The organism is Robbsia betulipollinis (assembly GCF_026624755.1).
Taxonomy (GTDB): domain Bacteria; phylum Pseudomonadota; class Gammaproteobacteria; order Burkholderiales; family Burkholderiaceae; genus Robbsia; species Robbsia betulipollinis.
The window spans coordinates 113,551-171,221 of record NZ_JAPMXC010000001.1 but is presented as its reverse complement, the minus strand read 5'-3'; the positions used below and the strand labels follow the sequence as shown (position 1 = coordinate 171,221).

49 protein-coding genes and 1 pseudogene (2 of these 50 only partly in view) are annotated in these 57,671 nt (G+C 64.3%); 24 read left to right on the top strand and 26 right to left on the bottom strand.

Going from position 1 to position 57,671, the window contains the following annotated elements; all coding sequences use genetic code 11:
• On the top strand, positions 1-1,255 hold the 3' portion of the coding sequence (locus OVY01_RS00780; protein WP_267844915.1) for an NAD-dependent malic enzyme. Its footprint begins 374 nt before the window's first position; the window shows 1,255 of its 1,629 coding nt (coding positions 375-1,629); its start codon lies off the left edge, out of view; the stop codon is at positions 1,253-1,255.
• Positions 1,256-1,300: 45 nt separating this feature from the next.
• Here the strand turns inward: OVY01_RS00780 and msrA are convergent, their stop codons facing one another.
• The 3 genes from msrA to msrB are packed head-to-tail and all read right to left on the bottom strand — an operon-like array spanning position 1,301 to position 4,437.
• Positions 1,301-2,071 (bottom strand): peptide-methionine (S)-S-oxide reductase MsrA, encoded by a 771-nt coding sequence (gene msrA, locus OVY01_RS00775; RefSeq protein ID WP_267844914.1) that lies wholly within the window; start codon positions 2,069-2,071, stop codon positions 1,301-1,303.
• 22 nt (positions 2,072-2,093) lie between these two features.
• Positions 2,094-3,863: a cytochrome c biogenesis protein DipZ gene (locus tag OVY01_RS00770; protein ID WP_267844913.1), complete on the bottom strand. Its 1,770-nt coding sequence runs from the start codon at positions 3,861-3,863 to the stop codon at positions 2,094-2,096.
• A gap of 55 nt (positions 3,864-3,918) precedes the next feature.
• Complete coding sequence (msrB, locus tag OVY01_RS00765) at positions 3,919-4,437, bottom strand: peptide-methionine (R)-S-oxide reductase MsrB (RefSeq protein ID WP_267844912.1); 519 nt, start codon at positions 4,435-4,437, stop codon at positions 3,919-3,921.
• Positions 4,438-4,554: 117 nt separating this feature from the next.
• Here msrB and OVY01_RS00760 point away from each other — a divergent pair.
• The 7 genes and pseudogenes from OVY01_RS00760 to OVY01_RS00730 all read left to right on the top strand — a co-directional run.
• Positions 4,555-5,001: pseudogene (locus OVY01_RS00760) on the top strand (winged helix-turn-helix domain-containing protein); the annotation flags it as partial.
• Entirely contained in the window at positions 4,998-6,245 is a 1,248-nt protein-coding gene (locus tag OVY01_RS00755; protein WP_267844911.1) for a sensor histidine kinase, read from the top strand. The pseudogene OVY01_RS00760 and the gene OVY01_RS00755, both read left to right, overlap by 4 nt.
• Before the next feature lie 276 nt (positions 6,246-6,521).
• Positions 6,522-8,255, top strand: coding sequence for a sensor domain-containing diguanylate cyclase (locus tag OVY01_RS00750; protein ID WP_267844910.1), 1,734 nt, complete (start codon positions 6,522-6,524; stop codon positions 8,253-8,255).
• Between the two features lie 126 nt (positions 8,256-8,381).
• Entirely contained in the window at positions 8,382-9,344 is a 963-nt protein-coding gene (locus OVY01_RS00745) for a chemotaxis protein (RefSeq protein WP_267844909.1), read from the top strand.
• Between the two features lie 95 nt (positions 9,345-9,439).
• Positions 9,440-10,690, top strand: coding sequence for an EAL and HDOD domain-containing protein (locus OVY01_RS00740; protein WP_267844908.1), 1,251 nt, complete (start codon positions 9,440-9,442; stop codon positions 10,688-10,690).
• A gap of 150 nt (positions 10,691-10,840) precedes the next feature.
• Entirely contained in the window at positions 10,841-11,038 is a 198-nt protein-coding gene (locus tag OVY01_RS00735; RefSeq protein ID WP_267844907.1) for a hypothetical protein, read from the top strand.
• A 64-nt stretch (positions 11,039-11,102) separates the two neighbouring features.
• Positions 11,103-11,915, top strand: a complete 813-nt coding sequence (locus OVY01_RS00730) for a TetR/AcrR family transcriptional regulator (protein WP_267844906.1) — start codon at positions 11,103-11,105, stop codon at positions 11,913-11,915.
• A 92-nt stretch (positions 11,916-12,007) separates the two neighbouring features.
• Here OVY01_RS00730 and OVY01_RS00725 read toward each other — a convergent pair whose 3' ends face one another.
• On the bottom strand, positions 12,008-13,525 hold the full coding sequence (locus OVY01_RS00725; RefSeq protein WP_267844905.1) for a serine/threonine-protein kinase: 1,518 nt from the start codon (positions 13,523-13,525) through the stop codon (positions 12,008-12,010).
• 462 nt (positions 13,526-13,987) lie between these two features.
• On the opposite strand from OVY01_RS00725, the gene OVY01_RS00720 reads away from it, so the two are divergent.
• Both OVY01_RS00720 and OVY01_RS00715 read left to right on the top strand, forming a co-directional pair.
• Positions 13,988-15,316 (top strand): IS4 family transposase, encoded by a 1,329-nt coding sequence (locus tag OVY01_RS00720; protein ID WP_267844904.1) that lies wholly within the window; start codon positions 13,988-13,990, stop codon positions 15,314-15,316.
• Positions 15,317-15,499: 183 nt separating this feature from the next.
• On the top strand, positions 15,500-15,979 hold the full coding sequence (locus OVY01_RS00715; RefSeq protein ID WP_267844903.1) for an MgtC/SapB family protein: 480 nt from the start codon (positions 15,500-15,502) through the stop codon (positions 15,977-15,979).
• Positions 15,980-16,389: 410 nt separating this feature from the next.
• Here OVY01_RS00715 and OVY01_RS00710 read toward each other — a convergent pair whose 3' ends face one another.
• Genes OVY01_RS00710 through OVY01_RS00700 form a run of 3 tightly spaced genes read right to left on the bottom strand, consistent with a single transcriptional unit; the run spans position 16,390 to position 22,335 of the window.
• Positions 16,390-17,928: an efflux transporter outer membrane subunit gene (locus OVY01_RS00710; protein ID WP_267844902.1), complete on the bottom strand. Its 1,539-nt coding sequence runs from the start codon at positions 17,926-17,928 to the stop codon at positions 16,390-16,392.
• On the bottom strand, positions 17,925-21,167 hold the full coding sequence (locus OVY01_RS00705) for an efflux RND transporter permease subunit (protein WP_432422209.1): 3,243 nt from the start codon (positions 21,165-21,167) through the stop codon (positions 17,925-17,927). The genes OVY01_RS00710 and OVY01_RS00705 overlap by 4 nt, the downstream gene beginning before the upstream one ends.
• Before the next feature lie 19 nt (positions 21,168-21,186).
• Positions 21,187-22,335 carry an efflux RND transporter periplasmic adaptor subunit gene (locus OVY01_RS00700; protein WP_267844901.1) on the bottom strand — a complete coding sequence of 383 codons (1,149 nt, stop codon included), beginning with the start codon at positions 22,333-22,335 and terminating at the stop codon, positions 21,187-21,189.
• A 174-nt stretch (positions 22,336-22,509) separates the two neighbouring features.
• Here OVY01_RS00700 and OVY01_RS00695 point away from each other — a divergent pair, with 174 nt between their 5' ends.
• Both OVY01_RS00695 and OVY01_RS00690 read left to right on the top strand, forming a co-directional pair.
• A complete protein-coding gene (locus OVY01_RS00695; RefSeq protein ID WP_267844900.1) occupies positions 22,510-23,886 on the top strand; it encodes an ATP-binding protein in 1,377 nt (458 codons plus the stop codon).
• The gene (locus OVY01_RS00690) at positions 23,883-24,566 is read left to right on the top strand and encodes a response regulator (RefSeq protein WP_267844899.1); all 684 of its coding nucleotides are present in this window, start codon (positions 23,883-23,885) and stop codon (positions 24,564-24,566) included. Before OVY01_RS00695 ends, OVY01_RS00690 begins: the two co-directional genes overlap by 4 nt.
• 35 nt (positions 24,567-24,601) lie before the next feature.
• Here the strand turns inward: OVY01_RS00690 and OVY01_RS00685 are convergent, their stop codons facing one another.
• The 3 genes from OVY01_RS00685 to OVY01_RS00675 all read right to left on the bottom strand — a co-directional run bounded on the left by OVY01_RS00685 (position 24,602) and on the right by OVY01_RS00675 (position 27,748).
• Positions 24,602-25,303, bottom strand: a complete 702-nt coding sequence (locus tag OVY01_RS00685; RefSeq protein ID WP_267844898.1) for an HAD family hydrolase — start codon at positions 25,301-25,303, stop codon at positions 24,602-24,604.
• A complete protein-coding gene (locus OVY01_RS00680) occupies positions 25,300-26,094 on the bottom strand; it encodes a glutathione S-transferase family protein (protein WP_267844897.1) in 795 nt (264 codons plus the stop codon). The genes OVY01_RS00685 and OVY01_RS00680 overlap by 4 nt, the downstream gene beginning before the upstream one ends.
• Positions 26,095-26,251: 157 nt before the next feature.
• A complete protein-coding gene (locus OVY01_RS00675) occupies positions 26,252-27,748 on the bottom strand; it encodes a sensor domain-containing diguanylate cyclase (protein ID WP_267844896.1) in 1,497 nt (498 codons plus the stop codon).
• Here OVY01_RS00675 and OVY01_RS00670 point away from each other — a divergent pair.
• On the top strand, positions 27,747-28,025 hold the full coding sequence (locus OVY01_RS00670) for a hypothetical protein (RefSeq protein WP_267844895.1): 279 nt from the start codon (positions 27,747-27,749) through the stop codon (positions 28,023-28,025). The genes OVY01_RS00675 and OVY01_RS00670 overlap by 2 nt on opposite strands.
• On the opposite strand, the gene OVY01_RS00665 is transcribed toward OVY01_RS00670, so the two are convergent.
• Positions 28,022-28,921 carry a ketopantoate reductase family protein gene (locus tag OVY01_RS00665; protein WP_267844894.1) on the bottom strand — a complete coding sequence of 300 codons (900 nt, stop codon included), beginning with the start codon at positions 28,919-28,921 and terminating at the stop codon, positions 28,022-28,024. The genes OVY01_RS00670 and OVY01_RS00665 overlap by 4 nt on opposite strands.
• A 312-nt stretch (positions 28,922-29,233) precedes the next feature.
• On the opposite strand from OVY01_RS00665, the gene OVY01_RS00660 reads away from it, so the two are divergent.
• Entirely contained in the window at positions 29,234-29,521 is a 288-nt protein-coding gene (locus tag OVY01_RS00660) for a hypothetical protein (RefSeq protein ID WP_267844893.1), read from the top strand.
• Between the two features lie 102 nt (positions 29,522-29,623).
• On the opposite strand, the gene uraD is transcribed toward OVY01_RS00660, so the two are convergent.
• The 9 genes from uraD to OVY01_RS00615 form a co-directional block, all read right to left on the bottom strand.
• The gene (gene uraD, locus OVY01_RS00655; RefSeq protein ID WP_267844892.1) at positions 29,624-30,154 is read right to left on the bottom strand and encodes a 2-oxo-4-hydroxy-4-carboxy-5-ureidoimidazoline decarboxylase; all 531 of its coding nucleotides are present in this window, start codon (positions 30,152-30,154) and stop codon (positions 29,624-29,626) included.
• On the bottom strand, positions 30,151-31,467 hold the full coding sequence (guaD, locus tag OVY01_RS00650) for a guanine deaminase (protein WP_267844891.1): 1,317 nt from the start codon (positions 31,465-31,467) through the stop codon (positions 30,151-30,153). The genes uraD and guaD overlap by 4 nt, the downstream gene beginning before the upstream one ends.
• A gap of 495 nt (positions 31,468-31,962) precedes the next feature.
• Positions 31,963-32,442 carry a DUF2934 domain-containing protein gene (locus OVY01_RS00645; protein WP_267844890.1) on the bottom strand — a complete coding sequence of 160 codons (480 nt, stop codon included), beginning with the start codon at positions 32,440-32,442 and terminating at the stop codon, positions 31,963-31,965.
• A gap of 250 nt (positions 32,443-32,692) precedes the next feature.
• Positions 32,693-33,568, bottom strand: coding sequence for a glutathione-dependent disulfide-bond oxidoreductase (gene yghU / locus OVY01_RS00640; protein WP_267844889.1), 876 nt, complete (start codon positions 33,566-33,568; stop codon positions 32,693-32,695).
• 135 nt (positions 33,569-33,703) lie between these two features.
• Complete coding sequence (gene hpxO / locus OVY01_RS00635; RefSeq protein WP_267844888.1) at positions 33,704-34,882, bottom strand: FAD-dependent urate hydroxylase HpxO; 1,179 nt, start codon at positions 34,880-34,882, stop codon at positions 33,704-33,706.
• A gap of 43 nt (positions 34,883-34,925) precedes the next feature.
• Positions 34,926-35,981, bottom strand: coding sequence for a BMP family ABC transporter substrate-binding protein (locus tag OVY01_RS00630; protein WP_267847622.1), 1,056 nt, complete (start codon positions 35,979-35,981; stop codon positions 34,926-34,928).
• 86 nt (positions 35,982-36,067) lie between these two features.
• Positions 36,068-36,997, bottom strand: a complete 930-nt coding sequence (locus OVY01_RS00625; RefSeq protein WP_267844887.1) for an ABC transporter permease — start codon at positions 36,995-36,997, stop codon at positions 36,068-36,070.
• Positions 36,994-38,139 (bottom strand): ABC transporter permease, encoded by a 1,146-nt coding sequence (locus OVY01_RS00620; RefSeq protein WP_267844886.1) that lies wholly within the window; start codon positions 38,137-38,139, stop codon positions 36,994-36,996. The genes OVY01_RS00625 and OVY01_RS00620 overlap by 4 nt, the downstream gene beginning before the upstream one ends.
• A 93-nt stretch (positions 38,140-38,232) precedes the next feature.
• Entirely contained in the window at positions 38,233-39,915 is a 1,683-nt protein-coding gene (locus OVY01_RS00615; protein ID WP_267844885.1) for an ABC transporter ATP-binding protein, read from the bottom strand.
• 329 nt (positions 39,916-40,244) lie between these two features.
• On the opposite strand from OVY01_RS00615, the gene OVY01_RS00610 reads away from it, so the two are divergent.
• From OVY01_RS00610 to OVY01_RS00595, 4 genes are all read left to right on the top strand, one after another.
• Positions 40,245-41,219, top strand: coding sequence for a LysR substrate-binding domain-containing protein (locus OVY01_RS00610; RefSeq protein ID WP_267844884.1), 975 nt, complete (start codon positions 40,245-40,247; stop codon positions 41,217-41,219).
• On the top strand, positions 41,216-41,638 hold the full coding sequence (uraH, locus tag OVY01_RS00605) for a hydroxyisourate hydrolase (RefSeq protein WP_267844883.1): 423 nt from the start codon (positions 41,216-41,218) through the stop codon (positions 41,636-41,638). Before OVY01_RS00610 ends, uraH begins: the two co-directional genes overlap by 4 nt.
• A 196-nt stretch (positions 41,639-41,834) precedes the next feature.
• The gene (locus OVY01_RS00600; RefSeq protein ID WP_267844882.1) at positions 41,835-42,941 is read left to right on the top strand and encodes a porin; all 1,107 of its coding nucleotides are present in this window, start codon (positions 41,835-41,837) and stop codon (positions 42,939-42,941) included.
• Positions 42,942-42,989: 48 nt separating this feature from the next.
• Positions 42,990-43,442 carry a winged helix-turn-helix domain-containing protein gene (locus OVY01_RS00595; RefSeq protein ID WP_432422177.1) on the top strand — a complete coding sequence of 151 codons (453 nt, stop codon included), beginning with the start codon at positions 42,990-42,992 and terminating at the stop codon, positions 43,440-43,442.
• 10 nt (positions 43,443-43,452) lie between these two features.
• Here OVY01_RS00595 and OVY01_RS00590 read toward each other — a convergent pair whose 3' ends face one another.
• The gene (locus OVY01_RS00590) at positions 43,453-44,793 is read right to left on the bottom strand and encodes a DUF2325 domain-containing protein (RefSeq protein ID WP_267844881.1); all 1,341 of its coding nucleotides are present in this window, start codon (positions 44,791-44,793) and stop codon (positions 43,453-43,455) included.
• Positions 44,794-45,381: 588 nt separating this feature from the next.
• Between OVY01_RS00590 and OVY01_RS00585 the strand changes: the two genes are divergently transcribed.
• On the top strand, positions 45,382-46,260 hold the full coding sequence (locus OVY01_RS00585; RefSeq protein WP_267844880.1) for a crotonase/enoyl-CoA hydratase family protein: 879 nt from the start codon (positions 45,382-45,384) through the stop codon (positions 46,258-46,260).
• A gap of 96 nt (positions 46,261-46,356) precedes the next feature.
• Here OVY01_RS00585 and pdeR read toward each other — a convergent pair whose 3' ends face one another.
• On the bottom strand, positions 46,357-48,351 hold the full coding sequence (pdeR, locus tag OVY01_RS00580) for a cyclic di-GMP phosphodiesterase (RefSeq protein WP_267844879.1): 1,995 nt from the start codon (positions 48,349-48,351) through the stop codon (positions 46,357-46,359).
• Positions 48,352-49,068: 717 nt separating this feature from the next.
• On the opposite strand from pdeR, the gene OVY01_RS00575 reads away from it, so the two are divergent.
• Positions 49,069-49,524 carry an Hsp20 family protein gene (locus OVY01_RS00575; RefSeq protein ID WP_267844878.1) on the top strand — a complete coding sequence of 152 codons (456 nt, stop codon included), beginning with the start codon at positions 49,069-49,071 and terminating at the stop codon, positions 49,522-49,524.
• Between the two features lie 72 nt (positions 49,525-49,596).
• On the opposite strand, the gene OVY01_RS00570 is transcribed toward OVY01_RS00575, so the two are convergent.
• A complete protein-coding gene (locus OVY01_RS00570; RefSeq protein WP_267844877.1) occupies positions 49,597-50,232 on the bottom strand; it encodes a DUF938 domain-containing protein in 636 nt (211 codons plus the stop codon).
• A gap of 204 nt (positions 50,233-50,436) precedes the next feature.
• Here OVY01_RS00570 and OVY01_RS00565 point away from each other — a divergent pair, with 204 nt between their 5' ends.
• Together OVY01_RS00565 and OVY01_RS00560 are read left to right on the top strand one after the other, a co-directional pair.
• Positions 50,437-50,862, top strand: coding sequence for an OsmC family protein (locus OVY01_RS00565; RefSeq protein ID WP_349293510.1), 426 nt, complete (start codon positions 50,437-50,439; stop codon positions 50,860-50,862).
• A gap of 124 nt (positions 50,863-50,986) precedes the next feature.
• Positions 50,987-51,784: a 2OG-Fe(II) oxygenase gene (locus tag OVY01_RS00560; protein ID WP_267844875.1), complete on the top strand. Its 798-nt coding sequence runs from the start codon at positions 50,987-50,989 to the stop codon at positions 51,782-51,784.
• Positions 51,785-51,888: 104 nt separating this feature from the next.
• On the opposite strand, the gene OVY01_RS00555 is transcribed toward OVY01_RS00560, so the two are convergent.
• The 3 genes from OVY01_RS00555 to OVY01_RS00545 all read right to left on the bottom strand — a co-directional run bounded on the left by OVY01_RS00555 (position 51,889) and on the right by OVY01_RS00545 (position 56,103).
• Positions 51,889-53,433, bottom strand: coding sequence for a methyl-accepting chemotaxis protein (locus tag OVY01_RS00555; RefSeq protein WP_267844874.1), 1,545 nt, complete (start codon positions 53,431-53,433; stop codon positions 51,889-51,891).
• A gap of 132 nt (positions 53,434-53,565) precedes the next feature.
• Positions 53,566-55,002 (bottom strand): methyl-accepting chemotaxis protein, encoded by a 1,437-nt coding sequence (locus OVY01_RS23050; protein ID WP_284700723.1) that lies wholly within the window; start codon positions 55,000-55,002, stop codon positions 53,566-53,568.
• Between the two features lie 165 nt (positions 55,003-55,167).
• Complete coding sequence (locus tag OVY01_RS00545; protein ID WP_267844873.1) at positions 55,168-56,103, bottom strand: LysR substrate-binding domain-containing protein; 936 nt, start codon at positions 56,101-56,103, stop codon at positions 55,168-55,170.
• Between the two features lie 126 nt (positions 56,104-56,229).
• Here OVY01_RS00545 and OVY01_RS00540 point away from each other — a divergent pair, with 126 nt between their 5' ends.
• Complete coding sequence (locus OVY01_RS00540; protein WP_267844872.1) at positions 56,230-57,396, top strand: mandelate racemase/muconate lactonizing enzyme family protein; 1,167 nt, start codon at positions 56,230-56,232, stop codon at positions 57,394-57,396.
• Positions 57,397-57,614: 218 nt separating this feature from the next.
• Positions 57,615-57,671, top strand: the beginning of a protein-coding gene (locus OVY01_RS00535; protein ID WP_267844871.1) for a putative bifunctional diguanylate cyclase/phosphodiesterase. It continues 1,845 nt past the right edge of the window; the window shows 57 of its 1,902 coding nt (coding positions 1-57); the start codon lies at positions 57,615-57,617; its stop codon lies off the right edge, out of view.

The following is a 57,671-nucleotide window of genomic DNA, read 5'->3' as shown; positions in this document are numbered from 1 at the left end:
GTTCAGGAAAGTGCTGAGCAACTGGCCGATCAAGGATGTGCGCGCGATTTGCGTGTCGTCGGGCGGGCGCATCCTGGGGTTGGGCGACATCGGCGCGAACGGGGCGCCGATTCCGATCGGCAAGCTGCAGCTGTACACCGCGTGCGCGGCGGTGCCGCCGGACGGCCTGCTGCCGATCCACATGGATATCGGCACCAGCAACGCCGCGCTGCGGGCCGATGCGCTCTACACGGGCCTGCGCGAGGAGCCGGCCTCGAGCGACGAGATCGATGCGGTCATGGACGAATTCGTCGCCGCGGTGCAATCGGTGTTTCCCGGGTGCTGCATCCATTTCGAGGACTGGAAAGGCGACGACGCGATCCGTCTGCTGGCGCGGTACCAGGACAAGGCGCTGTGTTTCAACGACGATATCCAGGGCACGGCGAGCGTGGCGCTGGCCGGGTTGATCACCGCCCTGCAGATCGTGGGCAGTACATTGGGCGAGCAGCGTATCCTGTTCGCCGGTGCCGGTTCCGCGGCCATCGGCATCGCCGATCTGCTGGTGGAGACGATGGTGCAGGAGGGGCTGTCGCGCCAGGCCGCGCGCGAGCGAATCGCATTGTTCGACATCAACGGCCTGGTCGAGAAGCGCCGCCGCGATCTCAACCCCTCGCAGGCCCGCTATGCCCATGACGGCGCGCCGACCCGGGAACTCGCGGACGCGGTCCGGCAAACCAAGCCGAGCATTTTGATCGGCGTGAGCACGGTGCACGGGCTGTTTACCGAGCAGGTCGTGAAAACGATGGCGAAAATGCACGAACGCCCGATCATTTTTCCCTTGTCCAACCCGACGGACAAGGCCGAATGCACACCGCAGCAGGCATACGCGTGGACGCAGGGCAAGGCACTGGTCGCATGCGGGGTGCAGTTCCCGGACGTCGAAGTGGACGGCAAGACCTTCCACCCCGGACAGGCGAACAACTTCTATATTTTCCCCGCCGTGGCGCTGGCGATCTATGCGACCCGCCCGAAGCGCATCGACGATACGGCCTTCATCGCGGCGGCGCGCGGCACCGCCGATCAAGTCAGCGCGGCCGACCGCGACAAGGGCATGCTGTATCCGCAGCAGAAAAACATCCTGGCGACCGAGATCACGACCGCCACGCGCGTGGCGGAGTATATTTTCGATCAAGGACAGGCGACGGTCGAACGGCCGGAAGACATCCGCGCCTGGATCGAGGCGATGACATACAAGCCCGTCTACGCGGGCGCCTGACCCCGTCGCTGCGCTGCCGCTCCTTGCCCGCGCGGCCGCCGGCGCCTACTGCGCGGACGCCACCTGGAGCAACGCCGGCGTCGCCGTGTAGGCCGCCGGGAAATACTGCTTCAGATAGCCGACTTTCGGCAGATCGTTGACGGCGATATACGGATTGTCCGGGTGCAGCGTCAGGTAATTCTGGTGATAGTTTTCCGCCGGATAAAAGCCCTTGAACGTCTCCACCCGCGTCACCACTGTCGCCGGAAAGACATGGCCCTGGTTGAGCTGCTGGATGTAGGCGCTGGCGACCTGCGCCTGCTCCCGGCTCTGCGGGAAAATCGCCGACCGGTACTGGCTGCCATGATCGGGGCCCTGCATGTCGCGTTCGGTCGGATTGTGCGCCACCGAGAAGAAGATCTGGAGCAGCCGACCATACGATATCCGGGCAGGGTCGAACGTGATCTGCACGGATTCGGCGTGCCCGGTCGCACCGGTGCTGACCATTTCGTACGCGGCGGTCGAGGCCGCGCCACCGCTGTAGCCGGAGACCACCTTGCTGACGCCCCGTACGTGCTGGAAAACGCCCTGCACGCCCCAGAAGCAGCCACCCGATACCACCGCGGTCTCGAGTCGCGCCGGCCCGGCTTTCTCGTCCTGCACCGGGGCCGGCACGACCCGCGCCTCCTCGACCGAATAGGCGGCGTGCTGCCAGCTCAGCGCCCCGGCACCGATCGCGGCGGCAAGCGCGAGCTTGCCGGCCAGAGACGGCGTGACGGCGCGAAACCGGCGGCGTGAAGGGACCGCAGGGGCTGTCGGTTTGTTCAAAGTGTTCATGGTGCTGACTCCTCGTCGATCATCAACCGAATGTAAATGCATACGCCTGCACATCCGGGTCCGTGAATTCAATGGCGAACGTGCGGTCCTGGATGGCGCCCGATTGCCGGATCAACTGATACAGCCGGTGCTCGTCGACGACGCCGGTGCCATCGGCCGCGACATCCACGCCATGCGCATCGCCCGGCGCGTGCCCGTCGATCGTCACCCGGAAGTGCACGGGCACGCCGGCACGGCCTGGCCCGAGCACCAGATGCAGATCGCGCGCATGAAACCGGTATACGATTCTGCCGCCCGCGTGGACGAGTCGCGCCTGCTCGCCGCTCACGTTCCAGTCGCCCGACAATCCCCAGCCGTTCAGAGCCAGGAAAGCGGGAACGGTATAGGTACGTTGTGCGTCCCGCGCCACGCCGCCCGGCGAACTGAACTGGCCGGCCCGCTCGTAGCCGATATAGGTTTCCGGCGAACGCATGTCGCGGTTGTCCGCCAGGACCTCGGCACCGGTGGCGCTGCTTTCGGCGTCGATCAGCGCCGTCGGTACGTTCTTGCTGCCCGCTTCGGTCAAAAGCTGCTGAATGACCTTCTCGGATTGCACATCGTCCCCCTCGCCGAAATGGTGATGCCGGATGCGGCCCTGGGCATCGACGAAGTACTGCGCTGGCCAATACTGGTTGTTGAACCCGCGCCAGATCGCATAGTCGTTATCGATGGCCACCGGATAGGTGATGCCCAGATCCCGCGTCTGCCGGGTGACATTGGCGATGTCGCGCTCGAAAGCGAATTCGGGAGCATGCACGCCGATCACGACCAGCCCCTCGTCACGATATTTCTGCGCCCAGGCCTTCACGTAGGGCAGCGTGCGCAGGCAATTGATGCAGGAATACGTCCAGAAATCGATCAATACCACCTTGCCGCGCAGGCTTTCGGGACGCAAGGGCGGCGAATTCAACCACGCCACCGCGCCGGAGAGCGGCGGCAACGTCCCCTCGACCGGCAGCGCGCCGGCCCCCGTGACGCTCGCGTTCCTTGCCATCATCGCGCCGCCCGCGTCGGGGCCTTCGGCCGGCTGAGGGGAAAACCGATCCACCAGTTTCTGTTCCAGGCCGCCTGTCGCCACGGTCGACACGCGCGCGAGCACGCCGGTATCCCACCCCAGCGAGATCGCTACGACGCCGCACAGCATCGCGGCGCCGATCAGCCTGCGTACCCACTCCCCGGCCCCGATCGAACGTTTCATGGCGGCGAAAACGCGGCCCCCGACCAACAACGCGGCGGCGAGCGAGGTCGCCGCGCCGGCCGCGTAGGCGAGCAGCAGCAAGGTCGTACCGACGCTGGCGCCGCGCAGTGCCGCCCCCGTGAGCACCAGGCCCAGGATCGGACCCGCGCAGGGCGCCCACAACAGCCCGGTGGCCACGCCGAGCAGCAGCGACGCGCCGAAGCTCGTGCCGTTGCGGCTGACGGTCGCGGCGTTCGACAGGCGGTCGCCCAGCGTCACGAGCGGTCGCATCAGACGGTCGGCGAACCGGGGAAACAGCAGCGTCAGGCCAAACACCGCCAGAAGCACGATGGCCGCCCACCGGCCGTACGCGTTCGCCTGGGCGACCCAGCCGCCGCCGATCGCGGCGAGCGTGGCTACCAGGGCGAAGGTCAATGCCATGCCGATGAGTAGCGGCAACCCGCTTTTCAGGAACGGCTCGTTGGCCCTGGAGAAAACGAAGGGCAGCACCGGCAGGATGCAGGGGCTGACGATGGTCAGCACGCCACCCAGATACGACAGAAACAGCACCAGCATAAAGTCTTCTCCATCCCGAAATGGGGGTCGATCACGCCTGCCGCGTGCCTGCCATCTAGGCAGCGCCGGCCGTGAAACCCAGTGCGAACCCGTTCATGCAATAGCGCAGACCGGTGGGCGCCGGGCCGTCGCTGAACCGGTGCCCGAGATGACCGCCGCATCGCGCGCAGTGGATTTCGGTTCGCGTCACGCCCCAGGAATGATCGTCGCGGTCGCCGACGGCATTCGCCACGGGCGCCCAGAAACTGGGCCAGCCGGTACGGCTGTCGAACTTGGTCGACGAAGAAAAGCACGGCGTGCGACAACCGGCGCAATGGAACATGCCCGCCCGGTGCTCATCGTTCAGGGGACTGCTGTAAGGCCGCTCCGTCGCGGCCTCGCGCAAGACCGCGTATTGTTGCGGATCGAGCAACCGGTGCCATTGCGCATCGGAATGCATGACGGCGAATGTCTCGGGCGTCGCGGCATCGGCCGCCCGCAGGCCCAGCGCCGACGCCAACGCACGCCAGCCTCCCAGGGCCGCCAACGCGGTCACCGCGCCGCCGGAAAACAGGAACCGTCTTCTTGTCGTCATCGTGTACTCCCCGCATCCCTGGTTTAACCTCGGAGCGCATGGTAAAGGCCAGGGTGTCGCCAAGTCCTCACGAAAGGTTAAACGATTCGTGATACTTGTTCCTCGCGATTTATGCACAAACTGGGCGCCGACGATTATCTGGCGAAACCGTTCTCGATGCTGGAACTCGTCGCACGCGTCAAGGCACTGCTGCGCCGCGTCGACGCCCTCGCCAGGGATCAGCGCACCGCCTCGGGCACGCTGCGGGTGGGCGACCTCCGCATCGATCCGCTGACGCGCGAAGCGTCGGTCGACGGTCGCGCCATCGAGCTGACGCCGCGGGAATTCGATCTTCTCTACTTTTTCGCAAAAAACCAGACCAAGGTGTTCTCGCGAATGGATCTGCTCAATGGCGTATGGGGCTATCAACACGATGGCTATGAGCACACCGTCAACACCCATATCAACCGGCTGCGCGCCAAGATCGAAAAGGATCCCGCCGCGCCGCGGCGCATCCTGACCGTCTGGGGGCGCGGCTACAAACTGGTTCCCGTCTCCGATGCGGACGCGCCGGACGCATCATGAGCATGAAACCGAGTTCGACCCTTGCCTTGACCCTGACGCAGCGCCTCTCGCTGGTATTCGCCGCGCTCTTGCTCGCGTGCTGCGGCGCCTCGGCATGGCTGCGGATCCATTCGAACGATCTGCACGAGAAGGAAGTCATCCAGAGCCTGTCGCGCGGTCTGGCCAGCCACATCGCCGGCAACCGGACCTTGATGGATGCCAGTGGCCCGCGAACCGACGCGCTGAAGGCGCTGTTCGGGCAGCTCATGGTGGTGAACCCAAGCGTCGAGGTCTACCTGCTCGATAGCGAGGGCACGATCCGCGGCGACGATGCCCCGGCCGGTCATCTCAAACGCGAACGCGTCGATCTGGCGCCCATCAAGCGTTTCCTCGGCGGCGCCCCCCTGCCCGTCTTCGGCGATGATCCGCGCAGCGCCGCCGGCCGCAAGGTCTTCAGCGCGGCGCCCGTCGCCGGTACGGCGGACCGCCCCGGCGGCTATATCTATGTGGTGTTGCAGAGTGAGTTGCGTGACCGTCTGGATGCGGAAGTCCAGGCCAACGCCGTGCTGAAGACCACCCTGCGCCTGATGGCCCTGGTCGCGGTGCTGGGCCTGCTCGCGGGTCTCACCGCCTTCTGGCTGATCACCCGGCCGTTACGGCGCCTGACGCAGGCGATGCGGCACTTCGATGCCAACGGCGAGCCGGACAAGCAGCCGCGCGTGCCGCGCACGGCCAGCACGAACCAGCGCGACGATATCGTCGTACTGGACGAACCGGCGAAACTGGAATACGGGCTGGTGTCGCTCGATCCGGAGGTGTTTTCCCTCGAAGATCTGCTGCAGGACGTATTGGAGAAATTCGAATTGTCCGTGGCGGCGAAGCGCATCGCGCTGCATGTGGAAAGGCCGCCGGCCCTGCCCGCCATTCGGGCGGACCTGGGCATGATCGAGCGCATTTTGACCAATCTGCTGGACAACGCGATCCGTCACACCCCTGAAGAGGGCGTGGTGACGGTCCTGCTGTCCCATCACGACCAGCGCGTGTGGGTCACCTGCCGGGATACCGGGCCGGGAATTCCCGCGGCGATGCGCGACAGCCTGTTCGTCAGACCCTTCCATTCCGGACGGGTGGCACAAAGCGGCGGCCTGGGCCTGCTGCTGGTGCACCGCATGCTGCAACTGCACGGGGGCCACATTACGCTCGTGGACGAGACCGCCACGGGCACGACCTTCCGCTTCGACCTTCCCGCCGCCCGGACGGACTAAACCGGCCGCCCAGCGACCCACGGCGGCCCACGGCGCCTGCGCGGCCCGACCTGCGCACCCCACGCGTACCCACGATATAGCCGGGGATCCCACCCCTGTTCCGGCATTTGCCATCGCGAACTTCGCTTACTCTTCCCCTGAAGCCATTGGATTACTCGCGTGAGGACAGCGACATGAAAAGGCGCATCACGATCATTCAGCCTCGCGCTGCCAAATAAACCCGGCCGCGCAGCGTCCGTTCCGGCAGACGTCAGGCACCGCGACATTAGGGCCGCCATGTTCCACCTGAAAAACCGCCGGGTTCCGACCATCGACCGCAATGCCGTGGATCTGTCGAATTGGGTCGCTGAGAATCTGGAGCAGCTGGAAACAAGCGATGTCGCCGAATTGCTGGTTTTCGGGAACTGCGTGACACCCGCCCCGGAAAGTCACGCACCCGAAAAGAAACGGACGTGGAAACGCCCGTTGCACTTGCGTGGGTGGTCATCATGGGGATTCCTCGCCCGCGCCTTCCGGAAGGGGTGTGCGGAGACGATACGCCGCCCCCGCCTGGCCCTGACCTTCACGGCGGCGTTGTGCATCGTGATGGCATTGCTCTGTGCGCTGTCGCTTTGGCAGCAACGGCTCGATACCTCGCGCCATGCGATCGAAACATCGTCCAACCTGCTGACGATCGTGCAAAAGGACATCGAACGCAATGTCGAGCTCTACGACCTGTCGTTGCGCGCCGCGGCGGACGGCACGCAAGATCCGACCATCATGCAGTTGCCGGCGCGCCTGCGCAACCAGATTCTCTTCGATGCTTCCGCGCGCGCGTCGAACCTCGCCGGCATGTTCGTCCTGGACCGGAGCGGCAAACTGATCATTGCCGATAAAACCGATACGCCGCTCGCCCGCAACGATGCCGGCCGCGATTTCTTCGAGGTTCATCGCGTGTCTCCAGCCGCGGGGTTGTATATCAGCCAACCCACCGTGATCGATGGCACGTCCGGTTTTCCCGCCATCATCCTCAGCCGGCGAATCACCGCGCGCGACGGCTCGTTCGCCGGCGTGGTGGGCATCCCGATCGATCTGCGGTATTTCCAGCAGCTTTTCTCCGGACTGAAGCTGCAGTCCAAAGGCATCACGGCGCTCGTCAACGAAAAAGGCGTGTTTCTGACCCGTCTCCCCCTGCATAGCCGGGCGGTCGCGGGAAAGTCGCTCATCAGCCAGCCCCTGATGCAACAACTGTCCGCCACCGGCGAGGGGTCGTTCACCCGCACGGCCGCGGTCGACAAAATCGAGCGGCTGTACGTCTTTCGCCATCTGCCGCGGCTCGGGATGATCGTTATCGTGGCGCCCAGCACGGCAGACGTTTTCGCCGCCTGGCGTTCGCGCATGGTGGTGATCGGCGTCCTGATGGCCGTCTTCAGCATCACGCTGCAATTCGTCTCGCTGCTCCTCTTCGTCGAGTTGCGCAAACGCGTCACCGGCGAGGCGGCCATGCGCGCCCTGGCGCAAACCGACAGTCTGACCGGGCTGGCCACGCGACGCGTCTTCGACGACGTTCTGCACCGTGAAAAAGACATCGCGCATTGCACGGGCCGGCCGCTGACGGTCGTATTCATCGACGTGGATCATTTCAAGACTTTCAACGATACCTACGGCCATCTCGTCGGCGACGAAGCCCTGCAGCGCATCGCCCGGATTCTTTCCGAGGGCGTGCGCTCCACCCGGGATCTGGCCGCGCGCTACGGCGGCGAGGAGTTCGTCCTGGTACTGGGCGATACGCCCAATACCGTCGCCCAGGCGGTGGCCGAGCGCATTCGGCGTGCCGTCGATGCGTGTCGTATCCCCCATGCGCTCGCGCCGTCGGGAAACGTGACGATCAGCCTGGGCGTGGTCACCTACGACGGCACCGCGCCGGTGGATATCCACGAACTGCTCGCGCGCGCCGACAGGTCGCTTTACGAGGCGAAACTGCGCGGCAGGAACCGGGTGTTCGCCGAACCGATGACGCAGGAGGCATAGCACGAAGCAACAGTAGTGGCGGTACCAGCGTATCAAAACGAGCAATGCGTCCTGGGAACATCATGCAAAACGTCCAGGAAACATCTCGCGTGTGACACCCTTTAACGGTATGTAAGCGAGATAACGATGAAAAATTCCCAGCACGACGTGGACCAGCGCACCCAACTCGCCGGCAACAATATGTTCGAACTGCTGTTGTTTCGCCTCGGCGAAGCCGCCCAGACGAAACAACGCGAACTGTATGGCATCAACGTTTTCAAGGTACGCGAAATTCTCGCGATGCCCAGACTGACCGTGATCGCGGGCGCGGCGCCGGAGATACTGGGCGTGGCGGAGATTCGCGGTGAAATCCTGCCGGTGATCGATCTGGCCCGCGTGACGAACAACTCGTTGGCCACGGAGCCGAAGATCCTGCTCGTGACCGAATTCGCCCGTACGACGCAGGGTTTTGCGGTCGAGGAAGTCGAAGAAATCGTGCGTCTCGAATGGAACCAGGTATTGTCCGCCGAATCGCATTCCAGCGCGAAGACCGTGACCAGCCTGGCACGTCTGGATGGCGAGGTGTATGGCGGGCAGTTGGCCCAGGTCCTGGATGTCGAGCAGATTCTGCGCGATGTGCTACCCGGCAACACGCCGGAAATCGATGAAGAGACCACGGGGCGTCTGGTATTGAAACCCGGCTCGAAGATCCTGGCAGCCGACGATTCGGGCGTCGCGCGCAGCCTGATCGAGCAAAGTCTCGTTTCCATGGGCGTGTCGTTCGTCATGGCCAAAACCGGACTCGAGGCGTGGAACATCATGGAAGCCGCGCAGAAAAAAGCCGAGGCCGAGGGCACCCCCGTCACCGACGCCATCGCCCTCGTCCTGACGGATCTGGAAATGCCCGAGATGGATGGTTTTACTTTGACCAAGCGCATCAAGGCCGAAGCGGCATTCAATCACATCCCGGTCGTCATCCACTCTTCGCTGTCGGGCTCCGCCAACGAGGAGCACGTGCGCAAGGTGGGAGCGGATGCTTACGTCTCCAAATTCGTCGCCGCGGAACTGGCCGCGGTGATGCGTCAGGCGATGAAACGGATGGCTGCGTGACCGGCGGCGATTCTCACGGCGTACCGGGCATGCACTGATGCCAGGCAACGACCTGGAGCGGCCTGAAATTCCACTTCGTTGAATGTATGGATCCAATGGGAAAAACGAAACAACGCATCGACGTTTTCGATGAGACGAGCGACGTTTTCGTCGCTCGCCAACCGGTCATGGACCGGCGCGGCGCGCTGGTCGCGTACGAATTGCATTTGCGCCATGCGGCGTGCGCCACCGCGGTTCGCGACGAAGACTTCCTGTGCTCGTCGGGCGTTATCGCGCGCGCATTGGGTTCGTTCGGTTTCGACGTCCTGCTGGGAGGGTCGGACGGTCATCTGGCGTGTTCCGAGGAATTGCTGTGCTCGGCCACCATCGAGGTTCTGCCTGCCGGACAGTTCGTCCTGGAAATCGTCGAATACACGACGCTCTCGGCGGCACTGCGCGAACGCTGCGAGAAACTGCGGCAGATGGGCTTTCGGATTGCCCTGGGCGGCGTCCGGCGCCTGAGCGGTGACATCCAGACCTTCCTGCCCTGTCTGGATATCGTCAAGATCGATTGGCCGCATGTCGCGCCCTATGACCTACCGGACCTGGTCGGTTATTTCAAGAAAAAAGGCAAGCAGGTGCTCGCCGGCAACGTGGAAAACCGGCTCGACCACGAGGCCGCGCTCGAACTTGGCTGCGACCTGATACAGGGCTATTACTTCAGCAAACCGCAACTGGTTCGCGCCAAGAAGGCCCTCCCGTCCGGCGGGCTCGTATTGCGGGTGCTGCAACTTCTGCTGGACGACGCCGAGCATGCAACCGTTGCGGCGGCATTGCGCGAAACGCCGCTGCTCATCACCCAGTTGCTTCGCCTGGCGAACAGCGGCGAGAAAAGCCAGGGCGGCGCGAACCGGGTGTCCTCCATCAAGCAGGCCCTCGCGATTGCCGGTAGCCGCCGTCTGATCCAGTGGTGCTGCCTGCTTCTCTATGCGAATCCGGATGGCTTGCCCGCCACGGAAGATCCGCTGGTGGGTCTGGCCCAGCGCCGGGCGAGCCTGATGGCGAAAATATCGCGAAAAGTTCGCGTCGCCGACGACCGATATGAGCAGACGGCCTATCTGACGGGGATGTTGTCGCTGCTGCACGTCATGTACGGAACCGATGCAAGAACGTTCGTCGAAGAGTTGCCGCTGGCACCGTCGATCAAAGCCGCGATCGCGTACCGCGAAGGAGAACTGGGCAGATTGCTCGATATCGCCGAACACCTCGAACGGGGCGAAGTGCGTATCGCCTTGGGACGCATATCGGCCGCGATCGACGGCGCCGATTTCGGCACCGGCTTTTTGCGATCGTTGCTGCCATCGTGACGTTCCGGGGCACCGACCGCCTTCCGTCGACGCCGCCTGGACGGCACCGAAATAGCTTCAGAAATTTCGTCGCCTGCCGTTCTCATAGAAACAAGCGATGGAAAAGCTTGCCATTCCCGCAGGTATGAATGTAACCGCAAGGAGCAAGCCATGCAGAACGACTCGACGCCCGTCACCTTGACCGACGATGCCGACCCGCACTCTCTGAAACACCATCATGCCCTTGCGGAAATCGATTACCTGAATCTGTTCATGGAACAACGCGTCACCGAATATGTGCGCCGCAACGAAAAAGCCGTCAGCGACATGCTGAGGTCACTGGATCGACCAGGCGCATCGGCGGCCTGACGGCAACGGACTCGCCCGAACCGGAAAGACGACGTATCCCCCTATTTTGCGTACGGAATTGTCGATGGAAACGGAAGCCCCCACGAACAAACAGGGACAGATCCTGGGCCGCAAGGGACGTGAAACACGCGCCCGGCTGATGGAAGCGACGCGCCTCCTGCTGCGCACTTGTTCGCCGGTCGAATTGACTGCCGTCGGCATCGCGGCCGAAGCCGGCACGTCGCCCGCGAGCTTCTATATGTATTTCGACGATCCCAAGGATGTTCTTTTTGCACTGGGAGAGGAAGCCGGTCGCGACCTGGCGAAGCTGCGCAAGATCTTCGAGGAGCCATGGTACCGGGACAAACTCGAACGGCAGGCTGGCGCGATGATCGAGGGACTCAATGCCGTCTGGGCACGACACCGGCCGGCGCTGCGGTTCAGGAATACCGAGGCGAGCCGGGGCGACAAGCGGTTCGAAGCGCTGCGGATGAATACCTTCACCCCCTTCATTCGCGACTTCGCCGAGTGCATCCTGTCGGTCAATCCGGCACGTGGCGCGCGCAAACGCGCCGATGCCTTCGCCGAGGCGTCGATCCTGCATGGCGCGATGGAGCACCTGGCCGCGACCAGTCCCGATGCGACCGACCGTTATCTGGGCGCGAAGCATGTCAACCGGCAGCTGGCGCGCATCATGGCGCTCGTGATTCGGGGCGAGGCCGAGGCGGACGCACTGGGCCGCGAAGCACCCGCCGACGAAACCATCAAGCCTGCAAGAGTCGCCACGCGTCGATTGCGGGCATCCGTGGCGAACGGCACGGCTTCCCCTGCCATGGAATCGGCGATCAAACCGTTGCGTAAGGCGCGCCCGCAGCGCAATGTGAGTCCGGCTGGTTAGGTGTGTGGACCGTCATGCGTGCGCGTTCGGCGATTCAAACGTCTTGGCTACTGCCTCGGGCGTAGGCGGTTGTTTCGATGGCGAAATGATCGTCATGGTTTCCCCGCCGAGGGCATCTTCGCGACAATCTCGGTATAGACGTCTTGCCAGTCGTCTTCTCCCATTTGGTTATATTCCGCTTTGCTTTCATTGTTCGCAGCGAAATAATTCGCTGAGATGTCTTGCATATCGATAGGCCAGAAAAACTCACCATCCCATAATATGTTTTCGGAATGAAGGTCACCATGCATAATGCCTTGTCGCCGCAGCTTCTCGAGCATGTCGACATAGCGTTCGACCGCGTCGATCGGTAGCGAATTTTCGGTCAGGACGTGCAATGGCACCCCGGGAATACGATACATCCTCAAATATTGCGTTCCGTCTTCTTCCTTCAAATGCTGCGCGCTGTCGTCTCCATACAAGCGCCTGAATGCCTCCCCTTCGCAGCGAGCCGTATAAATTTCGTCAATCGCCTCGTCATCGTCGTCGAGTTGGAAATAGCGCTTGATCACAAAAGCTGGATCCTCTGCATCTTTATAAACGGTCCCCCAATGGCCGTCACCCAATTTGCTTCCCAAGCGAAGCGACATCCGATGCCCGGGTTTTGAGGCATCCCACACCTCGATCAACTCGTCGAACGATGTGTCGGACAAAGGCACGGCGTCCTCTATTTCCTGTTCCGGGACGCTGCCTTCCAGGCTACCGTCGGGCCGTTGTGATGGGCCGGGAAGCGCCTCGTCGATATCCGTCGAAAATGCCAACGGGTCGCGCCGCACCGCTGGGTTGATTCGCGAATCCGCAGGCGTTGTGAGAAACGCATGAATGGCCGACGGTGTATCCGCCGACTCGGAAACGACAGCAGCGCCGGCCACAGATGAGCCGCCCTGAGGCGCAATCTTGAAACGTTTTGCCCAACGTGGCAGCACCTCCCACGCTTCGATATGCAGGGAAAATTCGTACGCAGTGTAAAAGCCCCGCGCTGGGAATGCATATGTCGAAAGCAATGCATTGGCGCTCTCCAACGTATAACCGCAGTCCATGAGCACATCCTCGCCACGCGCCCGCTTCCGTCCGCTCGATCCCACCACGAAAATGTTTTTTAGCCGTTCCCGTGCAGTTTCGACATGGAACTGTCCGTCCGTCAATCGCACATGCATCCTCTGTTTGCACGGCCCGGTGATGACATAGCGATTGCCGTTCTGTTCGGCAATCTTGGGGTAAGCGTTGTCTACCTTCAAAAAGACGCGGTTCTCGCCGTTCCACTGCAGGCCATCCGAGTCCCGCGCGGATAGCTTGCTTGAATCCGGAGCGTCCGTGCCAGGATGAACACGCCGCTGCGATGCGAGTACTCGCGCTAATGTTGGCGACACTGCCGGCGAAGTACCTGGCTTGAGGAACCCCTGCGTGCAATCAAAGGGATTATCAAGTTTTACAGTGCCCGCTTTATTGGCTCCGGCGCCATCCATCGCGCTTGCCGTGCGGACCATGCTCGGCAACAACATGGCCCGCAACGCGGCAAGGCCGGGCGGCACGCTAGGGCGCGCACGGCTGACGCGCTCAGCTTCCTGCAATAACGGGTCATTTGTAACACGCGCTATATGCGCGTTGAGCCCCGCTGCTTCACAAGGCGATGCGTGCCGCCGGACCCGATTCGAAAGACAAGGATGTGGCGCGGCGACCTCTTGGAAATTACCGAGGCGGTGTCGGATTGAGTCTGTCGGCATGTGATGTTTCTCCAAATAAAGCGATTGAATCACTATGCGCGGGACACTTATATCAAAATACGTGCGGCTTCGATAAAAAATTATTTTTTATAGTAAATAATATTTACTGACAGATACCGCGCCGTTCCCGTAGAGGACGAATCGAAGGCAAAGGGCGACATTTCTCGCGCGGGGCGCACTAGGGCATCTCGTTATACAGAAGTCGTGACCCCGGATGGTTCATGAACACGGAAATCTGACAGATCTGCGCAGCCAAAAGACTTGTAGACTGAGCCGAAGTGGCGTTTACTCTCAGATTTTCGAGGATAAATGAACACCAAGTCGGGGGCGTGGGTGGACGAAGAATTCGACGCACTGGATCTGGGCGATCCGCGGCGCGACAGCCGTGCGAAGACGCTCCTCAAGCGATTTGCCGCGCGGCCCACGGCCAGCATCCCCGATGCCTGCGAGGGCTGGTCGGAGACGATGGGCGCGTACCGGTTTCTGGGCAACGAGGAGGTCGAATGGTCCGAGGTAATGCGCCCGCATTGGGCGCGCACGGCCGAGCGGGCAAGTCACTTCCCGGTGGTGTTATGCCTGGCTGACACGACCGAGCTGAACTTCAACGGCCAGGAGGCCGAAGGCCTTGGCCCGTTGAGCTTTGAGGCGCAACGCGGCATGTATCTGCACCCGACCTATGCCGTCACGCCCGATCGGGAACCGTTGGGCGTGCTCGATGCCTGGATGTGGGCGCGGGAGGCGCGCGATGCCGAGGGTCATCGTGGGGGCATCAAGGAAAGCATACGGTGGATCGAAGGCTATGAGCGCATCGCCGAACAAGCCGCGTTGCTCCCGTACACGCGCCTGGTGTATGTAACGGATCGGGAGGGCGACATCGCGGCGTTGATGGCGCGCGCGCAGGCACTGGGGCAGCCGGCGGACTGGTTGATTCGCGCCCAACACGACCGCGTGCTCGATGATCACGCCCGGCTGTGGGAAACGCTCGACGCGAGCGATGTGCTGGGGGAGATCACGTTCATCTTGCCAGGACGCGCGGGCCAGAAAGCGCGGGAGGTAAAGCAGGTGCTGCGCGCGCAGCGCGTAAAGCTGGCCGGGAAAATGGGAACGGCTTTTACGTGTGTGATGGCACAGGAGATTGACGCGCTGGCTGGCACCACGCCGATTGTGTGGCGTTTGCTGACCAACCGCGAAGCGACGGATGCCGCGGCGGTGATGGAGTTGATCGATTGGTACCGGGCGCGCTGGGAGATCGAAATGTTCTTCCATGTTTTAAAGACCGGATGCAAGGTCGAGGCCTTGCAACTCTCGCAGATCGATCGAATCGAACGCGCGCTGGTGTTGTACATGGTGGTGGCGTGGCGGATCGCGCGGCTGATGCGCTTGGGAAGAAACTGTCCAGACCTGGATGCATCGATGTTCTTCGATGCCGACGAGATACGAGGCGCGCATCTGTTGTCGAAAAAGGTCGTGCCAAAAACGCCGGTCACGCTGAACCGGATGATACATCTGGTCGCCTCGCTGGGGGGCTTCCTGGGACGTAAAAGCGATGGCGAGCCAGGCGCCAAAACGATTTGGATCGGCATGCAACGGACCCTGGATGCCGCATCCATGGTTCAGATACTGCGCGAAGGTTCATGACTTCTGTATAACGAGATGGCACTAGGGTTCGTATATCGTCGACGACGGTCTGCCGATCATCGACCAGAATCCCGCCTCCTTTGCAGTGCCGCGGAATTCCTGCCGCAGCAGCTTGCCGGAAAATGACGCGCATGCCGCAATGCTAGAATCCACGCATCCCTTATTCGTCATGGAGCGTCGCGCATGGCCCCTTTGTTCCGGGAGATCAGTCAGGTCGCGATAAAGGAATTTTCCGACCTGCACGACCTGTCGCAATGGACCCAGCTCCTCATCCGTCTGTCCGTTGCCATCGTCCTGAGTGGCGCGCTGGGCTATGAGCGGGAAAGCCGTCGATCCGCGGCGGGGTTGCGAACGCATATGCTGGTGGGGCTCGGGGCGGCCATTTTCATACTTATCCCGTTACAAAGCGGGATGACGATCATCGACATGAGCCGCGTGTTGCAGGGGCTCATTGCCGGCATAGGCTTTCTGGGCGCGGGCGCCATCATCAAGGTCGACAAGAATCGCGAAGTCTACGGTCTGACCACCGCCGCCAGCCTGTGGCTGACGGCGGCCATCGGGGTGTCCGCCGGCATGGGCCGAGAAGCGACCGCCGTCATCAGCACCGTCCTGGCATTGATCATCCTGTCGCTTTTGCGCCGTTTCAAAGGCGGCGCGAGGTAAAGCGCGGCTGTCGGCGATCAACGCACGCGTCGCGTCGCGTCGCTCCGGGAAGGCTGCCGTAGGCCGGCGGCCAACCAAAAACGAGAACCCTCATGACCGCTTTTATCCTGATAAGTCTTATTATCAGGATAATATTTTAGTGATGAAAATCGGGTGGTCATTTTTATGGCGGTCTCGAATGCATTGGTTGTACGGTAGGTCGTTATGGATGACGATGTTTGGGGAGGTAGCGCGGTTGTGAAAGTATTTTGTGGTGGTGGTGTTTTGACTGTTAGTTGCTTTTTAATTGATTGGTCCATTGCGTTTTTCCTGCTCTGCCCCGCCTCGCCCTTCGTCGCCGAGCGTTGATTTCGTGCCACACGCGGTATCACGACCAGGCTACGGGCCGTGATACCGCGCGCCGCCCTTACCTACTTCCTGGCGATGTCCTGCGCATCCAGCCCACCGCCCAGCGCGGCGTACAACGTAACCAGACTGGTCTGCGCCGACAGTTGCGTTGCCACCAGAGACTGCTGGGCGGCATACAGCAAGCGCTGTTCGGTCAGCATGTCCAGCAGACTTTCGTTGCCCTGACGGTAGAGCGCCATGGACAGGTCATACGCATGCTGATCCGCATCCACGGTTTGCGTCTGCGCATCGAGCTGCTCACCGATGGTCGCACGCGTGGCCAACGCATTCGCCACCTCCTCGAACGCCGTCTGGATCGTCTTTTCATACGTCGCCACGTCGACGCGCAGCGTCACCTTCGCGGCATCCAGCGTCGCCCGGTTCGATCCCCCGTCGAAAATCGGCAGGGAGATCGCGGGTTCGAATGCCCATTGCCGGTTCGCGCCCTTGAATAGCGACGACAACGCCGGGCTTTCGAAACCGGTCAACGCCGTGAGACTGATGGTGGGGAAAAAATTCGCGCGGGCGGCACCGATATCCGCGTTGTCCGCCTCCAGCGTATGTTCGGCCGCGAGCACATCGGGGCGCTGCTGCAATACCGTGGAAGGCACGCCTGCGGGGATTTGGGTGATGCTCGTCACCGGATCGACCTCGGCGTCGGGCAGGTCCGCATCGGGCACCGTGGTGCCCACGACCAATTCCAGCGCATCGCGTGCCTGCGCCGCCGTGGTCGTGTCCTGCGCGACGGCATTGCGGGCGGACTGCAGGCTCGCGCGCGCTTCTTCGTAGTCGAGTCCGCTGGCCGCTCCCAGGGCATGCTCCTGCCCCACCAGAGTGAAAGTGTGCTGCTCGCTCGCGAGCGTTTGCTGCGCGATCGCCAGCAGGCGTTTGTCCGAAGCGAGCGTCAACCAGTCGTTTGCCACATCCGATACCAGGCTGATTTGCGTGCTGCGCCGGGTCTCCATCGTCCCGAGATACGTCTCCAGCGCGACCTTGCTCAGATTGCGCACCCGGCCGAAGAGATCGAGCTCGTAGGATGTGACGCCCAGATCCGCCCCATAGATATGCGAAACCGTGCCGCTCGACGTTTCCGCGGTATTTTGGGACTCTCCCGCCTCCGCGAGCCGTACCGAGTTGGGAATGCGCTCGGCATCCTGGCTCGTATTCACGCCGATCGTGGGAAACAGCGACGCGCGCTGAATGCGGTACTCGGCACGTTCCTTTTCGATATTCAGCAGCGCGATACGCAGATCGCGATTGTTCGACAATGCCAGCGCAATGGTGCGCTGCAGCCGCGGCTCGGTGAAGAACGTGCGCCAGCCGATGTCGGCGGCCATGACGTCGGGATTGTTCGCGGCGGGGGTAGGCGATTCCGTCGTCGATTCCGTCGTCGATTCCGTCGTCGATCCCGACGCCGCCTCCGCCGCCGCCGCGTTGGACCATGCGGCGGGCACCGGCGCGGCGGGCCGCTGATAATGCGGCGCCAGATTCACGCAGGCGCCCAGCACGCTCATCCCCGCGACCGCCGTCGCGGCGAGGAACCCACGAATGACCGCCTTCATGCCGCGCCTCCTTTCGTCGAAGCCGGCATGCCGTCTCCGGTGTCCGCTTCCGTGCGCGAACGCGACGTTTGCTCCGCACCCGGCGTCTGCGCGCCATCGTCGGCCTGCTTCGGACCGTCGCCGCCGCCCCCGGGCGCGGCAGGTTTCCGCCCATTCCCGCCCGGCAGCCCGCGCACCACGAAATAGGCGAGCGGCGTAAAGAAAATGCCGAGCAACGTACCCAGCAGCGTACCGCCGAACACGCCGGTTCCGATCGACTGACGCGCAGCGGCCCCGGCCCCGGTTGCCACCACGAGTGGCGCGACGCCGAGCAGGAACGCCAGCGACGTCATGATGATCGGACGGATTCGCAGCGCCACCGCCTGTTCGATGGCTTTCAGCGTGGACAGGCCCTCCTTCTCCAGCATCACCGCGAACTCCACGATCAAGATCGCGTTCTTCGACGACAATCCCACGGTCACGAGCAGTCCTACCTGGAAATAGACGTCGTTCGACAAGGCGCGCAGCGTTGTCGCCGACGCGGCGCCCAGCACTCCCAGCGGCACGACCAGAAGCACCGCCAGGGGCACGGACCAGCTTTCGTACAGGGCCGCGAGGCACAGAAAGACGAACAGCAACGACACCGCATACAGATAAGGCGCCTGTCCGCCCGACAATTGCTCTTGATAGGACAGTCCGGTCCAGGCGGATGTGATGCCCTTGGGCAATTTCGCCACGAGTTGCTCCATCGTTTGCATCGCTTGTCCGGAACTCACGCCCGGCGCGGGATCGCCGACGATTTCGAACGACGATTCACCGTTATAGCGGTCAAGCTCCGGCGCGCCATAGGTCCAGTGCGACGTGGCGAACGCCGAGAACGGCACCATCGTGCCCGCCGTATTGCGGACATACCAGTGCTGCAGTGACTCCGGCGTCATGCGAAACGGCGCATCGGCCTGGACGTACACCTTCTTGATGCGATCCTGATCGAGAAACTCGTTGACGTATTCGCCGCCCAGCGTGTCCTCGACCGTCGTGTTGATATCGCTGACCGCCAGACCCATCGCGCTCGCCTTGTGGTCGTCGATGTCGAGCGCGAGTTGCGGCGTGTCGCGCAAGCCGTTGAACCGGACCTGGCGCACGACGCCGCTCGCATTGGCCATCGAAATCAGTTTGTCGCGCGCTGCCGCCAGTGCCGTGTGCCCCACGTTGCCTTCGTCCACCAGTTCCATGTCGAAGCCGGAACTGATGCCCAGACCGCGCACCGAGGGCGGCTGCAGAACCACCACTTTTGCATCCCGAATCGATTGCGCGAAATCGTGCGATGCCTTCCGTACGAACCCTTGCGCCGTGTCGGCGGCAGCCGTGCGCTGACTCCAGTCCTTCAACTTGACGTACATCATGCCGACATTCTGTCCGTTGCTCCCCGTCGCGTACCCCGCGATGTTGAACACCTCGGAAACCGCCGGCTGCTTGAGCATGTAATCCTCGACCTTCGCCATCGTCGCCTCCGTACGTTCGCGCGTGGACCCTACCGGTGCCGTCACCGTCACCATGAGCACGCCCTGGTCCTCCGTGGGCAGGAATGCCGTCGGCAGGCGCACGAACAACAGCCCGGCGCCGGCGGCGAGCAGAAGATAGACGATGACGGCCGGTTTGCGATGATGCAGGAGCTGGTCGACGCCGCGGCGGTATTTCGCGGTGAGCTTGTCGAAACCGCGATTGAAGCGGCTGAAAAACCACCCCTTGGGTTTCTCGTGTCCTTCCTTCAGAAGCGTCGCGCACAAGGCCGGCGTGAACGTCAGCGCCACCAGCACGGACAGGATCATCGCGGAAACCACCGACACCGAGAACTGGCGATAGATGATGCCGGTGGAGCCGCCGAAGAAGGCCATCGGCAACAGCACCGCGGACAACACCATCGCGATGGCCACCAGCGCACTGCTGATTTCGGTCATGGACTTGCGGGTTGCCTCCCGCGGAGACAGGTTTTCCTCCGACATCAGGCGTTCGACGTTTTCGACCACGACGATCGCATCGTCCACCAACAATCCGATCGCCAGAACCAGACCGAACATCGTCAGCATATTGATCGAATAGTTGAACAGCTTCAGGATGCCGAACGTGCCAAGCAGCACGACGGGCACCGCGATCGCCGGTATCAGCGTGGTGCGCAGGTTCTGCAGGAACAGGTACATGATCGCGACCACCAGTACGATGGCCACGACGAGCGTCTTCACCACCTCCTCGATCGAGGTCTTGATGAACGGCACCATCTCGTAGGGATATTCGACCTTCAGACCCGCCGGAAAAGTCGCGGACTGCTTGCTCAGGAAGTCGTGCACTTCCTTGTCCACCTGCACTTCGTTGGCGCCGGGCGCCAGTTGCAGGCCCAGACCGGATGCGGGCTTGTTGTCGAAGTTGGTCTCGACGGTGTATTCCTGCGGTCCGAGGGCGACCCGCGCGACGTCGCTCAACAGAATCTGCGCACCGTCGGTCTCGGTCTTGAGTACGATGTTGCGGAATTGATCGGCGGTGGTAAGGCGGCTGCGGGCGGTGATGGTCGCATCCAGTTCCTGCCCCTTCACCGCTGGCGTCGCACCCAACTCGCCGGCGGCGATATCGTCGTTCTGCGCGTCGATCGCGGTAACGACATCCGAGGGCATCAGCGAATATTTTTGCAGCTTGTTCGGGTCCAGCCAGATCCGCATCGCGTATTCATACCCGTATTGTTGCGCCTGTCCGACACCGGGCAAACGCTCGATCTTCTCCTCCAGATCGCTGTACAGATAATCGGCGACCGCGGCCTTGTCCATCTTTCCGTCTTCGGACACGAGATTGAACACCAGGAACGTGTCCGGCGAGGCCTTCCTGACGGTGACGCCGCTCTCCTGCACCTGTTCCGGCAGCAGCGCGTTCGCGGACTGCAACTGATCCTGCACCTCCACCTGCGCCGTATTCGGATTGGTACCCGCCCCGAATGTCAGCTTGATGGTGACGTTGCCTTCCGAGTTCGCGGTCGACGACATGTACATCAGGTTGTCCAATCCCACCATCTGCTGCTCGATGACCTGGACGACCGCGTCCTGATTGGTCTGAGCGGATGCGCCGTCATAGGTGGCGCTGATCTGGATCGTCGGCGGCGCGATGGTCGGGTACTGGTCCAGCGGCAGTTGCGTGATCGCAAATGCGCCGCTCAACGTCACGATGATGGCCAGCACCCAGGCGAAGATGGGTCTGTCGATGAAAAAGTGCGCGATGCGCATGGGCGTGCTCCGTTCAGTTCGTTGCGACCGCGGACTCGACCGGCTTCACGGTGTCGCCCTGGCTCACGAACTGCGAGCCGGTCACGACGATCCGATCTCCCGGCGACAAGCCACCCGTGACCACCCACTCGTTGTTGTCCGCCGTTCCCGAGAGAGTCAGCGTGCGTTGTTCGATCTTGTTCCGGGCGTCGACGATCAGCGCCGTCGCATTGCCTCGTGCATCGTGCGTCACCGATTGCTGCGGCACGAGGATGGCCTTCTCATCCACGCCCTGCTCCACCAGACCGTGCAGATACTCCCCCGGCAGCAGAAGTTTTTCGGGGTTCGGCACGACCACCCGCAACGTGATCGTGCCGGTCGTCTGGTCCACGCCGACACCGGCGAACTGCAGGGTACCTTCATGGGCGTACGTCGTACCGTCCTCCAGCGTAATCTTGACTTTGGCATTGCCGCTGCCGTCGGACTTCAGCGCACCGCTGGCGAGTTTCTTGCGCAGGGCCAGCACTTCGGTGCTGGACTGGGTCACGTCGAGGTACATCGGGTCATACGCGTAAATGGTCGCGAGCGCCGTCGTTTGGTCCGCGGTGACCAGCGCGCCCGGCGTATACGTGGACGCGCCGATCGTGCCGCTGATCGGTGCGGTCACGCGCGTATACGCGAGATTGATCCGCGCGCCTTCGACCGTGGCCTCATCCGCCTGGATGGTCGCCTCGTCCTGCTTCAGCGTCGCCTGCGCTTCTTCCAATGTTTCTTTGCTGATGGCATCGATGGCCGCCAACGATTGATCCCGCTCGGCGATGGGTTTGGCCGAAAGCAGCGCCGCCTTGGCCTTTTCCAGATTGGCGACGTCCGCATCATAGGTGGCCTTGTAGGAATCCGGATCAATCTGATACAGAACCTGACCCTCGCGAACATTGCCGCCTTCCGTAAACATGCGTTTCCGTATGATGCCTGTCACCTGCGGCGTGACGGGCGACGTCATGTACGCAGTGGTGCGCCCGGGTAGCGATACCGACTGGCCATAAGGCGTATTTCGCACCGTAATCACGGAAACGGTCTGTAATTTTTGCGGCGTGTTTTGCTTGTTGCGTGAGCATGCCGCCAGCGCGCATATCAGAAAAATCGTCGCAATGCCGTAACGCACGAAAGACAGGAGTCGCATGAAGGTCAGCCCAGGCAAAAGTCGCGTTCTATCCAATGTGCCGATTATGCGTACCAATCTTGCAGGAAATTAGGAAATGAAAAACGCCATGTCTGCGGGGGTGATTACCTGGGTAGAATGACGCTCATGATCTCCTTGCCCAAAAGCGCCACTTTCAAAAAAAGACCGCTTAGTTTGACGACCAAGCTGTTCGTCATCATGGTGGTCGTCAACATCATGCTGATTGGCGCGATGGCGCTGGGCGCACGCATCAGTTTCGAGACCGGTTTTCTAGGATATCTGACGAAACAGGACGTGAAACGCCTGGAGGCCAGCACGGCGCCATTGGCGGCGGCGTATCGCCAGCACGGCAGTTGGGCGTTTCTCCAGCAAAACCGCCACCTCTGGCACCAGTTGATGCGCCCCACGGCGCCATCGAGCAACGCGTCTTTCCCGCCCTTGCCGATCGCGGATCTCATCGGCGCCAGCGTGCGCTTCACGCTCCTGGATACCGATGGGAAATACCTGTCGGGCAATCAAAACTTTTCCGACAATGCACCGCGCAGACCGATCGTGGTCGACCGGAGAACGGTCGGCTGGCTGCTGATCGTCCCGGTGCAGAAAGTGACCGAGGCCGGCGATCTGCGTCTGCAACAAGAGCAACGCGATGCCAGCTGGACGCTGGCCGTTATCGCCACGCTATTGGCGATATTGATTTCGCTCTGGCTCGCGAGGGCGTTGGGCATGCCCCTGCAACGGATCGCACGCGCCACGCACGCCCTTGCGGGCGGTGATTTCCAGGCAAGGGTGCCCATCGAATCCGGCGGCGAACTCGGACAACTGGAGTCGGACTTCAATCATCTGGCGCAGGCGCTGGAACGCATCGAAAAAATGCGCGCCTCTCTCGTCGCCGACGTGTCGCATGAATTGCGTACGCCCCTGGCGGTGATGCGCGGCGAGGTGGAAGCACTGGAAGTGGGCATTCGGCCGATGACGCAGGACGCGATGCACTCGCTTTCCGTCGAATTGCAGCGCTTGAACCGGCTCGTCGACGATCTTTATCACTTGTCGCTCTCGGAAGCGGGTGCGCTTCGGTATTATTACGCGGATATCGACGTCGTCGATGCATTCGACGACATCCTCCCGCTCATCGAACGGCAACTCGCCGACGCCGGAATCACGCTCGACGCCGAATTTTCGGATAGCCCCTGCTGGGTGCGCGGGGACGAGCGCCGCCTGCAGCAGGTTTTCTCGAACGTCTTTCAAAATGTGTTCCGCTATGTGCCTGCCGGGGAACGCGTGCATCTGCGAATCGGTCAGGACGCGCGACATGTTCGCATCGACGTTCAGGACAGCGGCCCCGGCGTCCCGGAAGCGTCCCTGGAAGCACTGTTCGGAAAATTCTATCGCGTCGAGCGATCCCGTAGCCGAGCCACCGGCGGCGCGGGTCTGGGCCTGCCCATCTGCCGAAGCATCGTTGAAGCGCATGAAGGCCGGATCACGGCCGCGAAAGCGCCACAAGGCGGCCTCTGGATCGCCATCGTCCTGCCACGACAAAAGGATCCTTCATGAGCGACACGCATTCGGACATCGATATCCTGATCGTCGAGGACGAGCCGAAACTGGCGCTCGTCATCGCCGATTTCCTGCGCGCCTCGGGCTACTCGCCACGCTGGCTGGCGAACGGTCTCGACGTGCAGAAGGCGGTGGCCGAGCACATGCCGCAACTGATCATTCTGGATTTGATGCTGCCCGGGCGAAACGGCCGGGACATCTGCCGGGATTTGCGCCAGCAAAGCGACGTACCGATCGTCATGGTGACGGCGCAGGTCGAGGAAGTGGACCGGCTGCTGGGCCTCGAGATCGGTGCCGACGACTATGTCTGCAAACCGTTCAGCCCCCTGGAACTGGTCGCGCGCGTGAAGGCGATCCTGCGGCGCGCCCGGATCCGCGCGCATCCGGAAGACGGACCGTTGCAATTGCACGAAGGGCGGTTGCAGGCAACGTACAAGGGCGTCGCGATCGATTTCACGGCTATCGAGTTCCGCCTTCTCGTCACGCTGGCCAGCATGCCCTCCCGGGTCTTTTCACGCAACGCCCTGATGGACCGGCTCTACACCGATGCCCGGATCGTCGAGGACCGCACGGTGGACAGCCACGTCAAGAAGATCCGGCGCAAATTCGAAGCGGTCGCGCCCGGGGAGGAAATCGTCCAGTCGGTGTACGGCGTCGGCTTCAAACTCGTGCTGTGAAGAGGAACCCGCGAGGTTGACACGCGTCGACGAATTCACCCGCCGGCCGCTGGCGAGCCCGGTTCGAGAGACAACAGGGCGTGCACGACATCGCGCAGGCCCTCGCCGACCACATCCGGTGCGCGCATCACATCCGAAAACGGCCGTCCGAGGGATACGTAGCCCGTGACGAGACCCGCGGCCTTGGCGCCATTGATATCCCAGGGATGCACCGCGACGAGCGCGAGATCGGCCGGCGCGACGTCCGCCACCCGCGCGGCGTGCCAATACACTTCCCTGCGGGGTTTGGAAAGCCGCACGTCGTCGACCGAGACGACGTGGTGAACGCAAGCGGCAAGCCCGGCACCCGTCAGCATGGCGCGGGTCGTCTCCGCGGCGCCGTTGCTCAATGCGACGATGGGTACGCCCTGCGCGTGCAGCAGGCGGAACGCCTGCATCGCGTCCGGGCGGCACGGCAGACCGGCCATCTGCCGAAACAGCGCGGATCGCCGATCGTCCGTGACGTCCAGGCCGTGGATCGCGAGAATGTGCTCCAACGCGTCTTTCAGAACACGCGCGAACGGCGCGAAATCGTCGACCGTCGCCAGCGCGAAGGCATCGCGCAAGGCCGTTGCAAACCAGGTCTCCAGGGCTTCGGCCGGTAACCCCCACGAACTCAGCGCCACACGCAAGGGTTCGAGCGGAAAGACCGTTTCGATGATGTCGAAGGCGACGGCGCGTGGCCGACCGGCGCTCATGACTGGCCCGGCCAGGAAAAGCGAATCGTGTGTTCCTCGATGCCGGCTGCCACCACGGAAAGACCGCCCGAGCGGATCATCCACTCCAGACGGTGATCGCGGTATTCGCGGCGGCGTCCGTCGGTCCGATAGTAATCGGCCATACGCGCCATCGCCACGGCGGCCGCATCGAACTCGGCAAAGGTCTGCTGGACCGAAGGGCGGGCGATAAGGCGCGCATGCCAGAGCGCCAGCGGCGAATCCGCGTCCGGTCCCAGCCCGTAATGAATCGAGCGATTCAGCATGGGCGCGACCGCGGCGTCCGCCCAGCCGAAATGCTCGCCGCCGAACCATGCCGCGGCACCCAGTTGCGCGGTCAACCAGGCCTGGATGCGGCGCGTGTCGCGCCGAGCCGCGGCGTCGAGTCGTTCCGCCAACTCGCCCTCGGCACGCCGGAACCACAGCAGTTCGCCGAATCCCCAGTTGACCGCCTCGTACTGGCTGTCGCATAGCTCCTCGATGATTCGCGCCCGCGCCCGGGCGGCGGGCGCCGGGGGAAGCAAGGCCGGCGCGGGCCACGTTTCCTCGATGTATTCCAGGATAACCGTCGAGTCGAAGATCGCCTCGCCACGCTCGGGCAGCAGGACCGGTACCTCGGTGCGGGGGTTGGCCGCACCGAAATCGTTGTCGATCCGGCCGGAGCCGAAGCCTTCGGGCATGCGCGTCTCGAAAGACACGCCTTTTTCCCGTAAAGCGATCTTCACTTTCTGGGCATAGGACGACAGCGGATGGTCGAGCAAAACGAGCGGCATGGGTCTGGGTTCCCGGCAAGAGACGATCGGGACGCACGCCGGCGTTATGCCGCCGGACGTCCCCTTCGTTCGATCTTATCCGAAAATCCACCGGCATCGCACACGCGCGCCGCGGTGCACCGCGGCGCGGGAGCGGCGCGCGGCGGGCGGCGGGCGCTCAGGCCGCCACGAGTCCGCCCGACGCCACCCGGTTGCGGCCATTCTGTTTCGCGCGATACAGTGACTGATCCGCCCGTTTGACCAGTTCCTCGGTCCTGCCGGCGGAAGCGCCGTTATAGCTGGCGATACCCAGACTGATGGTGAGATGACCCAGTGGCGAACCGACGTGGGGAATGCCGCAATCCTCGACCGTGGCACGGATTCGCTCCGCGATCAGGGCACCGACCTCCTCCGTGGTATCCGCGAGCACCAGGACGAACTCCTCGCCGCCGTAGCGCGTCGCGATGTCGCTGCCGTAGCGCAATCCCGCGGCGAGAATGCCCGCGATCCTGACCAGCGCCTCGTCGCCCGCCATGTGCCCGTAGGCATCGTTGAACGATTTGAAATGGTCGACGTCGATGAAGACCAGCGTCAGCGGCCGCGCGCTGCGCCGCGCGATCGCCCATTCGCGGCGGATCGTTTCGTCGAACACGCGGCGCGTGGCCAGCCCGGTGAGGCTGTCGGTGCGCGCGAGCGCGCGCATCGCCGCCTCGCCCGTCATGCGATCGCGCAGTTCGACCGACAACAACACCGACACGAAGAGCAAGGCCGCGCTGAATACCACCATCAGGACGGCGACGATGGCGGCGCGCGAACGCCAGGCACCGAATACATCCTCGGTGGACGGTGCGACCACGATGATCATGCCGAATTGCGGCAGGTGACGGAAAACGTATAGCCGCTCGACGCCATCCATCGCGGCAGTCCGCGTGATGGTGCCTTCGCCATGCGCGGACATCGACGCGAGCAGCGCCGGGCCGACGCTCGACTGCCCTGGCGAAAATTTCACGTTGGGAGGCATCCGCGTCAGGAACATGCCCTTGTCGTTGAGGAGCGCGACCGCGCTGGTGGAATGCAGTTTCACGCTCGAAAACAGACGGGCGAAATAGCTCAGCTTGATGCCGATGCCGGCGACCCCGGCAAACGAACCATCCGCGGCGGTGACGCGACGGCTCAGCACGATCGCGCGTTGCCCGGGAGCGAGGCGCGACACCACCGGCTGGCTGACGAACAATCCGCGGTCGGGATCGTTCACATGCACCTTGAAGAAGTCGCGGTCCGCGAGGTTGACGGCTTTCGGCGGGTCGTTCTTGCAGTCGACGAGGACATTGCCCTGGCGATCGAGTACGAACAGGCTGCCCAGATCGGAAGCGCGTGCCGATGCGTCGAACAGGATCGCATCGCGCAAACGGTTCGGCAGACGCATGACGGTGGGATCGAGCACGCCCGCCGCCGCGGCCTGCAACGAGAGGTCGTACAGCTCGATGTTGCGCTCGATGTCCTTTTGAATGATGGTCAGGACGTTCACCGACGTCTCGACCGCGTGATCGCGCGCATCCAGCCATTGCTGCCAGAGCGTCAGAACGCTCAGCAGTGCCATGACGATGCACAGACTGGCCGAGAAGACGAGCGTGCGGCGCGGATGGCGCGCCGTGACGGCCCGGATTCTTTTCATGAAACGAGAAGTCGGCGACATTGATAAGCAGAGTATCCAGCGTGAAATGCCCTGGACGTGGTCATCACGCCCCGGCAGCGGAAGCCGGCTCGCGCCGGGGCGCATGGAACCTTCGGCGGGTGTCGATGAACTTCACAAGCCGCCTGTCGCAAAAAGCAGGAAATTTCTTGCTGTCAGATTACCGGCAAGCCGCAACTTCCATCCGCCGAAAAAGGCGCCTTTTCCCCGCTATCTCTGCTTCTACCGAATTTCTCGCTGGTCGCTTGTCGGCCTTTAGTGGCGGTCGCCGCGCCGTTCGAGCAACTTGATCAGGGTATGCAACAGGCTGTTGAGCGGCGTGGGAATGCCGAGCGCGTGGCCGCGGCGCGCGATCAAACCATTGAGATGGTCGATTTCGCTGGATTTGCCGCGTGCGAGATCCTGCGCGGTAGAGGAATATTGCCCAGGCATGGTGTCGGCGATGCGATGCACGGCGGCCGGCACGTCGCCCACGACGTCCACGCCCTCTGCCCGCGCCACCGCCAGGCACTCGCACACGATACCGTCGATCGTCTCGCGAACGCCGACGCCCGCGACGAGGCGCCCGTACGGCAACTGCGTGATCGCGGACAAGGCGTTGTAGGCGCAGTTGATCGTGAGCTTCGCCCAGAGCGCGCCGCGCACGTTGTCGGAGACTTCCGTGGGCACGCCCGCCTCGACGAGGGCCTGGACGACATCCTGACCGCGGCGCGACGGCTCGACGATCAATTCACCCCGCCCGCGATGCCGTACATGTCCGGGCCCGGCCATCTCGGCGGCGACGTATACCACCGCCGCGGCAATTTCCTGCGGCAGCAGCGTACGCAAGTGCGAGGCGTTCTCCACGCCGTTTTGCAGCGAGAGTACGAACGTATCGGATGCCAGGTGGGGGGCGATGGCGGCGGCGGCACTGCCGGTATCGGTCGATTTCACGCAGAACAGGATACAGGTCGCGCACCGCACCGCAGCGGGGTCGACGCTCGCCGTCAGCGTCACCGGCGTATCGAACGTTGTCGTCTCGAGGCGCAGCCCGTTGCGCTCGATCGCCGCGACATGCGCAGGCCGGCCGATGAGCACGACCTCGTGTCCCGCACGCGCCAGCATGCCGCCGTAATAGCACCCGACGGCGCCCGCTCCCATGACCGCGAATTTCATTGACGCTCTCCCAGTTCGGTTGATTCCCGCGACGCGCCGGACTGCGCCCGGGGCCTGGCGGAAATCGAAACCGTACCATACGACGCGCGCGACGCATGAAGGGATGGGACGGACCGTCGCGTCTCCCGGATTCCCGGGCGATCGCGCAGCACACCGAACCGAATGCCGTGCCGCGCCTCGTCACGCTGATGAACCGCAAGATCACGCGATGCGTTCCCCCGTGAAACGCGAAAATTCCGTACACTCGAAGACGCGGACAAACAGCGTCGTGATTGTCCGCATTCTTATCAATCGCGCTATGGAGAAAATCGGATGAACAAGAAAATGACGCCTGCGTACAGGGCCATCGCCACGGTTGCAGCAGGTACCGCGCTCGCGATCCTGAGCGTCGCGCTCAGCCCCGCCGCCTTCGCGCAAAGCACCGGCGCCACGCCGCCGAACGGTGCGAACGCCACGACCACGATGAGCCCGGGCACCAGCGCGAACTCGTCGTATTCACCACCGGTGGACGATTACAAGAAGAAGTCGACGACGACGCGTCGGCATCGTGCGTCGAAGAAGACGGGCACGCCGGCAAGCACCGTACCGGCTGCGGAATAAGCGGGAACGCCCGGCGGTGGCGGAAGCGCCGCCGATAAGCGAAAACGACGGGTAATGCCGCCCGTCGGCGTCCGACAGCGAATGTCGGCGGCGGCAGGCGGATTAAACCAGACCCTGACGCATGTCGACGATCAGGTCGTCGAGCCGGAACCGCGCGATACGATAGATCTGGCGCAGGCACTCATCGCTTTCCTCTTCCAGTGAATGGCCGAGGCGTGCGTGCAGGTTGTCGATGATGCCGCGCCGATCGTAACCGCGCACGGCGAGCACGAAGGGCATGCCGAAACGTGCGCGGTATCGGGCGTTCAGGGCAAGGAGTTGCGCCGCTTCGGGCGCATCGTTCCGGTCAAGTCCCGCACCGGCCTGTTCCCCGGCGGATTCGACGCTCAACGGTTGTTTGCGCGTCATTGCCGCGCCCAGTTCCGGATGCGCGGCGATCAGGGCCAGACGCTGCGCCGGGCTGCTGCCCGCGACCGCCGTGCACATGTCGCGGTGCAGGTCTGCGACGCTCGCGAACGGTCGTCGGGCGCTCACCGCCGCCGCCACCCAGGGGGAATGCTCGAAGATCGTACCGAGCGTGGCGACGAATACCGCTTCCGGCATGGCGTTCAGCATCGGCAGGGTCGTGCTCATGACGCGCTCCCGCTGGCGTCGCGACGATGCACGCATGCGCCGGCCGCGTACGTCGCAGCCACGGCGCGATCGTCGCCAAGCATCGCCAGGGCAAACAGCGTTTCCTCGAGAGACTGCGCGCGCGCCGCGCGATGCGCGAGCAACGGCGTGGCGGCAGAATCGAGGACGATGAAGTCCGCCTCGGCGCCGGGCGCAAGCGTGCCGATGCGGTCGTCGAGCCGCAGCGCCCGCGCCGCGCCCAGCGTCGCGAAATAGAACATGCGCGATGCGCTCAAATGCGTGCCGCCCATGCGCGCGACCTTGTACGCCTCGTTCATCGTCTGCAGCATCGATAGCGAGGTGCCGCCGCCGACGTCGGTCCCGAGCGTGATTTTCAGCCCCGCCGCGTCGCTCGCGGCGAAATCGAAGAGGCCGCTGCCGAGAAACAGGTTCGACGTCGGACAATGCGCGGCCACCGCGCCGGTCTCCGCCATCCGCCGCCGGTCCGCCTTGTCCAGGTGGATGCAGTGGCCATAGATCGCGCGCGGACGCAGAAGCCCGAGCCGATCGTAGACGTCGAGATAGCTGCGGTGCGCCGGAAACAGTTCCGCGGCCCAGCGAATCTCGTCGAGATTTTCCGCGACGTGCGTCTGGACGAAGACATCCGGGTGTTCGCGCGCCAGCGTGGCGCAGGCGTCGAGCTGGGCCTCGCTCGACGTCAGCGCGAAACGCGGCGTGATGGCGTAATGCTGCCGCTCGGTGCCGTGCCAGCGTGCGATCAGCGCTGCACTGTCGTCGTAGGCGGATTGCGCGGTATCGCGCAGGTAGTCCGGGCAGTTGCGATCCATCATGACCTTGCCCGCGATCATCCGCAGATTGCGCCGCCGGCTTTCGCCCAGCATCGCATCGACGGACCCGGGATGGACGGTGCACCACGTCACCGCGGTGGTCGTGCCGCAGGCCAGCAATTGATCGACGAAGAAGCGCGCGGTCCGGGCGGCATGCGCGGGATCGCCGAACCGGCGCTCGGCAGGGAACGTGTAGGTGTCGAGCCAGGGCAGCAAGCCTTCGGCCGGCGAACCGACGATGTCGATCTGCGGATAATGCACGTGCGTATCGATGAAACCCGGCACGATCAGACGGTCCCGGTAGTCGCGTATCGTCGTCCCGTCGGCCACCGTGGCCGCCAGCGTGTGGTAGGACCCGCGGGCGGCGACCATGCCCTGTGCATCGACGACGAGCAGTCCGTCCGGCTCGTAGGTCAGGGCATGATCGCCCTGCAAAGGGTCGTCGGTGAAGGTCAGGATGCTTGCGCGGTAGGCGGTGGGTTGCATAGGGGGCAGATCTCTGCGGCGCCGCGATGGAAAAACCGCCCGGCTCGCGCATTCAGGTTTGGTCGAAGGAAAAAACCGGGGTATCGGAACAGATTCGCGGAACAGATTCGCGGAGCAGCTTCGCAGAACGGATTCGCGCGCGGCGATATCCTCTTCGGATGCGCAAAACGATATCATTTCCCATTGAAAATGGGCCGTGCCAGGCTGATGCCGACTATCAGCGCCACGCTATATGCAAGGGCGGCGGGCGTTGCCTGGCAGCGCAGCGACGTCGCACGCGCGACGGTGCCCGCCGACGAACGTGCGGGCGTTCGCCGTCATCATCCCATCGCTTCGCTGGGTTGGCGCCGCATTCGCGAAAATACGGCCCGGGCGGCGCAGGCACGCCATGCCGCTACGTCGCGGGCGAAGACGCATCCATTCCGGTACGCCTGCCGGCAGCGGCCGCGGCGAAATGCGCGACCCGCCGTCCGTGCAAGCGGCGAAACCGCTGAATCACGCCGTCTTCGTTTTCTTCGCAGCCGTCGCCGTCGCGGTTTTCCGCGCGGGCTTGGCCGCCTCGCTCGATGCGGATTTCGCGGCGGTTTTGGCCACCGTCTTCACGGGCGCCTTCACCGCCGGCTTGGTCGCTGGCGCCGCCTTCCCGCCAGCCGCCTCCTCGACCGGCGCGGCAGACACTGCCGCACGCTTCGGCGCAGCGCGCTTGGCTGCGGCCGGCGACGGTGCGGCCGGCGACGGCTTTCCCACCGCGGCGGCAGCATCGCTTGCGATCGCGGCGTGCTTCTTCCTGCCGGCACCCTTCAGCGGCGCATCGGCACCCTGCGCCGGTTCGGCGGATCCGGCGGTCTGCGCCGCTTCGACGAGTGTCCGGGCTTTTTCCCAATATTCATCGGCTCGACCCGCGGGGCGGCCATCGTCCTCCCACAGGTGATACGCCCGTACCCGGATCGCATCTTCAATTGACTGTTTGCCCACCCGCTTCTCCTGTTGTGTTGATCGATACCGTTGCGCTTCGGTGCGACTCGGCCGCGCGCGACCGGACCATGAGCGCGAATGCCGGGTTGCCAAAGCACCTGCGAAGGCGCATGCGGACCCAATTATCGGTCGACTCGTGCAATAAAACAAACGCCGGCGCGACCAGGCACGTCAGAACAACACCTGAGCATCGATCGCCGGGATCTTCCCGGCGGCAACGGCACCGCTTCCCCGGCTCCCGCGGGCGACCCTATTCCGGCGCGCTCAGCTTGTCCTGCGTGCGGGTATCGAAGTCGGCGGCGTCGTGCCGCTCGTGCAGTTGACTGGACGGTTCGCCCGACAGGCGATTGACCATCCGGCCCCGCTGCACCGCCGCACGCGCGCCGACCGCGTCGGCCCAACGCTGCACGTGGCGATAGTCATGCACCGCGAGAAACTCGGCCGCCTCGTAAAGCCAGCCTTTCACCAGGCTGCCGTACCAGGGCCAGATCGCCATGTCGGCGATGGTGTATTCGCCGCCCGCCACGTATTCGTGGCGCTCGAGTTGCTTGTCGAGCACGTCGAGCTGACGCTTCACCTCCATCGCGAAACGATCGATCGCATATTCGATCTTCGTGGGCGCATACGCATAAAAGTGGCCAAAGCCACCGCCAAGATAGGGTCCGCTGCCCATCTGCCAGAACAGCCACGACAGACATTCGGCACGTGCGCCAGGCTCGGTCGGCAGGAAGGCGCCGAATTTTTCGGCGAGATACAGCAGGATCGATCCGGATTCGAAAACCCGGATCGGATTCGCACCGCTGAGGTCGACCAGGGCGGGAATCTTGGAATTCGGATTGACCGCGACGAAACCGCTCCCGAACTGGTCGCCCTTGCCGATGCGGATCAGCCAGGCATCGTATTCCGCGCCGCGCCGGCCCAGCGCCAGCAATTCCTCGAGCATCACCGTGACCTTCACCCCGTTCGGGGTTCCCTGCGAGTAGAGTTGCAGCGGATGACGGCCTACCGGCAGTTCCTTGTCGTGCGTCGCACCCGAGACCGGTCGATTGATGTTGGCGAAGCGGCCCCCGGCGTCCTTGTTCTGGGCCCAGACCCTGGGCGGTGTGTAATCCGACGATTGGCTCATGGCAGCGGTTCCTTGCGTCCGGTGGAGGGAAAGGTGGAATGCCAGCGTACCAGCCCGTGGCGAATCGTGCCGGGCGCGGCCGGCATCGACGCCCGTGCTCCGGCCAGCCTGGGCACGGACCTGCCGGACCGCGCGCTATCGCAGCGGCCCGCCGCTCACCGTTTTGTACAGGCCGGCGATGATCGCCTCCCCGTCTTCCTGCGCGAGTTCCGCATACCAGGCCGCCGTCGACGCGGGGTCCTGCCCGTGTATCACCCGGGCGCGCGCCCGGGCCCGCGTGACGATCGAGGCGACTCGCGCGGCGCGCGCCGCATCGTAGCCCGCGAGGGCCGCGCGCACGTCGCCATCGCTGGCCGCCAGTTGTTCGCCGAGCACCCAGCTATCCTCGATCGCCTGGCACCCGCCCTGCCCCAGATCCGGCGACATCGCATGCGCGGCATCGCCGAGCAGCGCGATGCGTCCGTTCACCAGCGAGTCGAGCGGCGCGGTGTCGTGGATCGCCACCCGCGCGACGGTATCCGGATCGAGCCGCGCGATCAATTGCTGCACCGGCGCGGCCCAGCCGGCGAAATGCGCGGCGAGTTCGTCGCGGTAGCCCGTGCCCTGCGCCGGCGCCGCGTCGATGCGATCCTGCGCGAGCGGCACATCGAAGAAGAAATAGAACTGCCCGTTTCCCATCGGCATCAGCGACAAGCGCTGACCGTCGCCGACGAACTGCGTCCATTCGTCGGCCGCGCCCAGTTCGGGCGCGACGGGAACCCGGCCGTTCCAGTTCACATAGCCGCAGTAGGTGCGCGGCACCGCGCGTCCGACCACGGCATCGCGCAGACGCGAACGGCTGCCGTCGGCGACGACCAGCAGATCCGCCCGGTCCTCGCTGCCGTCGGCGAAAGCGACGGTGACGCCGTCCGCGCGCTGCGTGAAGCCGCTGCACGCGGTGCCAAGCCGCACCGGCGCCACCGCCGCCACGGCATCCAGCAGGATGCGTTGCAGCGCGGTGCGTGCGATCGGCCGCGCGATCTCGCCGGCGCGTTCGTACAAAGGCTGCAACGAGAAGGCGGTCAGCAGCGCGCCATCGCGGTCGCGATAGCTCATGCGCGTCATCTGTCCGGCGGCCGCGTCGATCGCCGCGCCCAGCCCCAGCGCGCGCAGGATCTTCACGCCATTGGGCCAGATCGAGATCGCCGCGCCGACCGGGCGCAGTTCGGCCGTGCGTTCGTAGACGCGCACCGAATGACCTTGCCGTTGCAGCGCGAGCGCGCAGCTCAGGCCCCCCATGCCGGCGCCGACAACGATCACCTCAAGCGGTTTCATGAGCCGTTCTCCCGTCTGGCGTCGGCGGCGTTGAAAAACCGGTTCACTTCGGCAGAACGCCGTCGACACCGTCGACATACCAGTTCATGCGCTGCAGGTCGGCATCGCTGAGCTTCGCGTTCGCCGCGACCTTGACCGCGCCGCCCTGATCCTTGATGGGACCGGCGAAGGGGTCGAACTGACCGCTGGTCATGGCGTTACGCCGCTCGACCACCGCCTGTTGCGAGGCGGCCGGCACCACGGCCGTATTGATGTCCTCCAGATCCAGCGCCTGTTGCGACATGCCCCACCAGACCGGCGTGGACTGCCACTTGCCGTCGAGCACCTGCTGGATCAGCGCCTTGTAATACACGCCCCAGTGGCCGACGACCGAACCCAGATGCGCAGACGGCCCGAACGACTTCATGTCCGAATCCCAGCCGAATGCGTGCACATGCTTCTCCGCGGCGGTTTGCAGCGTCGCGCTCGAATCGGTGTTCTGCAACAGCACGTCCGCGCCCTGCCCGATCAACGCTTCGGCCGCCTGCTTTTCCTTGCCCGGGTCGAACCAGCTGTTCACCCAGACCACTTTCGTATGGATCTTCGGATTCACCGAGCGCGCGCCCAGCGTGTACGCATTGATGTTGCGGACCACTTCCGGCACCGGCACCGAGCCGACGAAACCGAGCACATTGCTCTTCGTCACCTGTCCGGCGATGACGCCGGCGAGATAGGCGCCCTGGTACATGCGGATATCGTAGGTACCGAAGTTTTTCGCCCGCTTGTAGCCGGTCGCGTGCTCGAACACGGTATCCGGGAAATCGCGCGCCACCTTCATCTCGAAATCCTGATAGCCGAAGCTGGTGCCGACGATGATCTTGTTGCCCTTGTTCGCGAGATCGCGAAACACGCGCTCGGAGTCGGCCGACTCGGGCACGCTTTCCACGCGCGTGACCTTGATCTTGTTGCCGAAGGCCGCCTCGACCTCCTTCGCGCCCCGGTCATGCGCATAGGTCCACCCGGCGTCGCCCGGGTTGGTCAGGTAGACGAACGCGACGCCCGGCGGGTCGCCCGCGGCCTGCGACCAAGACGGTGCGGCTGCCGCACAAAAAGCCAGCATGCTGACGAGACAGGCGCTGATTCGGGTTTTTTTCATGGTGTGTTTCCGTGGAAGAAGCGGTGCGCGCGTGGGAATGGAAAAGGACATCAGCTGGACGGGAAGAAAGGCTTGCCGAGCGCCGCCGGCGCATGGCGGCGCGCGGTCGTGGCATTGCGCGAAATCAGCACCAGCACGACGACCGTCGCCAGATACGGCAGCATGGCGAGGAACGGCGGCGGCACCGGCATGCCCGCCGCCTGGGCGTAGAACTGCAGGGCCATGAGCACGCCGAACAAGAGCGCGCCGAACAGCAGGCGGCCCGGCCGCCAGGTGGCGAATACCACCAGCGCGAGCGCGATCCAGCCGCGCCCGGCGACGAGTTGTTCCTGCCACAGACGCAGATAGACGACCGAGTAATAGGCGCCGCCCAGACCGGCCATCGCGCCGCCGAACAGCGTCGCGCCATAGCGGATCCCCGTCACCGGCAGGCCGATCGCATGCGCGACCTCGGGGGACTCGCCGATCGAACGCAGGGTCAGGCCGGCACGGGTGCGATACAGAAACCAGCCGACCACGCCGAACAGCGCGAATGCGAGATAGCCGAGCGGCGTCAGACTGAACAGCGCGGGGCCGAGCACCGGCAGCGCCGACAAACCGGGAATCGGCCAGCTTGCGACCTGCGCGGCGAGCGTGGCGGAGGTATAGGGTTTGCCGACATAGGCGGACAGACCGATGCCGAAGATCGTCAGGGACAGGCCCGCGGCCACCTGGTTGGCCTGCAGCGTCAGACTCACGAAAGCGAACAGCAGGGCCATCGCGGCGCCGGCAAGCAGCGCGGCGGTGAAGCCGAGCCAGGGCTGGCCGCTGACGGCGGTGACCGCGAAGCCGGTCACCGCACCCATCAGCATCATGCCCTCGACGCCCAGGTTGAGGACGCCGGACTTCTCGGTCACCACCTCGCCGAGGCCGGCGAACATCAGGGGAATCGCGGCGGTCACCGCGCTCGCGGCCAGATCGCTGGCTTGGGTGACGTTCATCGCACGGTCTCCTGGGTGGCGGGGGTAGCGATCGCCGTGCCGACGCCATGCGGCGCGGGGCGCCTGACGAGCCGAAAGCGCACGAACAGGTCGCAGCCCAGCAGGCAGAACAGCAGCAGCCCCTGGAAGACGCCGCTGATCGCCTGCGGCAATTGCAGCGTGGTCTGCACCGCTTCCCCACCCAGATACAGCAATGCCATCAGCAGGGAGGCGAGCACGATGCCCACCGGATGCAGGCGCCCGACGAAGACGACGATGATCGCGGTGAAGCCATAGCCGGGCGACCAGCCGGCCTGCAACTGCCCGATCGGTCCGGCCACTTCGCCGGCGCCCGCCAGGCCGGCGAGCGCGCCGCTCACCAGCATCGTGAACCACACCGCGCTGCGCGGCGAGAAGCCCGCGTACCGCGCCGCGAGCGGGGCCGTGCCGCCCACCGCGAGACGGTAGGCAATGAAGCTCCTGCGCATCAGCACCCAGACCACCGGCACCGCGCACGCGGTCAGCAGCACCGACGCATTCAGGCGGGTCCCGCGCCAGAAGGCCCAGTGCCAGTCGCCGTACAGACGGGGATAGAGCGCGTTGTCGGCAAACATCTCGGACAGCGGGAAATTCATGCCCTGCGGATCGCGCCAGGGTCCGCTCACCAGATAGATCAACAATTGCGCGGCGACATACGTCAGCATCAGGCTGACCAGCATTTCGTTGGTGCCGAAACGGTTCCTGAGCAGCGCGGGAATCGCCGCCCAGGCCATGCCGCCGGCAACCCCGGCGAGCACCATCGACGCCAGCACCCAGTGGCTCGCGCTTTGATCGAAATGGATCGCGACGCCGCTCGCGGCGATGCCGCCCAGCAGCATCTGCCCTTCCGCGCCGATGTTGAGCACGCCAGCGCGGTAGCTGAGCGCCAGGCCCAGCGCGATCAGGCAAAGCGGCGACGCCTTCATCAGCAGTTCGGACCACCCATTGACGTTCGTCAGGGGCGCGATGAAGAAGGTCCGCATCGCCAGCGCGGGCGCCTGGTTCGCCAGGCCGAACACGAGCCAGCCGATGGCCGCGGTGAGCAGCGCCGCGATGACGGGCGCGGCCAGCCGCATCGCGCGCGAGGGCGTCGGACGGGGTTCGAGTCGTAGGGGGAAATTCATCGAATTCGTTGTCGAAAAATACACTGCGAAATCAATCGCAAAATAAACCGGAAAGGGGTCCGGAACGGCGCACCGGTCATCGGGCGCGGCCCCTCAGCCCGGAGACGCCGGCAACGCGCCCGCGGACGGATGCGCGAACGGGCGCGCGGCCTCGAACGCCGGGTCGCCCGCGGCCGTCAACGCTTCGAACTGACCGCTCATCGCCAGGCCGATGCCTTCGGCGCTGGTTTCGCCGATCGGCAGAACGGCGGACAGCCGCCCGCGCGCCAGCACCGCGATGCTGTCGCAAATCTCGAAAAGCTCGTCGAGTTCTTCGGAGATCACCAGAATGGCGACGCCGCGCGCCGCCAGATCGAGCAACTGCTGGCGGATCGCCGCGGCCGCGCCGACATCCACGCCCCAGGTGGGCTGGGCGATCAGCAGCACGCGTGGCTCCCGCAGCACTTCGCGTCCGACGATGAAGCGCTGGAGATTGCCGCCCGAGAGACTCTGCGCGAGCGCGTCGGGGCCGCTGCAGCGCACGTCGAAGGTTTCGATGCAGCGGCGCGCGAAGGCCTGCATCGCGCCGCGCTGCAGCCAGCCACGGCGCACCAGCCCGCTGCGGCTCGCGCTCAGCAGGGTATTGTCGACCAGCGACATGGACGGCACCGCGCCGCGTCCGAGCCGCTCCTCGGGCACCGCCGCCAACCCCAGCGCGCGGCGTTCGCCGACGCCTTGCCGTGCGCACGGCGCCCCGGCAAGGCGGATGGCATCCGCCGCGAGGCCGCGCGGCGCCGGCACCTCGCCGGAGAGCAGCGCGAACAACTCCGCCTGGCCGTTTCCTGAAATGCCGGCGATGCCGAGTACCTCGCCGGCATGCAGTCGCAGACTCACGTTGTCGAGCGCGCTGCCGAACAAGTCGTCGCCGCGCGCGCTGAGCGCCTCCACCTGCAGCATGACCGCGCCGGGCACGTGCGCGCGCCGTTCGTACGACGGCAGGGTATGACCGACCATCATCCGCGCGAGCTCCGCACGGCTGGTCGCGCGCGGGTCGACGCGGCCGATGACCCGTCCCGCCCGCATCACGGTGGCGCTGTCGCACAGTTCCTGGATCTCGCCCAGCTTGTGACTGACGTATACGATACTGCAGCCCTCGGCCGCGAGACGGCGCAGGACGACGAACAGATCCCGCACCGCCTGCGGCGTCAGCACCGATGTCGGCTCGTCCATGATCAGCAGACGCGGGGATTGCAGCAGGCACCGCACGATCTCCACGCGCTGGCGCTCACCCACGCTCAGGTGATGGACGTGGCGCTGGGGGTCCAGTTCGAGGCCGTATTCCGCGGACACGCGACGGATTCGTGCATTCAACGCCTTCTGGTCGAACCGTTCGTCGTGCCCCAGCGCCAGCGCGATGTTCTCGCCCACGCTCAGGCTCTCGAACAGGGAAAAGTGCTGGAACACCATGCCGATACCCAGCCGGCGCGCGTGTGCCGGGCTGTCGACGCGAACCGGCGCGCCGTCCCACACCATCGCGCCCGCATCCGCGTGGACCACGCCATAGACGATCTTCATCAGCGTGCTCTTGCCGGCGCCGTTCTCGCCGATCACCGCATGGATCTCGCCAGGGCGGATCGTCAGGGAAACGTCGTCGTTGGCCTGCGTCGACGCGAAGCGCTTGCTGATTCCGACGAGTTGCAGACGCGCGTGAGGGAGCGCGCGTGCGGCATCGGACTCCCGCTCGATCGAACGCCTCGGCCCGGTCGGTGCCGCTCCCGGCGCCGGTTCGGGCTTCATCAATCGGAGCGATGGTGCGGGCCTGGGGCCAGACGCATACGGGGCGGGCGAATCGGAAGCCAAGGCGTATCGGTGCTCGTGGAAAGGTTGTTGGATAAGGTTGCTGAACAAGGTGGCGAAATAAGGTCGCCGATCCCGCCGACGGCGGAAATTTCCCGCGACGATAACCGCGATCGCCCCGACAGTAAACAATCCTAAAATTCCCGTCGAGCCGCGCGTCGCATATCCCGCAATTACATACGGCGGCTCTTGACCGGCCATTTTTGTCATATTAAAAGCCTTATGCACGAGGACCCGCAACATTTGATCGACGATATACCGGACAGCGGATGAGCCAGCAGCGCGAGACCATCGACACCTATTTGCTGCGCGTACTGGACACCGTCCTGACCGAGCGCAGCGTCACGAAGGCCGCGATTCTGCTCAACCAGTCGCAACCCGCGATCAGCGCGGCGTTGCGTCGGCTGCGCACGATCACCGGCGACCCGCTGCTGGTGCGCGGCAAGAACGGCATGGTACCCACCGAGCATGGCTTGCGGATGCTCGAACCGGCACGGCGGGCGCTGCATGAGATCGATCAAGTGATCTCGCGTCAGACGGCATTCGACCCGGCCACCTCGGTGCGTGCCTATCGCATCGCCTGCCCCGACTATCTCAGCACCCTTTTCGTCCCGACCTTGGTGTCGCTGTTTCGCGCGCTCGCGCCGCATGCGACGCTGGACATTCATTCCCTCGGTCCGGCGCTCGACTACGAGGTGGCGCTGGAAACCGGCAAGGTCGACGTCGTCGTCGGCAACTGGCCCGAGCCGCCGGAACAACTGCATCTGTCGAATCTTTTCGCGGACCGCATCGTCTGCCTGGTGAGCCGCCGGCATCCGCTCGCCGCGCAGGACGCGCTCAGCGTCAACGACTATCTCAATGCCGGACACCTCGCCCCCACGCCCTATTCCGTGGGCCAGCGCGGCGCCATCGACCTGCACCTGATGCGCGAACGACTGAAGCGCCGCGTCGTCGTCACCCTGCCCTATTTCAACCTCGTGCCCTATGTGCTCGCCGAATCGGACCTGTTGTTCACCACCACGCAGATTTTCGCCGATCACTACGTCAGACTGCTGCCGCTGAAGGTGTTGTCTGCGCCGCCGGGTTTCCCGGCGATGCGGTACTACCAGTTATGGCATGAACGTACGCACCGCTCGGACGAAGTGCGCTGGCTGCGCGGCCTGATCGCCGACGCCGCGCAGCGCATACTCGCGAACAGTTCGCTGGCGGGCCAGTCCGTGAACGAAAGGAGCCTCGAAACATGACGACGAAGGGCAGACTGACCACCCATGTGCTGGACACCGCGCATGGCCGGCCAGGCGCGGATATCCGCATCGATCTTTACCTGCTGGAAGCGCCCGTGGCAATGCCGTCGGCGGACGCCCCCGCCGAAAGCGCCACCGCGCCGGCATTCACCGCGCCAGCACTGCGCCGGCTCGCGAGCATGCGCACCAATGACGACGGCCGGTGCGACCGGCCGCTGCTCGAAGGGCCCCTGCCCCCTGGCACCTACGAACTCCACTTCGCGGTGGGCGAGTATTTCGCGCGGTGCGGCGGCGCACTGGCGGAACCGCGTTTTCTCGATACGGTCGTGCTGCGTTTCGGCATTGCCGACGCCCATGCCCATTACCACGTGCCCTTGCTGGTTTCGCCGTGGAGCTATAGCACGTATCGCGGCAGTTGAAAAAAATTTGCCGGCACGCGGGCATATCCGCCGCGCTATGCCGCTGATAAGCAAAAATCTTTTTTTCCGGAAAAAGGATCCGCGAACATGCGGGTTGTCGCCAGCGGGCGAAGGGCCGCAACGCGCGCTACCATCCGGCCGGGCGATGAGGACGCGCATCGCCGGACACGTTTATTTGACAGGAAGAGGAGAACCCATGAAACCAACAGTCGACCGTATTCTGAAAACGACGGTCAAAGCCACCGCCCGCGCGGCATTATCCGGTGCGTCTCTCGGCATGCTGCTCGGCATGACGGCCACGGAGACAGCACGGGCGCAATCGAGCGTGCAACTGTATGGACAGATAGACGAGTGGGTGGGCGCCACCAAGTTTCCGGGCGGCGGGCGGGCGTGGAACGTCGGCGGCGGCGGCATGTCGACCTCTTATTGGGGTCTGAAGGGCACCGAGGACCTCGGCAACGGCTACAAGGCGGTGTTCGCGCTGGAGGACTTCTTCCGCGCGCAGAACGGCTCGTACGGCCGCTTCACCGGAGACACCCTGTTCTCCCGGAATGCGTATGTCGGCATCCAGTCCCCGTACGGAACCGTCACCGCCGGACGCCTGACCACGCAGCTGTTCGTCTCGACGATCCTGTTCAACCCGTTCAGCGATTCGTATACGTTCTCGCCGATGGTCTATCACGTGTACCTCGGCGAGGGGACCTATCCGACCTACGCGACGGACCAGGGCATCGTCGGCGATTCCGGCTGGAACAACGCGATTCAGTACACGACGCCCGACTTCAACGGCTTCAACGCCAGCGCGATGTATGGCTTCGCCAATCAGGCGGGCAGCAACGGCCAGAAGAAGTACAGCGCGCAATTCCTGTACTTCCACGGCCCGTTCGCGGCAACAGGCGTCTACCAGTACGTGAACTTCAATTCGACGGCGGGCGACCTCGACAGCCTGCTCGCGGGTTACAAGAGCCAGAGCGCGGCGCAGGCGGGTCTGTCGTACGATCTCAAGTTCGTGAAATTCTTCGCGCAGTACATGTATACGCATAACGACATCATCACCGGCGGCTTCCACGTCAACACCGAGCAGGGCGGCGTCACGGTGCCGATCGGCACCGGTTATGCGATGGCATCGTACGCGTACTCGCGCAGCAATGGCGGCATGGACCAGACGCACAAGAGTTGGGCGGTGGGCTACGACTATCCGCTGTCCAAGCGCACCGATGTCTACGCGGCCTATCTGGACGACCGCTACACGAATATGTCCAGCGGCAATACGTTCGGCGTGGGCGTACGCGCGAAGTTCTAGCGTATTGGAAACGACGCCTGCCGCCCGGTTTAGGGTAAGCTTTCGTTCATGCCAAAAACTCCGTCGCCCGCCGCCGGCCCGCCGGATGGCGGCCACCATGAAGCATGCGCGCACGCGCAGGACATCCCCGCAACGCCGCGGCCGCCCGCATTCGGCTCACTGGAATGCCGGTTCCGGATGCGGATCCGGGATGGCGATCACGTCGCCATCGGCCCCGGCAAGATCGCGCTGCTCGAAGCCATCCACGCGTGCGGATCGATCTCCGCGGCGGCACGCCATCTGGGCATGTCGTACCGGCGCGCATGGTTGCTTCTGGACGAATTGAACCGGTCCCTGACCAGCCCCGCGGCGATCTCGGGTCATGGCGGCCATAATCGCGGCGGCTGCATTCTGACCCCCGTCGGCGAACGGATCGTCGCCCTTTATCGAACGATCGAGGACAAGGCTGCGGCCAGCACCCAGGCCGAAATCGGATCGCTACTGGCGCTGGTCAAGCGCTGACGCGCGGCGTTCAGGCATTGCGCAGGCAGCGCGCCACCGGTATCGGGTTCGCGGTCTCGCCATGAACCTGCCGCATATGGCGCAGAAAACTCGCGACGCTGGCGGTGCGCAGAGGATGGTAGGCGATCCGATGCTGGTCGCAGACGCGCTTGAGCAGCTGCATCGAGCCGTGATCGATGCAGTCGACCGGGAACACCACCGAATCCGCGCCGGGCAGCATCGCCGCCAGCAAACCCTTGCGATCCTCTATGCCGCCATCGTGCACGAGCAGCCTGCCGCCATAGGACGCCACGAGTGCCTTGAGCGGCGCGTGCGAGGCCGGCCGCCCCCCCACGTATACGATGCGCTTGCCGGCGAACGCCCGGGCCGTGGCATCCGCCGCATCGGTTTCGCCGGTTTCGCCGGTCGCGGCGGCGCAAGCCGCGCCGGCTGCGTCATGCGGCGCCGCCGGCGCGCCGTTCGGGCGCAGGCCGGCGTCTCCGCCTCCCCCGCCGGCCAATGCACCCGGCATCGCGCACTCCAGCGCTTCGGCTTCGGCCTGCACGACGCGCAGGGTCTCGAACGCCTCCGCGAGCTTGTCCCGCAACGCCTTCGCCTGCTGGCGTTCGTGCTCCGACCGGCGCTCCGCAGTTTCGCGCAGGCCCGCCTGCAAGGCCAGCCGCTGCTCCGCCTGCGCGAGCGCATCGCGCAGGTCCGCGGCCTCGGCGCCACCCGACAGATCGCGCTGTCGCGCCAGCTGCGCGGCCTGCTCGACGATCTGGGCACGCAGCTCGCGCACCAGGGCGTCGCGCGCGACGCTCACCTGCTGCAAACGCTGCTGCTGCCGCGCGATTTTCTCGTGCAGCGCCACGTTCTCTTCCTCCAGAGCGACTAGGCGCCGGATGTCCGCGCGATTGGACGCCCCCACCAGATGCGAGAGCATGTGAATGTCGCCGAACGCGACCTGCTGCACCGCGAGCGTCGCCAGGGGATGGCACATCAGCGCCCAATACCCGGACGCGACGTCGCCCGCCTTGACGAAACCTTTCCACGCCTGCACCAGGGCGTCCTCGTCATCGCAGGACTTCAACAGGCGGATCGCCCCGGCGTGGCGTTCGTCGAGCGTCTTCTGCAGGGCCTTCGCGCCGGGGCCGCCGGCCACCGCCAGCTCGACCGCGGCGTGGTGCAATTCGAGGTCCGTCGCGCTACCACGCTCCAGCACCGTGAACTTCGGCACGAGCCTGCGTAAGTCCGCGGTGCTCAGGCAGGTGCCGATCACCGAGCATTGCAGGTGCGAATCGAGGTCACTGAGCCGGGTCCGCACCACGGTCCGGCGCGCGGCGGTTTCACCCGGAATACAGCACGGTTTCATGTCGGGCCACCGGCCTTCGTCCCGCCGCATGCGAAACGGCACATCCCCACCACGGCCAGGCAACGATTCGAAAAGAGACATGACGGCATTCCACGAGAATTGGGCGACGGTTGGACGATCGGCGGCAGGGCCGCCTCCCCGAAGGGTCCGGCGTTTCTCGTAATATACCACCATACATAACGGATCCCATCCCCCGGCCAAGTCCGCCAGACGGATGCGCGCGGTCCCGCAATCCCTGATCTCCCGTCTCCTTCCCGTCCCCTTCCCGTCTTCTCGCGGGTCGATTCCGCTCGCCGTTCGACGGCTGCCCTCTTCCGGATCGGTTCACCGCGGCGCTCGCCATTCCCGCTCGGCATCGTCACGCGCATTCTTGTCCGTCAATGAAGTGGAAGGTTTAGCAAGGCTTGGTCGTGGAGAGCACATACAGAAGGCCGCGCGCCGCGCATTCTTGCGTCGGGTCGCGGCGCGTCTGCATCGCCGAACGAATTCCGGGTAGGCGACATGTCGCCGTGTCAGGTGTGGTTCGAGGACACCGCCCTAACGTCAAACGCGCTTCACCCACTTTCATTTTTCAAGGTCACACATCACATGAACGCCACCGACTTCCAAAATCATCCCGACTGCCGCCCATTCGTCGAAGCCGGCGAACTCACGCAACTGACGGCGTATTACGAGAAATCCCGTAAGACGATGTGGATGATGCTGCATTCCCGTCCTCGTCCCTGTTTCACGCAGGCGTTGGTAGACGACATCATGCGCATTGCCCACGTGGCTCGGAATTCCGACGTGCAAATCGATTTCTGGGTGAATGGGTCGTCGGTGCCGGAAATCTTCAATACGGGTGGCGATCTCAACTTCTTCGTCGACGCGATCCGCAACAACCAGCGGCAGGCGCTGCTGGCCTATGCCCGCGCGTGCGTCGATGCCGTGTATGCGGTCTATACCGGGTTCGGTACGGGTGCGATTACCATCGCCATGCTCGAAGGCAGCGCGCTGGGTGGCGGTTTCGAAGCCGCCCTGGCGCATCATTTCGTGTTGTCGCAGCAGGACGTGCGCATGGGGTTTCCCGAGATCGCCTTTAATCTCTTCCCGGGCATGGGCGGTTACTCGCTGGTCGCGCGCAAGGCGCACATGCGACTTGCCGAGGAACTGATCAGCACCGGTGAGACGCATACGGGAGAGTGGTTCTGCGACAAGGGTCTGGTCGACCAGACCTTCGAACCGGGCGATGCCACCCTCGCCACGCGTACCTTCATCGACACGATGCGTCCCAAGCTCAACGGCATCCGGGCGATGTTGCGCGCGCGCCAGCGCGTGCTGCCGCTGTCGCGCGCCGAATTGATGGATATCACCGAGGACTGGGTCGACGCCGCATTCCGGATCGAGGAAAAGGATCTGGCCTTCATGGAGCGGTTGGTCGTCCTGCAGAACCGCCGGGTCTCGAAGCTGACGAGCACCCTGCGTTGAGCGGCGGCACAATTGCGCGATCCGTCGGGCGCGGCGAGCGGAACAGTGAATCGGGCGGCAACCGCAGCGGCACGCCGCGCGCCGCCGCCCGGTCTCTCAGGCGATCAACCTGAGCTTGCCGTGCTGGCCAACCCATGCCACCACCGCGTCCGCCGGCATGGGGGGACTATACAGATAGCCCTGCAGGTATCCGACGTCGACCGCCTTCAGGAACGTGGCTTCCGCTTGCGTTTCCACACCCTCGGCGACCACCGCGAAGCCGAATTCCCCCGCAACCACTACCATCGAGCGCACCAGGGCCTGCGCCTTGACATTGGTATCGATCGACGTGATGAAACTGCGATCAAGCTTGATCGCGTCAAGTGGAATGCGCGTGAGCTGCGACAGGCTGGAGTAGCCTGTGCCAAAATCGTCGAGGTAGATCTGAGCGCCCAGCGCCCGGAATTGCTTGATCACGGCGATCGCCGTTGTTTCGTCCTCGATGAAGCAGCTCTCGGTCAACTCCACGTCAAGCATGCAATCGTCCATCCCAGCCGACGCCATGGCGTCGGCGAAGTGCTGCACGACATCGGTATCGCATAACTGGCGTACCGAGACATTGACCGAAATTCGCAGGTCGAGCCCCTGCCCCTTCATCTTGACGGCCTGCGTCGCCGCCGCGCGCATCACCCATTGACCAAGCGCGCCGATCAAGCCCGACTCTTCCGCGAAACCGATGAAATCAAGTGGCGGGATACGCCCGCGTTCGGGAGAATTCCAGCGTAGCAGCGCTTCCAGCGAACGGATCTGACCCGTGGCCTGCGAGATCAACGGCTGGTAATGCAACTCTAGTTGATTCTCCTCCAGGGCCTTTCGAAGGTTCGTATCGAGCCAGACGTAGTTCGATACCTTGTCGTTCATGTCCTGCGCGAAGATCCGGTACACCTTCTTGCCGGCATCCTTCGCCGCGTACATCGCCGTATCGGCGTTGCGGATCAGCGTTTCGACGTCGTTGCCGTGCTCCGGGTAGACGGCGATGCCAATCGAGCAGCCCGTGAATACCATCATCAGACCTAGCGCGAAGGGCTCGCGCAGGCGCTCGAGGATCCGCTGCGCGATGTCGTCGACCCGCCCGGTGCTTGCCGCGCCCAGCAGCACGATGAACTCGTCGCCCCCCAACCGCGCGAGCGTATCGTCGGCCGCCAGGCAGCCCTTGATCGCGAAGGCCACGTCCTGCAGCAGGCGGTCGCCCAATACGTGCCCGTAATGGTCGTTGACCTTCTTGAAATTATCGAGGTCGAGAAACAGAATGCCGAGCTTCGAGTCGCCCGCCGCGGCCAGCGCCTGCGTGACTTTCTCGTGCAGCGCATTGCGGTTGAGCAAACCGGTGAGACTATCGGTATTCGCCAGTTCACGCAAACGCAATTGCGCGTTGCGTTCCTCGGTAATGTCCGTGCCCGAACAGATCAGGAATTGCTGGTCGACGCCGCTGCCGCTACGCACAAATTTGTTGCGGAATAGAAACAGCCGCCGCCCCTGCACGGTATTCAGATAACGCTCGGCCTCGTACGACTGGCCGGTCTCGAAGAAATCCTGGATATTGCCGCTCGACGCACTCGCTTGGTCGGAGGACATGAACAGCTCGAAGCCACTCTTGCCGATCACATCTTCTTCCTTCAGTCCGCTGAACTCCTCGCATTTGCGGTTGAAGCGCTGGATCAGGCCATTACGATCGATCACCGCCACCAGCGAGTTGACCTCGGACACGATCTGTTCGGCGAACGACAGCCCATTCATGAGATCGCGGGCGACCGCGCTGGTGTCGTGATACGACGACGCGGTACCGGCCCACTCGCCGGCGTTCATCTTCTTGCCCACCAGGTGCAGCTTGAGCCGGTCGCCAAACAGATCGACGTCGAGCACCGCGTGGGCCGTCACGCCGTTGAAAGCACGAATGATCGCCGCCTGCGCCGGCGTCAATCCGCAACTCAGCCGCGCCGGGCCCCGCACCGCGGCGAGCTCGAGTGCGTTGCTGTCGTACGGCAGCCGCCAATACGGACTCGCGGTGCCAAAGTACGTCTCGAGCAGATCGATATCCAGTTCCTCGTTCATATCAAGCGTCCGTGCCACTGCCGTGCCGGACGGGAGGGAAATGAGGCAGAAATTGACGGACGATAGACATGGGGATAGGGGAATAAGAAAAAACGGAATCATTCATATCCCGAAGTCTACGTCAAATCGGGAGAGATTTTGCAGGCAAGACGTCGGGCTGCCACACCGGGGCGCCGGTGTCTCATTGATGCCTCAATCGAGGCCACGCGGTTTCTCGCAACTCCCGTTTCATAATTGATACGTTATTGCATCCCGTGGGCCGATTCTTGCCCTTACGATGCCGCGCCGCACGTCCTCCTCCCCGTCCTCCTTCGTCACGCCACGGGAAGCGAACCGCACGTCGCGGTGGTCCTGCGAACGACGACCGTGTCCTTCCCGGCCCATCGTCGCGGCCTCTCGGCGAACTCGCGGCGGCACCAGCGCAGGCTCGATGAGTACACCTTGACGATGGGCGCCGCCATGACGGTGTATGCAACGATCGCAACACGATCATCGGGATGTGGGAATCGTTGCCGTTGCCGCCGCAGGTCGCCGCATCGCGAATCGTCTACCTCGACGCGGGTCGCCACGCGGCGCCATGTGGTGCGGGGGCGTCGGCGCCGAAAACAGTCGATCGATCACCCCTTGAAATGCGCCATGGCACACCTATATGGGAATCAGCAGGTGCTCCACGGAGGCCTGCCCACCCTTATCGCTTTTTTCATAGAGGATACGATCATGCGTCATTTCGACTTCAGCCCCCTGTACCGTTCCGCCATCGGCTTCGATCATCTCGCGCGCCTGCTGGACGACACGATGCGCAGCGACACGCAAACCAGCTATCCGCCGTACAACGTCGAACTGGTCGGCGAAAATCAATACCGGATCACCATGGCGATCGCCGGCTTCCAGCGCTCGGAACTGGAAATCGAATTCGAGCGCGACACCTTGAAGGTCGTCGGCCGCCGCACGGAGCGGGAGACCACTCGCACCTATCTGCACCGTGGCATCGCCGAGCGCGATTTCGAGCACCGTTTCCGCGTGGCGGACCATGTAAAGGTCGTCTCGGCCGCGCTGGACAACGGCATCCTGCAGATCGAACTGGTGCGCGAGGTGCCCGAAGCGCTGAAGCCGCGCAAGATCGAGATCGGCGGGGGCGACGGCGCGCGATTGATCGAAGCGGAGACCGCATGATCGTCGTGTAGGCGCATCGTCCGGGCGGGCCACGCAGCGGGAGGACCCGCTGCCCCGCTGCCCCCTGTTGCACTAGCCCTGCCGGCGAAACACCAGGCTCAGGTTGTTCGCCGGCATCGGCACCTCCTCGACGAACGCGAAACCCGCGGCCGCCGCGAGCGTCCGCACGGCTTCCAGATCGCGGATTCCCCAGCGCGGGTCGCGCCCGCGCAAGTCCAGGTCGAACGCGGCGTTGCTCGGCGCGGTATGCGCGCCGTCGCGTCGGTAGGGCCCATACAGAAACAGCACGCCTTTTTCTTCCAGATGCCGCGCCGCGCCCGCGAACAAGGCCTGCGTCGCGCTCCACGGGGCGATGTGGATCATATTGATGCACACGACCGCGCGCAAGCCCGCCGGTACGTCCCAGCGCGGCGCCTCGACGTCGAGCGCGATCGGCGGCAACAGATTCGGCAAGCCGGCCGTGTGCCGCCATGCCGCGATCGACGCCAGCGATGCCGCATCCGGATCGCTCGCCAGCCAGGTCACGCCGGGCAGCCCGCTCGCGAAATGCACCGCGTGCTCGCCCGTGCCGCCGGCGATTTCGAGAACGGTGCCCGCGGCGGGCAGCACGCGCTTCAGTACCGCGAGAATCGGATCGCGGTTACGCGCGACGGCCGGCGCACGGCGGCGCGGGCCATCGGTCATGGGGGAATGGACGGACGAACGCATGGGGATCCTCCAGGGTGGCGGGGCACCATGTTACCCGAACGGGTCGCCTGCGCGGCTGGGTGGCGCGGGCCTGCACGAATTCCCGGACCGTAATAAGCTGGTAGGCAGGCCGGTGGACGAATTGGCCGGTACACGGCCTCCCACGTCCGCCGTACACGGCGCATGCAAGCTTGCGCCTTCATCACTTTCAGGAAAACGATCATGATCAAGAAAACCGCTTCGGCTCACTGGGAAGGCGACGTCAAGAACGGCATCGGCTCGATCTCCACGCAGACCGGCGTGCTGAAGAACGCGCCCTACGGTTTCAAGGCCCGCTTCGAGGACGGCCCGGGTACCAATCCGGAGGAATTGATCGGTGCGGCGCACGCGGGCTGCTTCTCGATGGCCCTGTCGATGATCCTGGGGAACGCGGGCATGGTGCCCAAGTCGATCGATACCAAGGCAACGATCTCGCTCGACAAGGACGGCGACGGTTTCGCGGTCAAGTCTTCGCACCTGGATGTCGTCGTCGAGATCCCGGGCGCCGATCAGCAGAAATTCGACGAAGCGGCGGCCGCGGCCAAGGCGGGTTGTCCGATCTCGAAGCTGCTGAACGCCGAGATCACCATGACCGCGACACTGAAGAACTAAAAGCGTCGAAAGCGGCCACAGGCGCTCGTCTTCGCGAGCCTGCGGCCGTTGTATATCGAGATGTTTGCATTGGCAAAAGCTGGTAATCTGCGTTCATCCGTACTCGCTGATGGACGCCTGCAGCATGACTTCCTTTTTGAACGCCGCGATGCTTCGCGAATTCGATGCCCAGCGGTTCGGGCATCGCGCGCCCTATCCCTGGCAGGATTTCGACCGGTTGCTGACACCGGAAGGTTTCGCGCGGCTTTATGCCGACTTCCCGCCGCTGTCCGCCTTTCAGCATCACGTGGGTCTGACGCGGGCGGACGGCCAACGCCCGCACGACCGCTATTACCTGGCCTACGAAGCGTCGCTCTACCACCGGGCGGGCAAGGGCGACTACGGGCTCGAAAAACGCGACGGTGAAGGTACGATCGGGCATGCGGACCTGCCGCCGAGTTGGCAGGCCTTCATCGACGAACTGCGCGATCCGGACGGTTACGCGGGCGTCGTCGCGCGGGCGCTGGACGCCCCTGCGCCCGCGATCCGTTTCGCCTGGCATCTGGGACGCACCGGCTCGGAAGTGTCGCCGCACCACGATGCGCGCGACAAGCTCGGCACCCACATCTTTTATTTCAATACGCACGACGACTGGCGGCCGGAATGGGGCGGCGCGTTCGACATCCTGAGCGGCAAGCAGGTAGCGCGGGGCAATCCGGACTTCGAGGATTTCGCGGCAAGCGAAGCGGTGGGCATCATCGACAACCGCAGCTTCCTTTTCAAGAACACCGCCGACGCATGGCACGGCGTGCGTACGCTGACCTGTCCCGAAGGCGCATACCGCCGCCTGTTCAATGTGGTGTTCGAGCAGTCCGACGCGCCGCCACGCGGCATCGCAGGACGTGTGAAACGGTTGTTCGCGCGCCCCGCCGCAGGCAGGTAGTCGATCCACGACCGACCGATACACGACGCGATGCTCGTCCGGGCATTTCGCCCGGGCGCGCCCCCCCCCCAGGCCGATGGCGCCGGGTTCGGACGCTCAGGCGCTCAGGCGCTCAGTTGAAATACGGCCACCGCGGCCGTCAGGCGCCGCGTCTGCTCGTGCAGCGAAGAGGCCGCCGCCGACGCTTCCTCGACCAGGGCGGCGTTTTGCTGCGTCATCCGGTCCATTCCCGAGACCGCCTGGTTGACCTGCTCGATCCCCAGGCTCTGTTCCTGCGACGAAGCGTTGATGTCCGCCATCATCTGCGTGACACGCGAAATCGACGACGATACTTCCTGCATCGCCACGCCCGCGCGTTCGACGAGGGCGGAGCCATCGCTCACCTGCGTCTCGGACTCGTCGATCAGTGCCTTGATTTCCCGCGCCGATTGCGCGCTGCGTTGCGCGAGTCCCCGCACTTCGCCGGCCACCACGGCGAAGCCGCGGCCCTGCTCGCCGGCGCGCGCCGCCTCCACCGCGGCGTTCAAGGCCAGGATATTGGTCTGAAACGCGATGCCGTCGATGACCGAAATGATCTCCGCGATCTTTCCGGAACTCCGGGCGATGCCCTGCATCTTCGCCACCACCGCGCCCACCACCTCGCCGCCGTGCGAGGTTGCGCTCAAGGCCGCCGCGGCCAGTTGGTTCGCCTCGCGGGCATGCTCCGCGTTCCGACGCACCGCGGTGGTCAACTCCGCCATGCTCGACGCGGTCTCCTGGAGCGATGCCGCCTGACTCTCGGTGCGCGCCGCGAGATCGGCATTGCCGGTCGCGATCTCGTCCGCGCCGAGATTGATCGAGTCCGACGTGCCGCGCACCGTCGACACCGTGCGCGCGACGCTGGTCTGCATCGCGGCCAGGCCCGCGAACAGGTGGCCTATCTCATTGTTGCCGCGCGCCACGATCGACTGATCCAAGCGTCCCCGGGCGATATCGTCGAAGTGCCGGCCGGCCTCCTCGAGCGGCGCGATGACGCCGCGACGCAGCGAAACATGCACGGCGACGATGGCGGCCACCAGCACCAGCAGGATGCCGATGCCGAAGGTCTGGAAAAGCCGCATGCGCCCTGCGATCGAATCGAGCGAGGTGCGGCTGGCCGCCGCACCGAACGTCACGAAATTGTGTTGCTCGGCGAGATACCGGTCCTGAAATCCTTGCGTCGGTTGATCGAGAAAGGCCTGGATGTTGTTGCCGTCCAGATACCCCGCCAACTCGCCCAGCGCCTTCGACAGTTCCGTGTATTTGTCCGCCAGTGCCCGCTCGCGCGCGCGATTTTCGTCGTCGGTCTTCGGCGCGGCCAGGAAGGTGCGGAACGACGTATCGGCGAGCGCGAGCTGATCGCGCGCGTGCTGGACGATCTCGCGCGGCTCGGCGCCCCCGCGAACCATGCGCGTGCCGGCCCGCGCCAGATTGATACGCGTGTCCATCAGGTGTTGCGTGGTTTCGTTGACGGCATCGACCTGGGCGAGCGCGATATTGGCGAGATTGCGGACGTCGCCATTGGTGCGCGACAATGCCCAGAATCCCAGGCCTTCGGTCAACACCTGGAACAGGCAGAATACAACCAGCACCGCGAGCAGTGCGGACGCAACCTTGATCTTCTCGAACATGCGATTCCCGATTTCTGGATTGACAAAACGAATTACGACATCCCGTCGCGCCGCTGCATGGCGCGCCCGGGATAGGAAGTCCTCTGCGCGCGATTCCTTTCGGCACGGCGCGGAGGGTCGCCCACGGCCGAACTAGGCCGCGAGCGCGAAGCGGTTGACCACCGCGTTCAGACGGACCGCCTGCTCCTTCAGACTCTGCGCGGCCACGGCGCTCTCGTCCACCAGCGCGGCATTCTGCTGGGTCACCATGTCGAGCTGGGCGACCGCCTCGCCGACCTGCGTGATGCCGGCGGTCTGATGGTCGGTGGCATCGGCAATCTCTCCCATCAACTGGCTGACCCGGCGCGCCTGCGCGACGATGCTGCCCATGCTGCTGCCCGCCGCGCTCGCCTGCGCCAGCCCGAGGGCCACCTTCGTGCCGCTATCGTCGATCAACCGCCGGATGTCCTTCGACGCGCTTGCCGAGCGGGTGGCGAGCATCCGGACTTCGTTGGCGACCACGGCGAAGCCGCGGCCCTGTTCGCCCGCGCGCGCCGCCTCCACCGCCGCGTTGAGCGCCAGGATGTTGGTCTGGAAGGCGATGCCATCGATCACGGACATGATCTCGGCGATCTTGCTCGATGAATCCGAGATATCGGCCATCGTCACCACCACCCGTTCCACCACCGTGCCGCCGTTCTCCGCGGCGACGGACGCCGAGCCGGCCAGCTCGGTGGCCCGCGTCGCCGTCTCCGCCGTGTTGCGGACGGTGCCCGTGATCTCTTCCATCGAGGCGGCCGTCTGCTGCAGGCTGGCCGCCTGCTCCTCGGTGCGCTGGCTGAGGTCGAAATTGCCCTTGGCGATGTCCGTCGACGCCGTCTCGATCGATGCCGCCGCCGTGCTCACCTCGCCGATCGCCGCCGCCACCTTGAGCAGCGCGGCCTTCAGCACGATCGCATTGGGCGCGCCCACCGGCAGTCGTGCGACGTCCAGGCAGATCCGGTCGCCGCGGTCGACGGCACGCACGATGGCGGACAGTTCCGCCGCCTCCACCGTGGATTCGCGCAGCCGCAGCGCCAGGAAAATTTCGATGCCCGTCTGCACCACCACATAGGTGGCATGCAGCAGCATTTTCGGCAGATTCGCCGCCGGCGTGCAAAAGACACCGAAGTGCAGCGCCATCAAACGGTCGAACAGGACGTGATGCACGGCGATCAGGCCCGCCGCGAACACGAGCACCCGCCAGTCGCGGTAGACCAGCAACAAGCCGAGAAACACGAAGATGCCGAAATGAAACTCGACCATGCCCTGTCCGAGCTGGATGTGCAGAATGATCAGGGCGAGATTGCCCACGACGAGCACGCCGCGGGACAGCACCGTCCCGCGAGCCAGAACGAAGGCCGCGGCGCCAAGGGACAACAGCACCGCACTGCACAGCAGGGCGAACATGCCGTCGAAAAAATAATGCCCGATCGCGACCGCCGCGGCGGCGGATGCCGCCATCGTGACCAGCATCACGAGGTCGCCCGCTCGCGCGATGTCGTGCAGACTGCCATGAACCGGTGCGTCAACTGCATGGGGTGTCGCCATGAATATCGCCTCTGCGCGCAAAAAAAGAAAACAGGTCTCTGACTGCCGTTTTTACCGTTTCTTCCTTAACGGCATGCGCGGCAATTTCTTCACCCGAAAACGCCGGTGCCCGCGCGAAATGTCCGCACCGGGCGCGACCGCCTCGATATGCCGCGCCCCGACGATTCAGACCGGCGCGATCGGCCCGTCCGGAATCCCGGGCGGCGTGGCATCGTGGAGGCGCCCGACGATGAAATCGATGAACGCGCGCGCGCGTGCCGGCTGATTGCGCCAGCTCGGGTAGTAGACGAACAGATCCGCGGGCGGCAGCGCGAACCCGGGGAGGACGATGCGCAGCCGGCCGCTGCGGACGTATTTGGCGAGATCCCACTCGGAGCGCACGAGAATGCCGTGACCGTCGAGCGCCCAGCCCAGCACGATGTCGCCATCGTTGCTGGACAGCGTACCGCGCACCTTCACGACATCGGTGTGGTCGCCCCGTGTAAAACGCCAGATACCGTAGGCGTCGTCGTTCTGTCGATGGACGATGCACCGGTGACGCGCCAGTTCCGCCAGATCGGCCGGTTCGCCATGCCGCGCGAGGTAGGCGGGAGACGCGCACAGGAAGCGCCGGTTCGACAGGATGCGGCGCGCGTTCAGGCGTTTGTCCGGGAGTGCGCCGAAACGGATCGCCAGGTCGAAACCGCTTTCCACCAGGTCCACCGGCCGGTCCGTGACCTCCACCTGCACTTCGACATCGGGATAGCGCCGGGCGAACGCCGATACGAGCGGGGCGATCGTCGTGCGGCCGAAACCCAGGGTCACGTTGACGCGCAGCAGCCCACGCGGGCGCTCGCGGCTGCTGGCCACCGCGTCCTCCATGTCCTGGATATCGGCCAGAATCCGCACCGCATGGGTCAGGTAGGTCTCTCCTTCGCTGGTCAGGCTGGCGCTGCGCGTGGTGCGGTTGACCAGCCGTACTCCCAGGCGACTTTCCATGGCCACGAGCCGTTTGGTCGCCGCGGGCGGCGTGATATCGAGGGCGCGCGCGGCCGCGGCGAGATTGCCGTGGCGCGCCACCAGCACGAAGAATTCAAGTTCCGAAGCGATCGACACGGCCATCGCGATTCTGTCCCGCGGGTAAATTGAGAAATGATTATCGGTGAATTCCGCCAGGGACGCGTGACGCTAAGCTGGCGCCAACATACCCGGGCCGGTCGGCCTGACCATCCCGTACAGGACCCCATCATGAAAATTACCGAGATACGTGAAATCACGCTGCCGATCAGTTCGCCGATCCGCAATGCCTATATCGATTTCAGCAAGATGACGCTGAGTCTGGTCGCCGTCATCACCGACGTCATTCGCGACGGCAAGCCCCTGGTCGGCTATGGCTTCAATTCCAACGGACGCTACGGGCAGGGCAAGCTGATGCGCGAGCGTTTCATCCCCCGTGTGCTGGAAGCCGCGCCGGACAGTCTGCTCGACGCCAGCGGCACGAACCTCGACCCGCACAAGATCTGGGCGGCCATGTTCACGAACGAGAAACCGGGCGGTCACGGCGAACGCTCGGTCGCCATCGGCACCATCGACATGGCGGTCTGGGACGTGGTCGCCAAGATCGCGGACCGGCCGCTGTTCCAGTTGCTGGCCGAGCGTTACGGCAACGGCGTGCCGGAGCGCCGCGTGTTCGTCTACGCCGCGGGCGGCTATTACTATCCCGATCAGGACCACGGCAAGCTCAAGGACGAAATGCGGGGCTATCTCGACCGCGGCTACACGGTAGTCAAGAAGAAGATCGGCGGTGCATCGCTCGACGAGGATCTGCGCCGTATCGATGCCATTCTCAGCGTGCTGCAGGACGGCCAGAAGCTGGCGGTGGACGCGAACGGCCGATTCGACCTGGATACCGCGATCCGCTATGCGAAGGCACTGTCGCAATATGACCTTTTTTGGTACGAGGAAGCGGGCGACCCGCTCGATTTCGAACTGCAGGCCACCCTGCGCAATTATTACGACAAGCCGATGGCCACCGGCGAGAATCTCTTCTCGATGCAGGACGCGCGCAATTTGATCCGTTACGGCGGGATGCGATCCGACCGCGACTTCCTGCAATTCGACTGCGCGCTGAGCTATGGGTTGGTTGAATACCTGCGCACGCTGGACATGCTGCACCAGCATGGCTGGTCGCGCACGCGCTGCATCCCGCATGGCGGGCATCAGATGTCGCTGAACATCGTCGCGGGCCTCGGCCTCGGCGGCAACGAATCCTACCCGGACCTGTTCCAGCCCTTCGGCGGGTTTCCGGATGGGGTGCGGGTCGAACAGGGCCATATCACGATGCCGGAACTGCCCGGGATCGGCTTCGAGGGCAAAGCGGATCTGTTCCGGGAAATGCGCGCGCTTTCCGCCTGAGTTGCGCGACGTCCGCATCACAGACGTCCCTTCAGTAATCCCGCCCCATGCCGTTAAAGGAGCAATGAGCGACGCGACGTGAGGTTCCGGTCAGGCAATTTCGACGCGGGTGAGCCTATCCGTCCCGCAAGCGCCGTCTCTTGTAATGCCTTCCGCCAGCGGGTGCAACGCATGCCGCCGGCGGCATAATAAAATTCACGGCACTGGATGAGCGCTTTATGACAGCGACCGGCTTGGATTCGACGCACCGTTCCGACGATGGCAGGGCGGCACCG

Excerpts from the sequence above, each read along its gene's own strand:
- uraH (WP_267844883.1), top strand. The coding sequence starts at position 41,216 with ATGACGACGAAGGGCAGACTGACCACCCATGTGCTGGACACCGCGCAT.
- OVY01_RS00715 (WP_267844903.1), top strand. The coding sequence starts at position 15,500 with ATGGCCCCTTTGTTCCGGGAGATCAGTCAGGTCGCGATAAAGGAATTT.
- OVY01_RS00675 (WP_267844896.1), bottom strand. The coding sequence starts at position 27,748 with ATGAAAAGAATCCGGGCCGTCACGGCGCGCCATCCGCGCCGCACGCTC.
- OVY01_RS00770 (WP_267844913.1), bottom strand. The coding sequence starts at position 3,863 with ATGCTGGTGCTGTTTCTGTCGTATCTGGGTGGCGTGCTGACCATCGTC.
- OVY01_RS00755 (WP_267844911.1), top strand. The coding sequence starts at position 4,998 with ATGAGCATGAAACCGAGTTCGACCCTTGCCTTGACCCTGACGCAGCGC.
- hpxO (WP_267844888.1), bottom strand. The coding sequence starts at position 34,882 with ATGAAACCGCTTGAGGTGATCGTTGTCGGCGCCGGCATGGGGGGCCTG.
- OVY01_RS00745 (WP_267844909.1), top strand. The coding sequence starts at position 8,382 with ATGAAAAATTCCCAGCACGACGTGGACCAGCGCACCCAACTCGCCGGC.
- OVY01_RS00685 (WP_267844898.1), bottom strand. The coding sequence starts at position 25,303 with ATGAGCGCCGGTCGGCCACGCGCCGTCGCCTTCGACATCATCGAAACG.
- OVY01_RS00720 (WP_267844904.1), top strand. The coding sequence starts at position 13,988 with ATGAACACCAAGTCGGGGGCGTGGGTGGACGAAGAATTCGACGCACTG.
- OVY01_RS00700 (WP_267844901.1), bottom strand. The coding sequence starts at position 22,335 with ATGCGACTCCTGTCTTTCGTGCGTTACGGCATTGCGACGATTTTTCTG.
- OVY01_RS00610 (WP_267844884.1), top strand. The coding sequence starts at position 40,245 with ATGAGCCAGCAGCGCGAGACCATCGACACCTATTTGCTGCGCGTACTG.
- OVY01_RS00540 (WP_267844872.1), top strand. The coding sequence starts at position 56,230 with ATGAAAATTACCGAGATACGTGAAATCACGCTGCCGATCAGTTCGCCG.
- OVY01_RS00740 (WP_267844908.1), top strand. The coding sequence starts at position 9,440 with ATGGGAAAAACGAAACAACGCATCGACGTTTTCGATGAGACGAGCGAC.
- OVY01_RS00595 (WP_432422177.1), top strand. The coding sequence starts at position 42,990 with ATGCCAAAAACTCCGTCGCCCGCCGCCGGCCCGCCGGATGGCGGCCAC.
- OVY01_RS00680 (WP_267844897.1), bottom strand. The coding sequence starts at position 26,094 with ATGCCGCTCGTTTTGCTCGACCATCCGCTGTCGTCCTATGCCCAGAAA.
- OVY01_RS00630 (WP_267847622.1), bottom strand. The coding sequence starts at position 35,981 with ATGCTGGCTTTTTGTGCGGCAGCCGCACCGTCTTGGTCGCAGGCCGCG.
- OVY01_RS00750 (WP_267844910.1), top strand. The coding sequence starts at position 6,522 with ATGTTCCACCTGAAAAACCGCCGGGTTCCGACCATCGACCGCAATGCC.
- yghU (WP_267844889.1), bottom strand. The coding sequence starts at position 33,568 with ATGAGCCAATCGTCGGATTACACACCGCCCAGGGTCTGGGCCCAGAAC.
- OVY01_RS00665 (WP_267844894.1), bottom strand. The coding sequence starts at position 28,921 with ATGAAATTCGCGGTCATGGGAGCGGGCGCCGTCGGGTGCTATTACGGC.
- OVY01_RS00710 (WP_267844902.1), bottom strand. The coding sequence starts at position 17,928 with ATGAAGGCGGTCATTCGTGGGTTCCTCGCCGCGACGGCGGTCGCGGGG.
- OVY01_RS00600 (WP_267844882.1), top strand. The coding sequence starts at position 41,835 with ATGAAACCAACAGTCGACCGTATTCTGAAAACGACGGTCAAAGCCACC.
- pdeR (WP_267844879.1), bottom strand. The coding sequence starts at position 48,351 with ATGAACGAGGAACTGGATATCGATCTGCTCGAGACGTACTTTGGCACC.
- OVY01_RS23050 (WP_284700723.1), bottom strand. The coding sequence starts at position 55,002 with ATGGCGACACCCCATGCAGTTGACGCACCGGTTCATGGCAGTCTGCAC.
- OVY01_RS00615 (WP_267844885.1), bottom strand. The coding sequence starts at position 39,915 with ATGAAGCCCGAACCGGCGCCGGGAGCGGCACCGACCGGGCCGAGGCGT.
- uraD (WP_267844892.1), bottom strand. The coding sequence starts at position 30,154 with ATGAGCACGACCCTGCCGATGCTGAACGCCATGCCGGAAGCGGTATTC.
- OVY01_RS00730 (WP_267844906.1), top strand. The coding sequence starts at position 11,103 with ATGGAAACGGAAGCCCCCACGAACAAACAGGGACAGATCCTGGGCCGC.
- OVY01_RS00660 (WP_267844893.1), top strand. The coding sequence starts at position 29,234 with ATGAACAAGAAAATGACGCCTGCGTACAGGGCCATCGCCACGGTTGCA.
- OVY01_RS00620 (WP_267844886.1), bottom strand. The coding sequence starts at position 38,139 with ATGAATTTCCCCCTACGACTCGAACCCCGTCCGACGCCCTCGCGCGCG.
- guaD (WP_267844891.1), bottom strand. The coding sequence starts at position 31,467 with ATGCAACCCACCGCCTACCGCGCAAGCATCCTGACCTTCACCGACGAC.
- msrB (WP_267844912.1), bottom strand. The coding sequence starts at position 4,437 with ATGACGACAAGAAGACGGTTCCTGTTTTCCGGCGGCGCGGTGACCGCG.
- OVY01_RS00625 (WP_267844887.1), bottom strand. The coding sequence starts at position 36,997 with ATGAACGTCACCCAAGCCAGCGATCTGGCCGCGAGCGCGGTGACCGCC.
- OVY01_RS00735 (WP_267844907.1), top strand. The coding sequence starts at position 10,841 with ATGCAGAACGACTCGACGCCCGTCACCTTGACCGACGATGCCGACCCG.
- msrA (WP_267844914.1), bottom strand. The coding sequence starts at position 2,071 with ATGAACACTTTGAACAAACCGACAGCCCCTGCGGTCCCTTCACGCCGC.
- OVY01_RS00670 (WP_267844895.1), top strand. The coding sequence starts at position 27,747 with ATGAAACGAGAAGTCGGCGACATTGATAAGCAGAGTATCCAGCGTGAA.
- OVY01_RS00545 (WP_267844873.1), bottom strand. The coding sequence starts at position 56,103 with ATGGCCGTGTCGATCGCTTCGGAACTTGAATTCTTCGTGCTGGTGGCG.
- OVY01_RS00690 (WP_267844899.1), top strand. The coding sequence starts at position 23,883 with ATGAGCGACACGCATTCGGACATCGATATCCTGATCGTCGAGGACGAG.
- OVY01_RS00560 (WP_267844875.1), top strand. The coding sequence starts at position 50,987 with ATGACTTCCTTTTTGAACGCCGCGATGCTTCGCGAATTCGATGCCCAG.
- OVY01_RS00590 (WP_267844881.1), bottom strand. The coding sequence starts at position 44,793 with ATGAAACCGTGCTGTATTCCGGGTGAAACCGCCGCGCGCCGGACCGTG.
- OVY01_RS00585 (WP_267844880.1), top strand. The coding sequence starts at position 45,382 with ATGAACGCCACCGACTTCCAAAATCATCCCGACTGCCGCCCATTCGTC.
- OVY01_RS00555 (WP_267844874.1), bottom strand. The coding sequence starts at position 53,433 with ATGTTCGAGAAGATCAAGGTTGCGTCCGCACTGCTCGCGGTGCTGGTT.
- OVY01_RS00570 (WP_267844877.1), bottom strand. The coding sequence starts at position 50,232 with ATGCGTTCGTCCGTCCATTCCCCCATGACCGATGGCCCGCGCCGCCGT.
- OVY01_RS00575 (WP_267844878.1), top strand. The coding sequence starts at position 49,069 with ATGCGTCATTTCGACTTCAGCCCCCTGTACCGTTCCGCCATCGGCTTC.